General features: G+C 38.9%; 40 protein-coding genes and 3 pseudogenes. 22 read left to right on the forward strand and 21 right to left on the reverse strand.

Annotated features, from left to right (window positions below; all coding sequences use genetic code 11):
* Nucleotides 1-122: 122 nt before the first annotated feature.
* From ACX1N5_RS13305 to ACX1N5_RS13315, 3 genes are all read right to left on the reverse strand, one after another.
* On the reverse strand, nt 123-1,271 hold the full coding sequence (locus tag ACX1N5_RS13305) for a sterol desaturase family protein (protein ID WP_458802747.1): 1,149 nt from the start codon (nt 1,269-1,271) through the stop codon (nt 123-125).
* 167 nt (nt 1,272-1,438) lie between these two features.
* On the reverse strand, nt 1,439-2,752 hold the full coding sequence (locus ACX1N5_RS13310; protein ID WP_458802749.1) for an MFS transporter: 1,314 nt from the start codon (nt 2,750-2,752) through the stop codon (nt 1,439-1,441).
* A gap of 368 nt (nt 2,753-3,120) precedes the next feature.
* Nucleotides 3,121-3,774 (reverse strand): ArsR/SmtB family transcription factor, encoded by a 654-nt coding sequence (locus ACX1N5_RS13315; RefSeq protein WP_131382092.1) that lies wholly within the window; start codon nt 3,772-3,774, stop codon nt 3,121-3,123.
* 209 nt (nt 3,775-3,983) lie between these two features.
* Between ACX1N5_RS13315 and ACX1N5_RS13320 the strand changes: the two genes are divergently transcribed.
* Nucleotides 3,984-5,282, forward strand: a complete 1,299-nt coding sequence (locus ACX1N5_RS13320) for an MFS transporter (RefSeq protein ID WP_458802751.1) — start codon at nt 3,984-3,986, stop codon at nt 5,280-5,282.
* A gap of 326 nt (nt 5,283-5,608) precedes the next feature.
* Here ACX1N5_RS13320 and ACX1N5_RS13325 read toward each other — a convergent pair whose 3' ends face one another.
* From ACX1N5_RS13325 to ACX1N5_RS13335, 3 genes are all read right to left on the reverse strand, one after another.
* Nucleotides 5,609-5,872: a TIGR03643 family protein gene (locus ACX1N5_RS13325; RefSeq protein WP_131382090.1), complete on the reverse strand. Its 264-nt coding sequence runs from the start codon at nt 5,870-5,872 to the stop codon at nt 5,609-5,611.
* Nucleotides 5,873-6,014: 142 nt separating this feature from the next.
* On the reverse strand, nt 6,015-6,632 hold the full coding sequence (locus ACX1N5_RS13330) for a trimeric intracellular cation channel family protein (RefSeq protein ID WP_458802753.1): 618 nt from the start codon (nt 6,630-6,632) through the stop codon (nt 6,015-6,017).
* Nucleotides 6,633-6,650: 18 nt separating this feature from the next.
* The gene (locus ACX1N5_RS13335; protein ID WP_458802755.1) at nt 6,651-7,910 is read right to left on the reverse strand and encodes a M20 family metallopeptidase; all 1,260 of its coding nucleotides are present in this window, start codon (nt 7,908-7,910) and stop codon (nt 6,651-6,653) included.
* Between the two features lie 933 nt (nt 7,911-8,843).
* On the opposite strand from ACX1N5_RS13335, the gene ACX1N5_RS13340 reads away from it, so the two are divergent.
* Genes ACX1N5_RS13340 through ACX1N5_RS13370 form a run of 7 tightly spaced genes read left to right on the forward strand, consistent with a single transcriptional unit; the run spans nt 8,844 to nt 16,313 of the window.
* The gene (locus tag ACX1N5_RS13340; protein WP_458802757.1) at nt 8,844-9,818 is read left to right on the forward strand and encodes an acyl-CoA desaturase; all 975 of its coding nucleotides are present in this window, start codon (nt 8,844-8,846) and stop codon (nt 9,816-9,818) included.
* Entirely contained in the window at nt 9,815-11,080 is a 1,266-nt protein-coding gene (locus ACX1N5_RS13345; protein WP_458802759.1) for an NAD(P)/FAD-dependent oxidoreductase, read from the forward strand. Before ACX1N5_RS13340 ends, ACX1N5_RS13345 begins: the two co-directional genes overlap by 4 nt.
* A 19-nt stretch (nt 11,081-11,099) precedes the next feature.
* Nucleotides 11,100-11,885 (forward strand): DUF1365 domain-containing protein, encoded by a 786-nt coding sequence (locus ACX1N5_RS13350; protein WP_458802761.1) that lies wholly within the window; start codon nt 11,100-11,102, stop codon nt 11,883-11,885.
* 6 nt (nt 11,886-11,891) lie between these two features.
* The gene (locus ACX1N5_RS13355) at nt 11,892-13,091 is read left to right on the forward strand and encodes a class I SAM-dependent methyltransferase (RefSeq protein WP_458802763.1); all 1,200 of its coding nucleotides are present in this window, start codon (nt 11,892-11,894) and stop codon (nt 13,089-13,091) included.
* 27 nt (nt 13,092-13,118) lie between these two features.
* A complete protein-coding gene (locus tag ACX1N5_RS13360) occupies nt 13,119-13,898 on the forward strand; it encodes a DUF1295 domain-containing protein (RefSeq protein ID WP_458802801.1) in 780 nt (259 codons plus the stop codon).
* A gap of 8 nt (nt 13,899-13,906) precedes the next feature.
* The gene (locus ACX1N5_RS13365) at nt 13,907-14,956 is read left to right on the forward strand and encodes an SAM-dependent methyltransferase (protein WP_458802765.1); all 1,050 of its coding nucleotides are present in this window, start codon (nt 13,907-13,909) and stop codon (nt 14,954-14,956) included.
* A 28-nt stretch (nt 14,957-14,984) separates the two neighbouring features.
* Nucleotides 14,985-16,313, forward strand: coding sequence for a sensor histidine kinase (locus ACX1N5_RS13370; RefSeq protein ID WP_458802767.1), 1,329 nt, complete (start codon nt 14,985-14,987; stop codon nt 16,311-16,313).
* Here ACX1N5_RS13370 and ACX1N5_RS13375 read toward each other — a convergent pair.
* The 3 genes from ACX1N5_RS13375 to ACX1N5_RS13385 are packed head-to-tail and all read right to left on the reverse strand — an operon-like array spanning nt 16,310 to nt 18,064.
* Nucleotides 16,310-17,005, reverse strand: a complete 696-nt coding sequence (locus tag ACX1N5_RS13375; RefSeq protein WP_458802769.1) for a response regulator transcription factor — start codon at nt 17,003-17,005, stop codon at nt 16,310-16,312. The genes ACX1N5_RS13370 and ACX1N5_RS13375 overlap by 4 nt on opposite strands.
* Nucleotides 17,006-17,024: 19 nt before the next feature.
* Nucleotides 17,025-17,522: a chalcone isomerase family protein gene (locus ACX1N5_RS13380; protein ID WP_458802771.1), complete on the reverse strand. Its 498-nt coding sequence runs from the start codon at nt 17,520-17,522 to the stop codon at nt 17,025-17,027.
* Nucleotides 17,492-18,064, reverse strand: a complete 573-nt coding sequence (locus ACX1N5_RS13385) for a nuclear transport factor 2 family protein (protein WP_458802773.1) — start codon at nt 18,062-18,064, stop codon at nt 17,492-17,494. Before ACX1N5_RS13385 ends, ACX1N5_RS13380 begins: the two co-directional genes overlap by 31 nt.
* 348 nt (nt 18,065-18,412) lie before the next feature.
* Between ACX1N5_RS13385 and ACX1N5_RS13390 the strand changes: the two genes are divergently transcribed.
* The 6 genes from ACX1N5_RS13390 to ACX1N5_RS13415 all read left to right on the forward strand — a co-directional run bounded on the left by ACX1N5_RS13390 (nt 18,413) and on the right by ACX1N5_RS13415 (nt 25,241).
* Entirely contained in the window at nt 18,413-19,639 is a 1,227-nt protein-coding gene (locus ACX1N5_RS13390; RefSeq protein WP_458802775.1) for an efflux RND transporter periplasmic adaptor subunit, read from the forward strand.
* A 77-nt stretch (nt 19,640-19,716) separates the two neighbouring features.
* Complete coding sequence (locus tag ACX1N5_RS13395) at nt 19,717-20,859, forward strand: ABC transporter permease (RefSeq protein WP_458802803.1); 1,143 nt, start codon at nt 19,717-19,719, stop codon at nt 20,857-20,859.
* Nucleotides 20,852-21,580, forward strand: a complete 729-nt coding sequence (locus ACX1N5_RS13400; RefSeq protein WP_458802777.1) for an ABC transporter ATP-binding protein — start codon at nt 20,852-20,854, stop codon at nt 21,578-21,580. The genes ACX1N5_RS13395 and ACX1N5_RS13400 overlap by 8 nt, the downstream gene beginning before the upstream one ends.
* Before the next feature lie 913 nt (nt 21,581-22,493).
* Entirely contained in the window at nt 22,494-23,486 is a 993-nt protein-coding gene (locus tag ACX1N5_RS13405; RefSeq protein WP_458802779.1) for a DUF1852 domain-containing protein, read from the forward strand.
* Nucleotides 23,487-23,523: 37 nt separating this feature from the next.
* A complete protein-coding gene (locus ACX1N5_RS13410; RefSeq protein ID WP_458802780.1) occupies nt 23,524-24,555 on the forward strand; it encodes a methionine synthase in 1,032 nt (343 codons plus the stop codon).
* Nucleotides 24,556-24,749: 194 nt separating this feature from the next.
* A complete protein-coding gene (locus tag ACX1N5_RS13415; protein WP_458802804.1) occupies nt 24,750-25,241 on the forward strand; it encodes a flavin reductase in 492 nt (163 codons plus the stop codon).
* A gap of 508 nt (nt 25,242-25,749) precedes the next feature.
* On the opposite strand, the gene ACX1N5_RS13420 is transcribed toward ACX1N5_RS13415, so the two are convergent.
* The 6 genes from ACX1N5_RS13420 to ACX1N5_RS13445 all read right to left on the reverse strand — a co-directional run bounded on the left by ACX1N5_RS13420 (nt 25,750) and on the right by ACX1N5_RS13445 (nt 30,833).
* Nucleotides 25,750-26,448 carry a DUF1826 domain-containing protein gene (locus ACX1N5_RS13420; protein WP_458802782.1) on the reverse strand — a complete coding sequence of 233 codons (699 nt, stop codon included), beginning with the start codon at nt 26,446-26,448 and terminating at the stop codon, nt 25,750-25,752.
* 219 nt (nt 26,449-26,667) lie between these two features.
* The gene (locus ACX1N5_RS13425; protein WP_458802784.1) at nt 26,668-27,717 is read right to left on the reverse strand and encodes a zinc-binding alcohol dehydrogenase family protein; all 1,050 of its coding nucleotides are present in this window, start codon (nt 27,715-27,717) and stop codon (nt 26,668-26,670) included.
* A complete protein-coding gene (locus ACX1N5_RS13430) occupies nt 27,717-28,622 on the reverse strand; it encodes an AvrD family protein (protein WP_131382071.1) in 906 nt (301 codons plus the stop codon). Before ACX1N5_RS13430 ends, ACX1N5_RS13425 begins: the two co-directional genes overlap by 1 nt.
* A 47-nt stretch (nt 28,623-28,669) precedes the next feature.
* On the reverse strand, nt 28,670-29,347 hold the full coding sequence (locus ACX1N5_RS13435) for an AAA family ATPase (protein WP_004898300.1): 678 nt from the start codon (nt 29,345-29,347) through the stop codon (nt 28,670-28,672).
* A gap of 86 nt (nt 29,348-29,433) precedes the next feature.
* A complete protein-coding gene (locus tag ACX1N5_RS13440) occupies nt 29,434-30,051 on the reverse strand; it encodes an FMN-dependent NADH-azoreductase (RefSeq protein ID WP_458802786.1) in 618 nt (205 codons plus the stop codon).
* An 80-nt stretch (nt 30,052-30,131) separates the two neighbouring features.
* A complete protein-coding gene (locus ACX1N5_RS13445) occupies nt 30,132-30,833 on the reverse strand; it encodes an SDR family NAD(P)-dependent oxidoreductase (protein ID WP_131382070.1) in 702 nt (233 codons plus the stop codon).
* Between the two features lie 82 nt (nt 30,834-30,915).
* Between ACX1N5_RS13445 and ACX1N5_RS13450 the strand changes: the two genes are divergently transcribed.
* The 3 genes and pseudogenes from ACX1N5_RS13450 to ACX1N5_RS13460 all read left to right on the forward strand — a co-directional run bounded on the left by ACX1N5_RS13450 (nt 30,916) and on the right by ACX1N5_RS13460 (nt 35,716).
* Nucleotides 30,916-31,500 carry a TetR family transcriptional regulator gene (locus ACX1N5_RS13450; RefSeq protein WP_004749588.1) on the forward strand — a complete coding sequence of 195 codons (585 nt, stop codon included), beginning with the start codon at nt 30,916-30,918 and terminating at the stop codon, nt 31,498-31,500.
* A 259-nt stretch (nt 31,501-31,759) separates the two neighbouring features.
* Nucleotides 31,760-31,891 (forward strand): annotated as a pseudogene (locus tag ACX1N5_RS13455) (IS5/IS1182 family transposase); the annotation flags it as partial.
* A gap of 360 nt (nt 31,892-32,251) precedes the next feature.
* On the forward strand, nt 32,252-35,716 hold the full coding sequence (locus ACX1N5_RS13460; RefSeq protein WP_458802789.1) for an MASE3 domain-containing protein: 3,465 nt from the start codon (nt 32,252-32,254) through the stop codon (nt 35,714-35,716).
* A gap of 383 nt (nt 35,717-36,099) precedes the next feature.
* On the opposite strand, the gene ACX1N5_RS13465 is transcribed toward ACX1N5_RS13460, so the two are convergent.
* The 3 genes from ACX1N5_RS13465 to ACX1N5_RS13475 form a co-directional block, all read right to left on the reverse strand.
* Nucleotides 36,100-37,545: a GGDEF domain-containing protein gene (locus ACX1N5_RS13465; RefSeq protein ID WP_131382068.1), complete on the reverse strand. Its 1,446-nt coding sequence runs from the start codon at nt 37,543-37,545 to the stop codon at nt 36,100-36,102.
* Between the two features lie 347 nt (nt 37,546-37,892).
* Nucleotides 37,893-38,495, reverse strand: coding sequence for a GTP cyclohydrolase II (gene ribA / locus ACX1N5_RS13470; protein ID WP_131382067.1), 603 nt, complete (start codon nt 38,493-38,495; stop codon nt 37,893-37,895).
* Nucleotides 38,496-38,781: 286 nt separating this feature from the next.
* Complete coding sequence (locus ACX1N5_RS13475; RefSeq protein WP_458802792.1) at nt 38,782-42,045, reverse strand: diguanylate cyclase domain-containing protein; 3,264 nt, start codon at nt 42,043-42,045, stop codon at nt 38,782-38,784.
* Nucleotides 42,046-42,374: 329 nt separating this feature from the next.
* Here ACX1N5_RS13475 and ACX1N5_RS13480 point away from each other — a divergent pair, with 329 nt between their 5' ends.
* The 3 genes and pseudogenes from ACX1N5_RS13480 to ACX1N5_RS13490 all read left to right on the forward strand — a co-directional run bounded on the left by ACX1N5_RS13480 (nt 42,375) and on the right by ACX1N5_RS13490 (nt 45,649).
* Nucleotides 42,375-44,954, forward strand: coding sequence for a bifunctional diguanylate cyclase/phosphodiesterase (locus ACX1N5_RS13480; protein ID WP_458802793.1), 2,580 nt, complete (start codon nt 42,375-42,377; stop codon nt 44,952-44,954).
* 88 nt (nt 44,955-45,042) lie between these two features.
* A pseudogene (locus ACX1N5_RS13485) lies at nt 45,043-45,144 on the forward strand (transcriptional regulator); the annotation flags it as partial.
* Between the two features lie 64 nt (nt 45,145-45,208).
* On the forward strand, nt 45,209-45,649 hold the full coding sequence (locus ACX1N5_RS13490; protein ID WP_458802806.1) for a GNAT family N-acetyltransferase: 441 nt from the start codon (nt 45,209-45,211) through the stop codon (nt 45,647-45,649).
* A gap of 87 nt (nt 45,650-45,736) precedes the next feature.
* Here ACX1N5_RS13490 and ACX1N5_RS13495 read toward each other — a convergent pair.
* The 3 genes and pseudogenes from ACX1N5_RS13495 to ACX1N5_RS13505 all read right to left on the reverse strand — a co-directional run.
* Nucleotides 45,737-45,881 (reverse strand): annotated as a pseudogene (locus tag ACX1N5_RS13495) (ISNCY family transposase); the annotation flags it as partial.
* Between the two features lie 197 nt (nt 45,882-46,078).
* On the reverse strand, nt 46,079-47,458 hold the full coding sequence (locus tag ACX1N5_RS13500; RefSeq protein WP_458802795.1) for a heavy metal sensor histidine kinase: 1,380 nt from the start codon (nt 47,456-47,458) through the stop codon (nt 46,079-46,081).
* Nucleotides 47,455-48,126, reverse strand: coding sequence for a heavy metal response regulator transcription factor (locus ACX1N5_RS13505; protein WP_458802797.1), 672 nt, complete (start codon nt 48,124-48,126; stop codon nt 47,455-47,457). Before ACX1N5_RS13505 ends, ACX1N5_RS13500 begins: the two co-directional genes overlap by 4 nt.
* 118 nt (nt 48,127-48,244) lie before the next feature.
* Here ACX1N5_RS13505 and ACX1N5_RS13510 point away from each other — a divergent pair, with 118 nt between their 5' ends.
* Both ACX1N5_RS13510 and uraH read left to right on the forward strand, forming a co-directional pair.
* Nucleotides 48,245-48,724 carry a GlcG/HbpS family heme-binding protein gene (locus ACX1N5_RS13510; protein WP_458802799.1) on the forward strand — a complete coding sequence of 160 codons (480 nt, stop codon included), beginning with the start codon at nt 48,245-48,247 and terminating at the stop codon, nt 48,722-48,724.
* A 25-nt stretch (nt 48,725-48,749) separates the two neighbouring features.
* The gene (gene uraH / locus ACX1N5_RS13515) at nt 48,750-49,148 is read left to right on the forward strand and encodes a hydroxyisourate hydrolase (RefSeq protein ID WP_131382060.1); all 399 of its coding nucleotides are present in this window, start codon (nt 48,750-48,752) and stop codon (nt 49,146-49,148) included.
* Nucleotides 49,149-49,262: the final 114 nt, after the last annotated feature.

Here is a 49,262-nt window from a genome sequence, read left to right on the forward strand (position 1 = left end):
CTGTAAGAAGTTCTAATGTAATAACGTGAAGGTCATTGGATCATACCAATGATCTTCACTGGTTCAATATTGGCTTTTATTTATTACATCAGTTCAGTCACTTAGCTGCACAGTAACTCATTTTAATTTTCATTTTTAGCATTAACTGGTGGTAACTGATCTAATGCTGACTCTTTTTCTGGTTGATTTATGGGTCTTGGTACATCAGTTCGAATATGAGGCTTAAAGGCTTGTTTTTGGCCATTCACTGGTTTTTTCATATGGATAGGCCGATAATTTTTGCTAAAGACCACACCACCAAGACGCCAGCCATCTAAACAGGTCACACTCCCCCAAAACCGCTTTAAGGATTCAACCTGTACACCAATCAGGCCTTTATCGTTGTCGATATCGACCATCTTGTCGCCAGTGACTCCTGTTGGGTGCACGGGCTCGTTATATAAGGCTGTTTTGAAAATAACATCCCAGATTGCAAATACTTGTCCAAAATTACAGTTATGCAGTGTTGGGCGTTCAGGTACAAAGTCCATATGGTGTAAGCGGTGAAACTCTGGGCTAACAAAAATTTTACCGAAGACTGGGCCAAAGCCAATACGCACATTGGCATGTGAGAAATTTTGTACCAACTCGCCAAGCAGCATTAACCAAACAAATTCCTCGCCAGATACACCCCAAAATATCCCTACGCCTGCTAAAACAAATGACTGTACCATTCCATCTAGATAATTGGTGCGATCATTGGTCCAGCAACTCATTTGACGTTGGCTATGGTGGAAGCTATGCATGGCCCACCACCAAGGCACAACGTGTTGAATACGATGCATCCAGTAATAAACTAAATCATACGTCAAATAATAGAGAATAAAAAACAACCAAGTATGTTCTTTTAGCCATGGAAATTGAGATCTCATACTCCAACCGGTGTCATCACCCGCTGTAGGTGAAACACCGCTAAAATAATTTACAATTGGCGTCATGATCAAAAAAGCAAACAGCGGAAATAAGCCGACTAACATCAGCCAAGTTAAATGAAAATCTATGCGAGCATAACGACGATCTGCCCACTTTTCAGCAGGAATCAAATTTTCCAAGGGGCGAAATAAACCGCCGATGATCAACAACTGTAACCCACCAATCATTAAAGTTGATGCGATATCCGTGGGTGAATCAGTATATTTCGTAATATCTAAAAAATTAAGAATAGGCAAAATTGCATGGTGGCCTAACCAAATAGCGCATTGCTCCCAAAGAGTCGCTATTTCAGATAACATATTTCACTCCGTCTACATCAATAACAACGCCCTACGAGCTAGCCATAGCCTTGCGAATGCTTGCCAGTACAATTACTTTTTTTGTCTATAGGTAGTTAACAGACATGAAATTAAAATTTCATTAAGAAATTTCACGATGCTCTAAAGACAAAACCAATAAAATGGTCTTATTGAGGTTTTGACCATTTTGGATGATGATCATCAATCATATACTCATGTATATGCACGCCATTGACTTGATGCTGTAACAAGTGCTCATGATCTGGCGGTAAATCGTCATGGCGGTGTGGTAAAAATGTCTCATCTTGAGATGACCATAAAGACATGGCTAGAATTAACGCGCCAGTCGCGATAACAGCCATAGGAATAAATGCCTGTAAAGTCCCAAAATGAGTACTTAACCATCCCACTAAAGGGTAGGTAATCAACCAGCAGGCATGTGAAAATGCAAATTGTGCCGCAAATAAAGACGTTCTGTTTTCGCTTGCAGCAGACTTACGAATAAGGCGACCTGTCGGTGTCTGCGAAGTAGAGTAACCAACGCCTAAAATAAACCAAAGTACAAGCAACCCACTATATGAAGTGACTAAATATCCGCTAAATAAACCTAAAACCAGTACTGTTGTTCCAGTTAACATGACCGATCTATCTGAAAATTTATCGAGCACTTTAGGCAAAATAAATGCTGATAGCATAGAACCCAAGCCAAATAGTCCAAAAGCCCACGTTGTCGCATGCTCAGTTAATTTAAACGTGGATTGAACCAGTACCACGGTATTGACAATAACGACCGCACTAGCAGAAGCAATGGCAAGATTTAAGGCCAACAAAGCTTTTAAGCGAGGCGTATTAAAATAGATTTTGGCGCCTTGCTTGATTCTGCGATAAACCCCTTTAAATTCAGGTTTTTTTGCTTGAGGTAATTTCGCACTCACAACAAAAAGAGCTGAGCCAATAAAACCAATGACAGTCCCTAGAAATAAATCATGATAGCTAATATAAGTTAATAAAAAACCCGCTAGCATAGGACTAATAATATTTTCCAGATCATAAGCTAAACGAGAAAGAGACAATGCATTGGTATATTCTCTTTCTTGAGGCAATACATCTGGAATCATGGCCTGAAACGTCGGTGTGAATGCAGCAGAAGCGGATTGCAAAACAAAAATAAGGATATAAATCTGCCAAATCTGAGTGACGAAGGGCAAGCACAAAGCCGTTAAAGCTCGGATGATATCCAGAGTGACGAGAACTTTTTTGCGTGGTAGTCTCTCCGCAAATGCTGAAGCGACTGGTGCAACACCAATATAAGCAATCATTTTAATTGCCAGAGCAATACCAAGTACCTGAGCTGCTTGTCCTCGTGCAAGATCATATGCTTGTAAGGCTAAGGCGATGGTAATCAGCCCTGTGCCAATCAAAGCAATCACTTGAGCTAAAAATAAATGCCTATACGTTATGTTTTTTAACACTTCTAGCATCTTATGAATTCCTTATAGCATCTACACTGGTGTTCAGATGGCTTAATATATGCTCCTAAGATTGGCTATAGCTTAAATATGAGATGTGACTGAGCATTGAAATGATAAAAATTAAAAAGCTGGATCAGTTCAATCACAGAAAACAAAATTGAAATCTATTTCCATGCAGCTTAAAAAAATAAAAAAGATCTATGAATCCTATCTTTTGAACTTGTGATGTAGTTTTATAAAAATCATTCACCTAGAATATAAAAAATTCTCAAAATTAAAACATTCATCGCATTTTTCAGAGCGCGCTAAGCAACTGAGAAATAAAGTATTCAATATTAATTATGACCTATATTTTGTTTTCAATATTGGGAAAGTTTTTACTTATCCTGCATTTCTGACCAGTCTGTAACATTCGTTTTAAGTGCCAGCGCAGTATAACCTTGCTGCTTTAAAATCTGAATCGCATCGGCGGTCATAATACAATAAGGTCCTCGACAATAGACAGTCACAGGAACATTTGCTGGAAGCTCATGCAAACGTTTTTTGAGCTCAGCTAAAGGAATAGATTTAGCAAATGGAAAATGAGCATGATCAAACTCATTTTCTGGGCGCACATCCAGAATAATCATTTCTCCAGCTTTCGCTTTTTCTAATAACGTGTGCTGGTCTTCACTGTAACTTTCACCTTCTAGCTGAGTTAGATGCTGTAAAGCATCCTGCAATTCAAACAGGCGGTCTTGGGCAAAATCTCGCATGAGATTCAAAAATCGTGGAACTTCTGCGCTGGCAAGACGATAAATGACCTGCTTCCCACGACGCTCTGAGTTGACCAAACGTGCTACACGTAATTCTTTTAGATGCGCACTCGCCAGTTTTACGCTGATATTTGCTTCATGAGCCAACATTTCAACTGGTTTGCTGACCTGCAATAGCAAATCGAGTAATTCCAATCGTTTTGGATTTCCAAGAACTTTAGCAATGCGAGCTAACTGTACGTAGAGTTCCAATTTAATTTCGCGCGCATTTGTCATTGTTGCATCCTCTTCCCCAATTTTTGAATCGCTTTCATTTTGGCATAGTTAAAACGCTAAAACCAACATTCCAATTATCTTTAGAATGTTTTATATTAAATCAATAACCCCACTAAAAATGAATTGAATGGTCATGTGACTGTGAAATTTAATTTACAGGTATGCAATTTCCACAACGCACGGATAGGCCAATATCAGGAGCATGCCACATGCAGAAATTCAATGTATCTGAGTCAACGTATAGGTATGGTATTCGTGAAAACTTAGCTCAATTTGCCTATCAGCTATTACAAGTGTTTTTGGTTGGTTTAACCATTGGCATGTTTCGTACCGTTGTACCTGCTTTAGCTGAAGATGAATTTGGTGTATCCAAAGGCTCTTTTATGCTACTGACTGCTTTTGTCGTGGCATTCGGTTTTGTCAAAGGCACACTCAATTTTGTTGCTGGGCGTTGGTCTGAACGAGTTGGGCGCAAAAAAGTCCTGATTTTTGGCTGGCTGATTGCCGTCCCGATTCCATTTCTGATTTTTTTTGCATCTTCATGGAACTGGATCGTTGCAGCAACCATTCTGCTCGGCGTCAATCAGGGCTTATGCTGGTCGATGACACAAACCTCAAAAATGGATATGACCCGCGCAGATGAGCGCGGTTTAACTATGGGGCTAAATGAATTTTCAGGGTATATAGGCGTTGCCTTGGCGGGTATTTTGACCAGTTATATGGCACTCATATGGGGAGCGCGGCTGGGGTTACTGATCTTTGGTTCAGTCGTGATCTCGTTGGCACTCATACTGGCATTTTTCCTTGTTAAAGAAACTCAAGAATGGGCTAGAACCGAAGCTCAACAAAGCTTGAAACAACCGCAACACCAACAATCATCCAAATCACTTGGCAATTTTCCAACGCATCCAACTACAGCGCAAATGTTCCATTTGATGAGCTGGAAAGATCGGCGTATGGCTGCTTTTTGTCAGGCAGGTATGGTGGAAAAATTTGTAGATGCTTTGGTCTGGGTATTTTACCCAGTATTTCTGCATGAACGTGGACTGAGTTTAAATGCCATTGGTTGGATAGTCGGGATATATGGTTTTGTCTGGGGAAGTACCCAATTGCTTACTGGCAAGCTGTCCGATCATATTGGTCGGATGAAACCCATCGTTTGGGGAATGTGGATTTGTGGGCTAGGTGTTGGACTTATGCTGATTCGAGATGGAATGATTTGGTGGTCTGTTAGTGCCGCAATCACTGGATTTGGTATGGCTTTATTGTATCCTAATCTCGGGGCTGCTGTTGCCGATCTATCACACCCAAACTGGAGAGGTTCAGCGATTGGCATTTACCGCTTTTGGCGTGATCTGGGCTATGGCGTAGGTGCATTAAGTTTTGGTGTAGTTGCACACTTCGCTGGTGCTGTTACAGCCGGTTTCTGGTTTGTCAGTATTGCCATGCTGTTCTCTGGAACGCTAGTCATGCTATGGGGTGAGGAAACTCATCCAAATATTCATTAAATCATAGACAACATACTTTCAGATGTTTAAGTCAATGTTTATTAAAAATAAATGAGAGGTAAGATACACTTTTTGGGGAGCTATTTCAGCATGATAATGTTATGAATGTTATGAATGTTATGAATGTTATGAATGTTATGAATGTTATGAATGTTATGAATGTTATGAAGTAGAAGATACTATCCAGCGGCTCGCAACTAAAGCATTCATTTTATTTGAAATATAAACTGATTTGAAGGGTAACGGTATTTTTTACTTCAATCATCTGTGCATATAAAAAAGTGCATAAGCCCGTGAACAAAATGTACAGGCTTAAGCTCACCTGATCATGCATGCTTATACTGACGACTACAGTAGGCGCGACTGATCTCTGTTGAACGTAACTGCAAGTGTTTTGTTTTACGCCCTGTGACTCGCTTACGCCAAAGTTTAAAGCTGCTTGATTTTAAATTCTGGCGCATCAGTTCAATCACCGCTGACTCATTTAAGCCATACTCACGTTGAATTGCTTCAAAAGGTGTTCGATCTTCCCACGCCATTTCAATCACACGAGATAGATCAGCATCGATCATTTTTACACTACTGAACATCGGATTATTCCCATATATTCAAGAAAATTTATTGAGTTTGATTTGCTTTACAAACGCCTATACATAACCTAAGTCTTTATTTGATGCAATTGAATTTGAAAAAAATCAGTTTTTCATCTCAAAAATCTGCGTCAGGTTCTGTTTATTTTTTGGGTTTTTGTGCGATAGGCAAGTGCCAGCCATGACGAATCGCCATTAAACGCAGCCCAAAACAAAGCAATGCACCAGCAGTAGTAGCAGTCGCAGACGGAATATGAAGAAATGGGCTGATGACAACAATACTTGAACCCGCCAGAGCTGCGGTTGCATAGACATCAGCACGCATCACTGTAGGTACTTCCGCTAAAAGAATGTCACGCACCATTCCGCCACCAATACCTGTCAGCATACCCAACAATGTTGCCATGATAGGGTTTAAACCAAAAGTCAGTGCTTTTTGTGTGCCAGCAACAGCAAAGAGGCCAAGACCAGCCGCATCAAATATCAGCATAGAGCTGCTCAATTTGTCGATGATCGAAGACCTGTAAAATGTGATGATGCCTGCGAGCAGGGAGGCTGCCAAATACCGCCAATCATTAATGGCATTTGGCGGGACAGACCCGATGAGTACATCACGGGTAATTCCCCCGAAATTCCCTGCCACAAAGGAAAGTACAAGAACTCCAAAAAGATCAAGCTGGCGCTTTACCCCTGCAATTGCTCCACTAATCGCGAAGACAAATGTCCCAACCAGATCAAGCACTAAGAGTAGCGTTTGCATGCTAAGTCTCCAAGCTCTTTATGTTGTTAGCCAGGCAAGGGCTGCCACGACTAAAGTTTCGACACCCGTTTCCAAAGTCGGATGCAACACTGGAGCAAATAACGGACTATGGTTAACGGGCATGTGGTTTAATGTTCCTTCGGCCTTTGCCTTGGCGTAAGCTGCTGGATCTGTACCCCCAACAAACCAAAATACCGATGGAACCTGCCAAACTGTAGCGAAGCAGCCAAAGTCCTCACTCGCAGGTGATGGCCCAGTATGGTGAACGCGTGCTGGTGAAAAATAGGCGCGGAATGCTTCGGCAACGCAATTACTTGCGTCAACATCATTAACATTGAGAGGATATTGATCCAGTGGGGTAATTTCTGGTTTCCGTAGAGCTCCCGAAGCTTCTGCCTCTGCGTTCACGATTCTCTCAATTGCAGCTAAAACGCGTGTGCGGACTCCCGCGTCAAAAGTCCGAACATTCAGTTTGATGATTGCCTCGTCAGGAATCACATTTTCTTTTGTACCTGCCTGCAATACACCAACAGTGATCACGGCTGCTTCGGTTGCTGCCACCTCACGTGCCACAATCGTTTGTAGCCGAAGAACAATAGATGCAGCCATAACAACTGGATCAATGGCAGCTTGTGGCATAGAGCCATGAGCACCACGACCGAACAGTCTGATCTGTAGGCTATCTGCGGCTGAGGTGATGGGGCCTGCACTACCTGCAATTTCTCCAGCTGATCCCAGCATGACATGCTGACCAAGTACCACCGCAGGTTTTGGAAAACGTTCTAGCAGGCGCTCTTCTATCATTGCTCTAGCCCCTTCAGCGGTTTCTTCACCAGGCTGAAACACGATCATTAAGGTCCCTTTCCAGACATCACGAGTTTGGGCAAATAAAACAGCAGCGCCGACTAGCCACGTGACATGCATATCATGACCGCACATATGCCCAACAGGTACAGGCTTTCCTTGGTTATCCATCTGGGTAACTGTACTGGCATATGGAAGTTTGGTGGCTTCTTCTATCGGAAGGGCATCCATGTCGGCACGCAACATGATTGTTGGGCCATCGCCATTATGCAAAAGACCGACAATGCCTGTTTTTCCAACACCTGTCGTAACCTCGTAACCTGCTTTGCGCAGCCAGTCTGCGGCAAGCCCCGCAGTTCGGGTTTCTTGCATCGACAATTCAGGATGAGCGTGTACGTCTTTGTACAAGGTTTCCAGTTCAGGCATGAGCTGATCCAGATTTTTTAAGATAGCTGTTACTGCTGTACGATTCATAAAATCATCCTTAAACAATGAGTGGGTAACAACAAGATTTAAATCTTCAGATCAGCTCTGCGCGATGTAGATCAATCATCGCATTTTTACCTTCAGACATAATCTGGTTTGTTTTACTCAAATGAAGTCCATTACTTTTAATTTTTACTGCACGTGGTCGGTCTTGTTCTCGCCAATTTGGAAACTGAAATGAGTCCAAATCTAGTTTTCTTCATCCATCTGAAAAAAAACCGCTATAGGCAATATAGCTTTGAGTTTCTGTTTATATTCTGCACCACTATTACGGAATAACCACTAAAATTTTAGACACACATCACGATCTTTTGATAGGCCTTTTCACCATCTCATCGAGAACACTGACCATTAGAACTATGTCTGTGTTCTGAATTTTAGAACATCCCAATATACTCAAAGATATCAGGTTTGGGCTTAGCTGTTGAGCTATATATTTTCTTGCTGATCCTTACTCGCTTTAATAACTGAAAGAAATTTTCAGTCACAGCATGATCATGACATAAGCCGTATACTGTGCAGATGACAACCCTGCTGCATCCAGATTGTGATGTTTAAAAATGTTGGCCACCCATGACGCGTGTAGTCATACTTAAACGACCTTCAACCTCAGCTACTCGAAACCTTTCCTAATAACTTGCTTTACTGCTTCAATTTTGAATTCTTCAAGGGATAGCTTACGGTCAAGCGCCTTGCTAATTAGCCATTTCATCTAACTCAAATGGTAGTTCGAAAATCCGTGATGGCTCAGTTTCTAAAAAATTTAGAACACCTGATTAAAAATCGTACCATTGATCATGCTATTTTTCTCGGCCTGAATAATAGTATGAATAAAATCAAAAAGATTTACTTCACATAAATTTCATTTTGCTATATCTAGAATGAATCCTACAAAGAAATACTTAAAATCCGGAAGAAACGATGTTTAAATTTTTTCTACGCTGGATAGACAGCTGGTCAGATGATGTACAAACGCAATCAGTGCATCCAGACAGCGCTTATAAAATTCAGTGGCTACGCATTTTGCCTTTCATTCTGCTGCATATTGCGTGTCTAGCAGTACTTTGGGTCGGTGTGTCTAAGTTTGCAGTATGCTTTATGCTGTTTTTTTATGTCATTAGAATGTTTGCTATTACCGCATTTTTTCATCGTTACTTGTCGCATAAAACTTTTCAAACGTCCAGATTCGTTCAGTTTATTTTTATCTTAATTGGCACGATGAGTGCCCAGCGTGGTCCTTTATGGTGGGCTGCGCATCATCGCTATCATCACCGTTTTACCGATACAGAAAATGATCCGCATTCGTCCACGTATGGGTTTTGGTATAGCCATATAGGGTGGTTTCTGAATGATCAGAATTTTAAAATTCGCAAAGCAGTCATTAAAGATTGGCTCAAATATCCAGAATTGATCTGGTTAGATCGCTTCAGCCTCCCTATCGTATTAGTCACTGCTGCTGCCATTTATGCATTGGGCGAGTGGTTGGCGTTCGCATATCCAGATTTTCAAACAACGGGCCCACAATTGCTGGTGTGGGGTTTTGTGATTTCAACAGTATGTTTGATTCATGCCACATTATGTATCAATTCTCTGGCACATTTATATGGTTCGCGGGATTTTGATACTCAGGATCAGAGTCGAAATAACCTATTGCTTTCTATTATTACTTTAGGCGAAGGCTGGCATAACAATCATCATTTTTATGCGGGGAGTACCCGACAGGGGTTTTACTGGTGGCAGATTGATGTGACTTATTATGTGTTAAAAATCCTGTCCTGGTTTGGTTTAGTCTGGGGGTTAAAACCTGTTCCAAAACGCATTTATGTCGCCAGCCGCCGCAATTTGTCAGAAATCAATATCAGCTCAAAAAAATTAAAAAACGGGGATTTTTCATGAAAATTGCAATCATAGGTTCGGGGATTTCTGGGCTTTATGCTGCATGGAAACTGTCAGCTCAACATGAAGTCACCGTCTTTGAAAAAAATGCTTATTTTGGTGGACATACCGACACCCACCATTTTCAAATTGAGGGGCAGGCGATTACTGTTGACAGTGGTTTTATTGTATTCAATGACTACAATTATCCATTGTTTAGTGAGATGTTGGCTCAGCTTGGCGTTGATGCTCAGTCCAGTGACATGAGTTTTTCAGTCAATAATCATGTGACGGGATTACAATACAATCCTTCCAAAAAATGGTCTTTACTGACTCGCCCTCAAAACTTTTTCAACAAAAAATTTCGGCGTATGTTGTCAGATTTATTACGCTTTTATCAAGATAATAAAGAACGATCGGTGATCAATCATGATCCTGAAATGACGATTGAAGCCTATTTAGACCAACACGGTTATTCAGAGGAATTTCGCCTAGAACATTTATACCCGATGTGTGGTGCGTTGTGGTCAACACCTGTTGATCAAGTCGGTCATATTCCGTATAAGTTTGTGGTGAGCTTTTTCCAGCATCATCGGATGCTACAGTTAAAAGAGCGCCCGCAATGGCAGACTGTCAAGAATGGCTCAAATCGTTACATTCGTGCAATTCAGCAGCAATGTCCTGCAATCCAATGGAAAAATCTAGAGATTAAAAACGTGAGTCGGCATACAGACCATGTCCTGCTAGAAACAGATACAGACGTTCAAGTTTTTGACTGGGTGATTTTTGCCAGTCACGCAGATGACAGTCTAAAATTATTAAAAGATCCAACTGATTTAGAAAAAGAAATTTTAAAAAACTTTAAGTATCAAGATAACCACATGGTGGTTCACCATGATACATCGATTATGCCGAAGCAACGTTCACAGTGGGCCAGTTGGCATGTACATGTCACGCCAGCCAAAAGTAAATTCGCTGATTCTCCAGCCATTCATTATGGTTTTACCTACTGGATGAATAACTTGCAGAATCTCAAATGCAAAGAGCAAATTTTCGCAACACTAAATCCAAATATGGATATTGATCCAGCAAAGATCTTGGTGCAACGGCATTACCGCCATCCCGTTTTTGATCAAAAAGCGATTCAGGCCCAATCTCGCTGGCATGAACTGCAAGGGCTAAATCGCAGCTCTTATTGTGGTGCTTATTGGGGATGGGGGTTTCATGAAGATGGTGCTCGAAGTGCTGCACGTGTCGTTGATTATTTAGAAAAATTATTGTGATTTTGCATGGAGCGGTCAAATGTTGAATACTTCGCTTGCAATCGCAGAAGCAACCATACGTCATAGGCGTTATGTACCCAAACAGCATGCTTTTGAGTCTAAATTAAGCTATTTGTGGTTTGATCCAGATCAACTTGAAACGATAACTGCAAATTCATGCCTGTGGTCTTCACATCGCTGGAACATACTCAATTTGTATGCTGCAGACTTTTTAACAGCCTATCACGGCACAATCAGACAAAAGGTACAAAAAGTCGTATTGCAATATGAAGATGTCATGTTATCTCCCTCCTCACAAATACGAATACTGGCTTTGCCGCGCTGTCTGGGCCTTCGATTTAATTCGGTGGTATTTTATTTTATTTTTGATCAAGAACAAAAGCAGCCACTCTTTATTTTGAGTGAAATCACCAATACCCCATGGAATGAACGCAAGGTTTACGTACACGACTGCCGAAATCAGCTCACGTCACATGGTGATTTTCAGGGTTTTGAGTTTAATTTCGAAAAATCATTTCATGTTTCACCGTTTATGCCGATGGAATTGGATTACCGTTGGCGATTTAATTTTTCTGAGACGTTAAATGTCATTCATATGCAGCTGTTTGAAACAGGAAAACAGATCTTTGATGCCACAATGCGCTTTCGTTTAAATCCAATCACATTTCCTTCACAACAACATCATTATGCTCTGAGACATAGCCTTGGACCTTTTAAAATGATGGCTTCAATCTATATACAAGCCTTTCAGTTGTGGTGGAAAAAAGTTCCATTTTACCGTCACCCAAAGAAAAATAAGGATTAATACCTCATGATGAAAGCATTTCTTTATGGTGAGCAAGATTCGCTACCTTTTTTGTTGAGAAGCCTACTTAAATTACGGCATGGACAGATCAGTTTTCGTGGCGTTTGGAATGGCACAGTAGGAGAGGCTTCGGATTTGCATGCCATCGTAGAGGTGCATAATCCTGAACTCATCGAATTAATATTTAAACATGGTGTTTTAGGTGCTGCCGAAGGATATATTCGGGGAGACTGGAAAAGTGATGATCTGGTTGAACTGATTCAAATCTTGGCACGAAATCGCGAAATTCTAGACAAACTCAACCAAAATGCGCTTGCTCAAGTGAGTCAATTTGTACTGAAAAATTGGTATAAAACTCGTAAAAACAGCATCAGTGGTAGTCGCAAAAACATTGCTGAACACTATGATTTAAGTAATGATTTCTTCAAACTGTTCTTGGATGATTCATTGATGTATTCCAGTGCTGTATTTGAGCATGAAAACATGTCATTAGATGCCGCTTCGGAATTAAAGAAAGAATTGATTTGTCAGAAATTACAATTAAAACCTTTAGATCATTTGGTGGAAATCGGGAGTGGATGGGGTGGCTTTGCCATATATGCAGCGCAACAATATGGTTGTAAAGTCACAACCATTACAATCTCCGAAGCGCAATATCAAGAATCGATCGCCCGCGTCCATGCGGCTGGGTTAAGTCATCGCATCGATGTACAACTGAAAGACTATCGTTTATTGGAAGGTAAGTACGATAAATTGGTTTCGATTGAAATGATTGAAGCAGTAGGCGAGCAGTATCTTCCAACCTACTTTAAAAATTGTCGCGAGTTACTCAAGCCAAAAGGTTTAGCGCTCATTCAGGCCATTACAATTGAAGATGCACGTTATCAAAAAGCGCTCAAAACTGTTGATTTTATTAAGCGCTATATTTTCCCAGGCAGTTTTATTCCTTGTATCAGTGTGCTGACCCAGACAGCTTCAGAACAAAAGCTGCGTTTGAAACAGTTAGATGATATTGGCCTGAGTTATGCCAAAACTATCCATCATTGGCGTGAGCGGTTTCTTGCTGCAAAAGATCAGGTTTTAAATCTCGGCTTTGATGAAAACTTTATTCGAATGTGGGACTTTTACTTGTGCTATTGCGAGGGAGGCTTTAAAGAAGGCGTGATTAGCGATGTGCATATGCTGTTTGAAGCCAGCAGCTACTAATTTGCCTGATCAAAACAGGAGAAGATGATGTTAGTTAAACTCATGATCTTGAACCTTGTGATTATGCTGTGCTGTTGGCTCTGGGCAACATTCAACCGCCGCGTTGGCATAGTGGATGTTGCCTGGAGTGCTTGCCTTGCTTTAAATATTTTACTGACTGCAATTTTGATTGACGTTGCTCCACTGCCGATACGTCTGTTTATCGGTATCTGTAGTGGGATTTGGTTTCTCCGACTGAGTGCTCATCTACTCCGTCGCTATGTTGCCGAACGGCAGGAAGATACACGTTATGCCAATATGCGTCAGGCAATGGGAAAGTTTCAACATATTGGTTTTTTGTTGTTTTTTATATTTCAGGCAGGATTGGTTATTTTATTTTTCTTGCCGATGTGGGCATTACTGACAACGGCTGAACAAGATTGGCGGGCTGATTATCCTATTGTTTTAGCGATCGCAGTTGTTATTTTGGTGGTTGCTTTTATAGGAGAAACAATCGCTGATCAACAATTATATGCCTTTAAACGACAGCCAGAACATCACGGTTTAACCATGGATCAGGGGCTTTGGCGCTATTCCCGTCACCCCAATTATTTTTTCGAATGGATACATTGGTTTGTTTATCCCATATTAGGACTGGCAGCAGGACTCTACGTGTTGTGGATTTATCCATTTCTGATGTGGTTGTTTTTGTATTACATCACGGGCATTCCGTTTAGCGAACAACAGGCAGTTAAAAATCGAGGACAGAATTATCTCGATTATCAACAGCGAACATCAATGTTCATTCCGTGGAAACCCAAAAAATAGGTACGCACATGGATTATATAATTCAGAAATCTTTAAAACTCGTTGAAAGTGGTTTAATTCCTGACCCAGCCATTCGAGCCGCAATTCGTGCATTAAGTAAAAAACGCCTGATTCAGGAAGGGCGTTATGATCCTGAACAGGCTGCACAGCGTTACATGGACGTACTTAATCTGTTGAAACAAAGCAAAATTGCGATAGAGACAGATAAAGCCAATGAACAACACTATGAACTCCCAACTCAGTTTTTTCAGGCAGTTTTAGGCAAGCGGTTGAAATATAGCGCATGTTATTTCCCGCATGAAACGACGACACTAGATCAAGCAGAAAATTATTCATTACAGCTCTATAGCGAACGAGCACAGTTAAAAGATGGTCAAAAAATTTTAGAACTCGGTTGTGGTTGGGGTTCATTTACTTTGTGGATGGCTGAACGTTATCCGAATGCGCATATTACTGCGGTTTCTAATTCTAAAACACAGCGCAAACATATATTGGAGCAAGCTAAGATCCAAGGGCTAACCAATATTGAAGTGTTGACGTGTGATGTAAATGTATTGGAACTGAGATCTAATTATTTCGATCATGTAGTATCCGTAGAGATGTTTGAACATGTTCGAAATTACCAACGCTTATTTGAAAAGATTAGCGGATGGCTCAAAGCAGATGGGTTATTGTGGTGTCATATTTTTTGCCATCGTTTTCTACATTATCCATTTGAAATAAAGTCAGAATATGACTGGATGTCTAGATATTTTTTCACAGGTGGCTTAATGCCTTCAGTGTCCACTTTTTTACACTTCCAAGAGCATCTGGAACTGAGTCAGCATTGGCAGTGGTCAGGTCAACACTATGAAAAAACAGCAAATGCATGGCTCAGTAATATGGATGCGCAGGAAACCGAACTCAGACCAATATTTGATCAGGTTTATGGAAAAGATGCGGATGCATGGTGGCAGCGCTGGAGAATTTTTTTCATGGCTTGTGCGGAACTATTTGGTTTTGAACAAGGTCAAGAATGGGTGATTGGCCATTTTTTATTTCAAAATAAAAACAGCTAATTGTCTGGCTCTCATTTAGGAAACTTATATGCTGAAATCCCAAGCACGCAACCATCAAAAGCATGCCCTTACAGAAATATTCAATCGTTATTACTGGTTGCAAATTGGTCTGATTGCTTTATCGATTGTTGTCGGGATTGCTTGCAGTGCTTGGGTCATCAAAGGTTCGCTATTAAAAACTGCATTAGAGCAAGAAATGGAGCATTACTGGGTACGTGTAGATCGTAACCCGAATGCTGATTTGCCAGACACGAAGAATCTATATGGTTATCGATGGAATACGAGCATTCCTCCTCGGCGTTTTCAGAATATATCACTAGACATGGGTGTGCACCGCATCTGGATAGATGGTAAAGAGCGAATGACCGTTTATGGTGAGAGAAATGGGCAGCACGTATTATTGGTATTTGGTGAAAGCAATGTAAATAAATTGGTGTGGTTATTTGGCCTAGCACCTCTTATGTTTAGCCTATTTGTTCTATATAGTTTTTTATGGTGGTCAAACCGACGGGCTAGGCGCTATTTTTCACCCATTACCCGACTGGCAAATGCATTAGAGCATATTGATTGGGAACATCAAAACACTCAGGCGTCTCCATTTGAAGATATTTATACCAATGGCAATATGGACGCGGAATATCTTAAGCAGGCTTTAGAAAAATATCACTATATTTTAAGTACATTTATTCAGCGCGAACGAGAGTTTACAGGTGATGTGAGTCATGAATTACGCACACCGCTTACAATTCTGAAAGGAAATGTACAGTTATGTCAGGCACGTTATGGTGACGATAAAGCTTTTAAGCGTTTGAGTAATACGATTGATGATATGCAACTTTTGGTCGATACCTTGTTGGCGATTGCACGTAATACCACTCAGAATTTATCCTCGGAGCAAGTTTTATTATCTGAAATTATTGAGGACTTGGTCGAGTCATTGCAGACAGTGAGTCAAAGCAAAGGCATGTTGATCCATGTACAGTGTGAAAAATTAGAGCAACCTCGGAATTTATACCCATCCATGACCAAGATGGTACTCAGTAATATTCTGAGAAATGCACTGAATTATTCTCAAGGTTCAGAAATTCATATTATTCAGCAAAAACATAATTTACTCATTGCAGACAATGGGATTGGAATCAGTCTGCCAAATGATGCCAAGGCGCAAGAATTAAATAGTTCACAAATTACATTTGAGGTTAAAGGTCACGGGATTGGTTTGCAGCTGGTCGAAAAACTCTGTAAACAGCTGGGCTGGAGAGTCGAACTGTTTGATCGACAGTATTATCTATCTGCACATCCTGATCTCAATTTAGCGCCAAGTACGGGACTAGTTGTGGTGGTGTATTTTCATTAATATTCACTAGATTCGAATGAGATTTTAATCCCTACGCCTGAAACAGTATGAAGTAACTTTTGAGGGAAGGGTTTGTCAATCATTTTACGTAAGCTATAAATGTGGCTACGTAAAGCGTCGCTTTCAGGTTCTTCATCCCCCCATAGCTCGATCATGATTTCTTGCTTGGTAATGACTTTAGGAGAGTTACGCATCAAAATTTTGAGTAATTTAAATTGAATCGGGGGAAGTTCAATGATCTGTCCAGCTCGAGATACCGTCTGTTTAGCACTATCCAAAATCAGATCATGAATTTGCAGCTTGTTATTCGAAACTTCACCTAAAGACCGTTTAATTAAAGCACGTATGCGTACAACAAGCTCATTAAAATCAAAAGGTTTTACCAAATAGTCATCAGTCCCTGCTGCAAAACCCTTCAGTTTATCATCAAGCGTATCGCGCGCTGTGAGCATAAGCACAGGGATATCCAGACTTTGTTGATTGCGGATCCAGTGACACAAATCATAGCCAGAACCATCAGGTAAATTGATATCTAATAATAATAAGTGGTAAGGCTGAGATTTAAGAAAAGTCTTTGCTGCATCGAGATTGCGAGCATGATCGATAATGTAGCCATGCGCTTCCAGAAATTCGCAAACCGTTGCTGCTAAATCAAAATGATCTTCAACCATCAGAATAAAGTGATTATTCATATGTTAACCATGAATCCTATTAATTTAATAGTTGTTGTCTTAATTTAGCATTAAAAGGTGCATGTCCAAACCATATTTTAAAATATTGATTTATTTGAGGATCACTAATTTGTCCCAAGACTTTATTATTGAGGGACAATGTCATTTTTTTGCTGCTATGCTGGTAATTTAAACGATATAAATCTCCTTTTTTGACGGGTTGATACCATTCAGTAATTTTATTTAATGTGATTAGTGACGTATTGTCTGTAACGTTCTTTTTTAAAAAATACGTCGCAGCCTGCTTAAAAGCCCATCCTGGTATGTCGCGTTCATAGGAAAAATCAAGTTGAATACTTTGATTGTCCCAAGCTTTCTGACAGCTCTCTGCAAAATAGTTCACATGCCCAACATTATTTTTACTGACCATGATAGGGGCTGAACTACATTGTTTTAATGTTGCAGCATTCGATGATACGCAGCATTGCAATATCATTCCCGTGAGTATTAGCGTGTATTTTTGAAAGGAAAAATCCATCCGTAAATTCCTCCAACCACAGGCATTGATCTGTAAAGACCATTTGCTGGATCCCAAAAATCTTGCTGAAATATGATTTGATTCGCTTGATTGATTTTGATTTCACTTATGCCATACGACTTCATGGCTCTTTTACTACCAAAAATTTTAAAGTCATACGCCATTTTCCAATGAATATATGCAGAATCTTCGTGATGTGTAGCACTAATCAGTTTGACGCTGACATTGCTGACTCGACTATTCATGCCTTCAAAATGCTTGATTAAGTCTTTCTTGTTCGCAAACTGAGATAAAGTATCATTAATAAACAATTGATCCGCATAGAGACTACTTGCGCGATCAACAAAAACGGGTGTACCCAAAGTATTGAATGCGGCTACAAAATGTGAACCTATACTGTAGGCCTGTTCGTCATTTAAGGTAATACCTTTTATATTTTGATCTGCATTAGCATAGTCATTGGTATAACTTGGAACAGTTTTACACGCAGTCAAGCTTAAAACTGCGATAGTCGTTGCCATGAGGGTTTTTAGTCTTTTCATCACACTATTCCTTCGTTTTTATTTAATGTAAGAAAAACGATGTGAAACTAATGTGAATAGCTATTTTGTCTGGTCTGATGCCATGAGACCCAATAAATCAAAAAATGTCACAGAGATGATAATGATTGTGTAAATTTTACTTATCGAGAAAATTTCCTGATACTGCACCTAGCCTAGAGATATTTAGTTCGCTTTTTATATATAAAAACCGTTTTTAGCGTGAAAATGTATTATCAATCGGCTCAAGAACATTTTATATTCAAAAGAGTATAACGCATACAACTCACCTGAACGGGGGGGACTTTGCAGATATATATGCCCCGTTTTCATCTAACTTGGAGAAGCTCATTGCGCACTATCAGCTATAAGTATGTCGTGATTATTGCAGTGTTGATTATTGCTGCAAGTTTTGCTGCATTACGCTGGTGGCAGGGGCCGCTATTACCAAGCTACAGTGTTGCCTCGATGCCCATCGTACAAACAGTCGTAGCAACTGGACGAGTGATGACAGTATCACGTGCTCAGGTTGGGAGTGAAATTACGGGAGTCATTCTCAAACGCCTTGTACAGGAAGGTGACCGAGTTTCACGGGGAGATTTGCTGTTGGTCCTAAAATCCGATGAGATCGTTGCTCAGGTGAAACAGGCAGAGACCGCACTTACTGAACTGGCGACCAGTAGACGCCCACAGGCTGCAGTCGATTTGGCAAATGCTAAAGTCCAGCTAGATCAAGCGATCCGTGAAGCAAACCGCAGGCGTAACCTGAGCGAATCTGGAAGCCTATCGACTGAAGCAAAGGAACAAGCGGATAAAGCTGAGCGGGTGGCTCGTAATAACTTTGAGTTAGCACGTTTGGCAGCAACAGCACTAGCCCCAGGCAATGTTGAGGAGAAACTGCTACGTGAACGTCTGGCTGCGCTGCAGGCACAACTGGCTAGAACCCAAGTCCGCGCCGAAGTGGCAGGTACGGTTCTGACACGTAATGTGGAACCAGGTGATCTGGTACAGCCTGGCCGTACCCTCCTCACCATCGCACTGGATGGCAGCACAGAAATACGTGTACCATTCGATGAGCGCAATTTACCACAGCTTGCATTACAGCAGCATGCTATCGTCATTGCTGACGCTTACCCAGATAAACCATTTCCTGCCCGTATTAATTTTATTGCGCCGAGCATTGATCCGCAGCGCGGTACGGTAGAAGTTCGCTTGGCGGTTGACCCTGTGCCTGAATTTTTGCGTCAGGATATGACCGTTTCTGTGAATATTGAAACAGCAAAACGTGACCGAGCACTGGCGATCCCAAATGATGCCTTAACCAATGTACAAGGTAATCAGGCAACCGTACTCTTGGTACGTAACGGAAAAATACAGCATCAGCAGATCACTCTGGGTTTACGTGGTCTAGCTATATCAGAAGCCCTTGCGGGTTTAAAGGCAGGGGATCATATTTTGGCTAATCCTGTTTCTTCACTGACTGATGGTACGCGAGTACGCTTGAAACTAGAAAAAATTCCTTTTGCGCACGCTTATGCTGCTGACAGCAAAAATGAATTACCGGTGAAATTCAATTGAACAGCTTTCTTGGACGACTCTGGATAGAGTGGACGATCGCAGTCAGTTTTTTGCGTGAAGGACGTGCACAGTCTTTCATGATCACAGTCGGTGTCGCGGTGGGTGTCGCAGTAATCGTTTTTGTTTCATCTTTAGTACAAGGTCTGCAGTCGAATATTATCCAACGCACTTTAGGCACACAAGCGCATATCCGCGTGCTATCACCAGATCTGGTGAACCAAATTCTCCCCCCAAAAGCCGGCACTTTACAATTATTGCGGGAAGATAAGCGTGCACAACGCCTGCGTTCAATCAACAACTGGCAGGAAGTGATGGTAACGCTAGATCAATTGCCTGGACTGACAGCGGTATCACCTACAGTATCAGGTCCTGCATTTGCCCAACGTGGTGATGCGCTCGAATCTGTAGCGCTCGTCGGAATTGATGTAGCGCGTTATCAAAAAATTATTCCCCTCAAAAACTATCTGATCAGTGGTCAGCTACGAGTGGGGGCGGACAATGTACTGATCGGTAGCCAGTTAGCCGATGATTTGGGGGTACAGGTAGGGAGTAAGCTGCGACTGGATACAGGTCAACAAAATAGTACAGTGGTGAATGTTGCTGGAATCTTTGAGCTAGGGGTGCGTGAACTGGATGCGCGTTATGTTTATCTCGACTTAAAACAGGCGCAATCATTACTTAACCTTCCTGGGGGAATCACTGTCATCGATCTGACTGTTACAGATATTTTCAAAGCTGATGAGATTGCTGCACAAATTGGGCGCTTAACTTCACTGAAGGCTGACAGCTGGATTAAAACCAATTCACAATTAATGAATGCCATTTCAGCACAGAGCCTGTCAACCAATATGATTATTGTCTTTGTGGCTATTTCCGTAGCTTTTGGAATTGCCAGTGTCTTGTCAGTCAGTGTAGTACAACGAACTCGGGAAATTGGTATTTTGCGTGCGACAGGTGCAACCCGACAGCAAATCTTACGTATTTTCCTTTTTCAGGGTGCCATGTTTGGTTTAATGGGGTCCGTCATGGGCAGTGCAGTGAGTTACGCACTGGTGTGGACCTTTAATCACTTTGGCCCAGGTTTATTTTATATTCCCGTGCCAATCAAACTGGTAATGCTCGCATTACTGTTGGCAACACTCACCGGCATCCTCGCAGCAGCTGTACCAGCACGCCGAGCAGCAGCTCTCGATCCCGTGGAGGCGATTCGTCATGTCTAACCCTGCTCATGAAGTCCTACGCCTAGAGGCACTGCGCAAGTCTTACAATATTGGCCAGCCCAATGAGGTTGAGGTTCTACATGGAATTGACCTGTGTATAGACCGCAGCGATTTTGCAGCACTGATTGGACCTTCAGGTTCTGGCAAAAGCACTTTATTGAATATTCTGGGCCTGCTCGATCAGCCGAGCAGTGGTGAACTTTATCTGCTGGGTCAGCCTACAAGTAACATGGATGATGCAGGACGTACTGCATTACGCGGTAACAGCATCGGGTTTGTCTTTCAGTTTCATCATCTGATTCAGGCATTTACTACCTTAAATAATGTGCTGATGCCATGGATGCTGACACGGGGAAAACCCGATAAATTTGCACTAGAAAAAGCACATGAATTATTGGCTGCGGTAGGTCTGGAAAAGTTTGCCGACAGAAAACCAAATGAACTCTCAGGTGGTCAGCAACAGCGGGTGGCGATTGCCAGAGCACTGATCACTGATCCAGCATTATTATTGGCCGATGAACCTACAGGTAATCTTGATACTCAAACAGCTGCTGAGGTTTTCGAGTTGTTCCGTAAAGTTCATCGTGAGCGAGGTTGTGCAGTGCTACTCGTCACCCATGATCCACGTCTGTCGGCAACTTGTGATCGAACCATTAATCTGGTTGATGGCAACATCAAAAGCGATTCGCTAAATAACACAGCATCGTCAGTTCATCTTTGACAGAAATGCAAATGCGGTCAGACCAGCATGATTAAATGTAGATCATGGAAAGGCTTAAAATCCTCGTAAAAATAAAATTATGAGTTTGAATAATTGATAGAAAAGAAAAACCCCGACATCCTGTCGAGGCTTTTTGGTATTTGCGTTTTAAGTATGACTCCTGTCGTACTTCACATCCTGATGCTTGAACTTATCATTTTTTGTTTTATGTTCCAGAACTTCCTGTTCCTTATGGCTTCAGAGTAAGGGATTCGATTGAGTTTGAATATGGGTATTGTCTCTATCTTTTGTGCGCGACAGCTTACAAGGTTAATAAAATATTACCGTTGGAAGCAGATCTTTACAGGGGCAAAATACTGATTTTTCAACATTTTTATTAGCAGTCACTTCCATAACTGGATCTAAAACCCTGTATGTTTCAAAGCCAGATTTTTATGATTATTTACGCTACTTAAAGCAATTAAGTTACTGATTTAATTAAGTTCATAAGTTCATAAGTTCATAAGTTCATAAGTTCATAAGTAGAAAAGTCTTATATTGATAAGTACAATGCAAGTACAAGATTTGGATTTCGATTGAATTGTCATTTTCTGTGTATGTCTGCTTGGCATCTTTTGAAATCCATTCTATTTTTTAGCGATTCCATTTTCCATAATTTTACCCGATACAAGTCAGAGCTTTACTTAACTATTTATTTTTAAATAATTTAATTTTTTAACTGATTTAATTTATCAAAAATAGGGTCACTAATTTTCTGCCTTTCAGTTTTAATCAGGATAACAAAACCCCTAAACATGAATTTTACTCATCTTCATGTTAGATAAAATCATTTTTATTCATGTAGTGATTCAGGTATAAATCACATCATTAAGAAATTTAGATTTTATTTTAGAAATTAGGGTATCAGATCACCATGAGTAAAGAGTTTACATGTTCAATTAAACGCATTCGTTTTGATGAAAACTATCAACCAGCAGATAGCACACGTCTAACGACGAATTTTGCCAACTTGGCGCGTGGTGAAAGCCGTGAGCAGAACCTGCGTAATACACTGCGAATGATTAATAATCGTTTCAATACCTTAGCGCAATCAGACAACCCGAATGGCGATCGTTATTCACTTGAAATTGATATTATTTCTGCAGATTTAGATATCGAAGGTAATGGTAAAACTTTCCCGATTATTGAAATGCTGAAAAGTACAATTACCGATCACCACACCAATCAGCGTATTGATGGCATGATTGGCAACAGTTTTTCATCTTATGTCCGTGACTACGATTTCAGCGTGGTGCTTAAAGAACATAATCAAAAGAACTCAACTTCGTATGCACCAGAAGGTTTTGGGGATTTGCATGGCAAACTGTATCAATACCTTGTGAACTCAGAGACTTTTAAAGCAGAGTTTAATCAACAGCCTGTGATTTGCCTGAGTGTTTCAACCGCTAGGACTTATCACCGCACGACCAATGAACATCCGATTTTGGGTGTTGAGTATAAACAAGACCAATACTCACGTACCGACGAGTATTTCCATAAAATGGGCTTAAAGGTTCGCTTTTTTATGCCGAAAGGTAGCGTTGCACCTTTAGCGTTCTATTTCGCGGGTGATTTACTGCGTGACTACACCGATTTTGAATTGATCAGTGCGATTAGCACTATGGAAACGTTCCAAAAGATTTATCGCCCTGAAATTTACAATGCAAATTCATCAGCGGCACAAGTCTATCAAGCAAGCCTAGAGTACCCAGATTATTCATTAACACGAATTGTATATGACCGAATTGAACGTGGTCAGCTCGCGGTAAAACAGGGTAAGTGGACGGAAGAAAACTTTATTAAGCCTTATCAAGACATTCTTGAGCAATGGGCTGCGAATTACAACGTAGAGCGTAACGCTGCTTAATTTACCTGAAATAGAATATAGAGATAGAAGATTTAAAATGGCAATTTTATTACCAACATCAACCGCTGGCAGCTTACCGAAACCCTCTTGGCTGGCAGAGCCTGAAAAACTTTGGTCACCGTGGAAACTCGAAGGTGAGCAACTGCTTGAGGCCAAACAAGATGCGTTACGTTTGTCATTGCAGGAACAGCAACATGCAGGCATCGATATCGTCAGTGATGGCGAACAAACCCGTCAACATTTCGTGACCACATTTATTGAGCACCTCGACGGTGTAGATTTTGAGAAACGTGAAACGGTTCGTATCCGTAATCGTTATGATGCTAGCGTTCCATCAGTGGTGGGCGCAGTATCTCGTCAAAAGCCTGTTTTTGTTGAAGATGCCAAGTTTTTACGTAGCCAAACCACACAACCGATTAAATGGGCGCTCCCTGGCCCGATGACCATGATCGATACGCTTTATGATGGTCACTACAAAAGCCGTGAAAAACTGGCTTGGGAATTTGCCAAAATTTTGAACCAAGAAGCACTCGAATTAGAGGCTGCTGGGGTTGATATCATCCAATTTGATGAGCCTGCATTTAATGTGTTCTTTGATGAAGTAAATGACTGGGGTGTTGCAACCTTGGAACGTGCACTTGAAGGTCTGAAGTGCGAAACTGCGGTTCATATTTGTTATGGCTACGGCATTAAAGCCAATACTGACTGGAAAAAGACCTTAGGTTCAGAATGGCGTCAATACGAAGAAGCATTTCCTAAACTTCAAAAATCTAAAATTGATATTGTCTCACTTGAATGTCAAAACTCACGTGTACCAATTGATTTGATCGAATTAATTCGCGGTAAAAAAGTCATGGTTGGTGCAATTGACGTCGCAACTAACAGCATTGAAACAGCAGAAGAAGTAGCCAATACACTGCGTAAAGCACTTCAGTTTGTCGATGCGGATAAACTTTATCCTTCAACCAACTGCGGTATGGCGCCTTTGGCACGTGAAGTGGCTCGCGGTAAGCTCAATGCTTTAAGTGCCGGTGCGGAAATCATTCGCAAAGAGCTTGCAGGGCAGTAATTTCTCGTGTGATTTCTAAAGGGTTACTTTTAGGATTGAATAGGATTTAATCTTCATCATCCAACGGGTAGCCCTTAGCTTATAAAGTAAGTATTCGTTCTCCTCAGAACTTATTCAGATGTGCCTATGTGACCGAATCACGTGGTATATCTAATTTAAACAAAAAAGTTACGGTTCAATTTAGGAACAAAATGATGATTGAAGCAGCAGACTTTAGAAATGCAATGTCTTCCTTAACCAGTGCAGTCAGTGTCGTAACCACGGCAGACATGTCTGATCGTTATGGATTCACTGCATCTGCCGTGTGCAGTGTTACGGATACACCACCGACATTGTTGGTCTGTATGAATAAAGCTTCTAGCTCACACGTGCATTTTGTTGAAAATAAGATCTTAACTGTGAATGTTTTAGGCGCACAGCATGAGCATATTTCTAATGTTTTTGCATCGAAACTGAGTTCTGAAGAACGCTTTAAACATGGGACTTGGACAGAACTGGAAACAGGAGCACCCGTTTTAGAGAATGCTTTGGTGAATTTTGATTGTGAGATTGATCAAATTCAAGAGGTTGGAACACATACGATTTTTATGTGTCGTGTTGTTGCGATTCAACAAAACCAACATGATCAAAGTCTGGTTTATTTTAATCGCGCATATCATCATGTCGGGCAGACAGAAATTGCTTAAGCCTGTACGCAGTGGAATGAATAATTTTTTAACAATAGACATATGAGTGACGATCATTGTGACTTTTATTAATCTATGAATGGTCCATCATAAAAATGATACCGTCACCTGATTCGTATTCAAAAATACAGCATTGGGATGAGAAGAATCGTAAGAGCTTTGTTGGATGCAGATATTACAGAGTCACTTTCTGGCTGAATTGTTAGCTAGCCGCTGGAATTTATGATCTGAACTGGCTACAGAGTAATTGTAAGTATAAACCATTAAATAAAAATGCATTTTTGCCATTAATTTTTCAGTACTTTTCCGCATATACAGGAATAAAAGTAGCTGCTGAAATAAAGTAAGCGAAAACTAAGTATTTATTGAAACAGTGAAATAGAGGGCATTGTATATCAGTTAGATTCTGTTGATCTGCTCCATTTCTCTAGAGCATTCACGAAATGGGCAGATGTAACAGTCAAACATTATAGGAATCAAGTTCAGCTACTATCTATCTCATAAATCTTTAACAGATCAACAATAATCTATACTCACCTTCCTTTTCAGCCGGTGCTCTATGAACACAGGGCAAAACCTGTTGCATTGGATGATCTACTGCCAAGCGCCAAAGATGTCCTGAGCCTAACTTCACTGGTTTTGCATCAGGTTTTGGCTGGTAATGCAGATCAAAGAAATTATCTTCTAGGAAAGTTTCAAACTCAGCTTCTGGACCATCATGTAGTTTTTTGAGTTTTTTCCTGATTTCTGGAACCCAAATCATTTGCTCAACTTGAGCATGAGGCAAAATATCACTTGCAGGGCCATGATAGGTACATAAAACAGTATCCATTTCAATGGGTGAGCGATCAATATGATAGGAATACACATCTGTTGAAATGAAATCTAGCTCTTCATCCCGTTCATAACTTTTAAGTAAATTCAGAGAAGGTGATGCTCCGAAATCAGTTAATAGCTGTAGATCACTTAAAATAATTTCTCTTGCTAGATGACCTTTTTCTGAAAGATGCAATGCTAAAAGATCTTCCACAGAAACTTCTGTAATATTTTCTTCTAAGTGAAGTTTTGCCACAATCTCTTTAAAATCACCAATCAAATTTCGATACCAGCAAATGGCGTTCATATCTCCTTGAAAATGCGAATTGACAAGTTCAGAGAAAGTAGAAACCACTTTAACTTGATTGTTGTCGGAAAGTGCATTCTTCACAATTATCAACCATTTTTAAAAGCTTGACTTTATCCCAAAAATTTACAGCTTGCCATAATTCAATTTTATAAGAGACACAAACATGAACAAAATGAATCCAAATGAAATAAAAGAAAATTTTATTATGGTTTGAAACTTTCTTTTATAAATGAATGGTCTTTTATAAAAATAGAGTAGGGTTGATACATCTATTGAAGTCCGACCCTAGGCAATATTTTACTATTTATTGACTATTACGATTTTGCCAATAGTTTTATTTGAAGCAATTAATTGATGGGCCTTTCTAATTTTTGATGCATTCATTGGGCTAAGTGAAGTTACTCTAGGCGATATAATCTTCTTTTGATCGATTAGTTTTGAAATACGATTTAAGATTTCGGACTGTTTCACCATATCATGGGTAGAAAAACTAGATCGAGTAAACATAAACTCCCAATGAAAGGACAAACTTTTTCTCATCAATAAATTAAAGTCCTGACTCTGAAGGAAAGGAACAATACTGCAAATTTTCCCAAAAGGTCGTGTAATACTCGGTAAAATATCAAAATAAGTATCCGGCGAGTTACAAATCAGAATATAGTCCACCTCTGGATAACCAATTTCTGATAATTGTGGTGCTAATTCTTGACTATGATCAACAACATGATCCGCGCCTAATTTTAAACACCATTCGGTGGTTTCTTTTCTAGAAGTAGTAGCAATAACAGCTAAATTAGGAACAAATTTAGCAAGTTGAATCGCCATAGAGCCAACTCCACCAGCCGCACCAAGGATAAGTAGTGAAGATGTTGGCTTATCATGCTGTATGGTTAAATTGGTATTAATAGCAAGAGCTAATTTTTCAAATAGTGCCTCCCACGCAGTCAGTGAAACTAAGGGTAATGCTGCTGCATCTTCAACGCTAATAGTTTTGGGTTGAAATGCAACTAATCTAGAATCAATTGCATGATATGAACAGTTCCCACCTGAGCGGTTAATATCACCTGCATAGTAAACAGCATCTCCGATTTGAAAAAGGTCTGAAACTTCATTGCCTTTTTCAACAATTGTTCCAGCTACATCCCAACCTAGGACATTTATCCGATTATCTTTTTTCTTTCTCAGTCGGGCACGCATATCTGCTGGATTAATAGAGACTGCTTCAACACGAACAATCACATCATGTGGCAGTGCTTTAGGGTATGGAACCTGAACATCCAGAAATGAATCTGGATGTTCAAGTTCCAAAGGATTACATATAGCAACTGCATGATTAAATTTACTATTCATTATGCTATCGATGTAAGAGGAAGTTTATGCGTAACGCTACAGATAATTTTGGTATTACCAAAAATTGAATAGATATCGGCTTTTCTCCAGTCACCGTCTGATGTTTTATAGCGTCTGACATTGTCTAAACGTGTAAAAATCGGATGTGAATGATCAAGATTTGGCTTGTCCGAAAGAAAGAATATTTCTGTCTTTTTCATCCAGAGGGTATTACTTTCTGCGCGACTAATTGAATCTAACTGATAAAGTAAAACTTGACCCAACTGCAAGCCTACGGAAAATAGGCATGAAGTTGACCATGGCTCCATCTTTTCTTTCATGAGCTGATTATTGGTCACCAAAGCAGATGCTTTCATTTCATTAACATTGATCATCACATCATTAATATCCAATGGTGTTTTCAAGTCGACTGTAGGTGCTGAATAGTCAATTTTATTGAAATCACTAGAGTATTGAATTTCAATTCTCATATTAGAGATATCAATGTTCAAGGCATTGGTCTCTTGATCAATCTTGTCCATGCTTCCATGAATATTGATCTGATCAAAATCAGACTCCACTGGGCTTTTGCCTGCCCTAATGATCATCTTATAAATGAGGCTCTTATAAGAAATTTTAGGTAAATTACTATAGACAGTCTGAATAAGATGATCAAAAGTGAGTAAAGACAATTCAATAATATCAATCGTACTTAAATGTGGTTTTTGATTACCATTGCCTTTAATAGACCAAGTTTGAGGCAATACAACTCGACCAAAACAAGAGAATTTTAAGATATTCGGGTCATCAGGCTCGCTAGAAAAATCATAGATTGCATGATTGCTATTGAGATAGCCTGCCCCAAAATAACGTGTCTTTTTATCACCTAAAAATTCATCAACATCTTTAAAAAATGATAAGTTCATTATCTACCCCTATTTATCTAAGAATTTTTTTGCTTTTATATAGATACTTACATAATTAGTGTTTTATATTTTTGATTTGCAATTTTTATAGATTCTTGGATACTCTTTACAGGCTTGATTTTTAAAAGTTCTGCAATAGCATCCGCACGTTCTTCCAGACTTCCGCCAATAATGTGATATTTCATATCCAGTTCGTCAAATGTATCTTTTAAAAGCTCATCTGAAGCAGAACGAAATAACTCATTTACAGGTCGATGACCATCTTTTGCTAGTGGTAGCTCATTGGGTAAATGAATAAAAAGATCAAAAGAATCTTGTACGTGGCGCTTAAATACTTTTCCCAGCTCACTCATAATATTTTCAAAATAAGCCAGCTCGGTGGTTTTTGAAACAGCTTCATTGTCTTTTAAGTGAATCGACTGATTAGGATTCATACCATATTTGACGCGCACACTACCGTAGATCCATTCCTGTAAAGAACAGCCATCTGATATGAAACGATCTTTGAGCTTATATTCATGAATAACTCGATCCATATGACGAGTAATGATCATCTGAATCAATTGAGGAGACGTGACTTCTTCTAATGTTTTTCCTGGTGCAGCAAAAGGTAGAATCTCCCGCATCGTTCTCGCTTCTGTACGAGGCAAATTTAAATATTCGCTGATAATTAAGGAGGTGAGTGTTTTACCTGATGAATATGTTCCCGTTAAACCAATCCGCATTTGTATAACCTTATAGCATTTATTATTAGATTGAATTTTTGAAGCCTATTAGCGTTCTAATAGACTTCATGATTGATTTGTTGTTATTAGGCAATTAGTTTTTCAAGATCATCAATCACTTCACCTTTTGTTTTTTCATAATCATTATTTAAAACGGTAGGTGAAATATGAATGGTTTCAATATCTGTAATACCAATAAATTTTAGCCAATCTTGTAAATAAGGTGTCGCAAAGTCAGAACCAAAGTTTTCTGGGATACCTTCGTAGTACACACCACTCGCGATTACAAGGTAAGCTTTTTTATCTGCTAATAAGCCAGAATATCCATGATTCATGTCAAAGCCAAATGACCAACCAGGTTGGGTGACGACATCAATCAGCTGTTTTAAAATATAGGGAATATTGTTATTCCATAATGGAACGTTGAAGACATAAATATCTGCTGAGGCAAAGCGATCATAGACAGCTTTAATTTCTGTCCATGCTGCTTTTTCTGTAGAGTTTGCATCTTGACCTGTAAATAATGCCATTTTTGCACCAACAGCATTTTTATCGAATGCAGGAAGAACTCCTGCAAATAGGTCAAATTCATCAATGACCAAATCAGGATGTTTGTCTTGAAGTTTGGCAATCACCTGTTTAGCAATCAATAAAGATTGGCTATTTTCTCCGCGAGTTGATGAATTGATGTGTAATAGTTTCATAGTATCCTCTGGATTTCACACATTAAAAAAGATTAAATTTTTATTTGTATTTACTTTTATCATTTATGAATAGTAAATTTTTACGCTACTTGAAGTGCTCTTCCACACAAAGCCGTTGTTTGATTCTTGTTCTGATGTAAATCCCAAAATTGATCAGCAACAGTTTTGGGCGCAATGGTATAAAGCTTACTTTCGACTCCAGGAGTACCTTCCACAAATCCATTCACAATAACTTGACCTACATAGATCTGTGAATTTTTCAAGGAAAGTGCCAGTAAATTTGTGGTTTTATATTGTGAGGTCGCTGCAATTGATAAGGCCGCATATTCTTTAGCAATCAGGTCAACTTCATTCAAATCAAGAGCAAAGACACCATTTGTTGACAAAACACTCCCTTTATTATTTTTCAAGTCATCCATACAGGCTTGAACAGTAGCGATATAACTTGAGACGCGTAAGTGAAAACTTTTCGTGAGATCAAAAGGATTTATCGTAAGTAAATCACCTTCAATATCATGGAATGCATTCCAGTGAATATTCTTAATTTCACCAAACTGATTTTTAATTTGATGAATAAGCTCAGGAATATTTTCCGTTTTGCTTAAATCACTACAAAAAAAATGGGCATCGATATTTGCTAATCTAAGTTCTAATACTTGTTCTTCTAATTTTTTTTTATCACGAGCAACCAACCCAACGATATAGCCTTCTTGACCAAATCGATAAGCCAGCGCTCTAGAAATACCTAGCCCATAGCCGAAAATTATAATATTGTTTTTCATTATAAAGTTCCAAAATTTCCAACGAATTAGTTGGATGTATGCTTTATAATATATTTTTTTATGGTTTGCAAGAGGAAAAATTATGCCTTGGGATACAGAAGGGACCAAACAGAAGATTTTGGATGCAGCTGTAAGCGAGTTTGCAAAGCATGGGCCAGATGGCACAACGATTGACAAAATTGCAAAAATTGCAGGGGTAAATAAAGAAAGAATTTATAATTATTTTGGTGCTAAAAGAGAGTTATTTGATGCTGTTTTGCGCAATGAATTGGTTAAAGTTGCGAAATTAGTGCCTATTCAATCCATATCAGAACAAGACTTATCTGAATATGCGGGGCGGGCTTATGATTATCATTGTGAACATCCTGAACTTAGTCGTTTATTACTTTGGGAGGGATTAATTTATGATGGAGAAGTCCCAAATGAAGACATTCGCAGAAAAAATTATGATTATAAAATTCAGGCAGTTTCTGAGGCACAGCAACAAGGAAAAGTAACCGATAGTATTGAACCAAGCTATTTAGCATTTTTGATTTTAGCAATTGCAAATAGTTGGTTTATGTTGCCTCAAGTTGCGAGAATGTTTACACCATTAGAGGACATGGGGAATCATGAAAAACGCAGAGAAATGATTATTAAAGCAACCAAACGATTGATTTCAAAGTAGGTATTTTTGATAAATTAAGCTAGTTGGAATCAGCGAAAAATAGTTGAGAATAACTTTTGGATTTTGCGCTAGCTAATATTCAACAACAGCCTGAAGAATCAGATTAATTAAGCCAACGTCATCTTTCTCTCTGCCAAGAAACTGAGCATAGAAAGAACGATCCAGTAACGAAATTAAATTCTGTGTTTGACTTAGAAATATCGGTATAAGTCATTCTATTTTCAGAATAACACCTTTGATTTATTTATTGAGTTCAGACTTAATTTCTTCTGATACTGATCTAGAATGGGTATTTATTGATGCGGCGCATGTACATGCTCATCAACATACTTGAGGAATCAAAGCCCAAGCTAGTTCAAAATACATCGTTAGAAATAACTCAAAAATTCATTGATCCGTTGATGCCAAAAGTAATCCTGAATAGTGAGTAGCCACCAAAATTCTAGGCGCACATATCCATATTTTGATCGGGCTTTGCATAATCGAATCGCGTTTTAGACATGGATAGATAGATTGCAATTTAAGAAATTCTGATCTTCACCTTGCATCTGGGTTTTGCTGCATAAATTTTAAGTATATGATTTTTAATATTTTTAATTTATTTTCTAATTTAAATTATTATTTGTTAAAATCAATAATTTAAATACTTATGCAACAAAGCCGTTAAAATATAGTCGTTCGGCTGACATATAATTTTGAACGACCTCATACAATTAAATAAAACTATATGTGAATCTCACAGAGGAACATTATGCCTAAATCATCTCGTGACTTATTTTCACTGGATGTATTCGACCTTAAGTCGTTTATTTCTCCTTATATGATGATTTTTCCTCCGACGATTTTTGCCTTACTGATCTGGTGGACCAATAAAAGTTTTGGTTTCATATTCACGCATACAGTGGCAGAACTCATTTCAATTATTATTGCGCTCACTGCTCTTATTGTGACCTTGGTTTCACGACATTTTACTAAAAATTATTTTGTAGTTTTTATTGCGATCGCCATTGGATGGTGTGGATTTATTGATTTATTCCATACGCTGCTTTACAAAGGTATGCATATCTTTCCAGTGAGCAGCGCCAATCAGGCAATACAGCTATGGATTGGTGCCCGACTGTTGCAGGCCTTTGCGATGCTTGCATCACCGTTCATGTTGACTCGGCTCATCAAACCAGTCCAACTCAATTTGTTTTTTGGTCTGTTGAGTATTGCGATTGTCACAGCGGTGATGCAAGGTTTTTTCCCAATAGCTTTTATTGAGGGACAGGGACTGACACCTTTTAAAATCTATAGCGAATATCTCATCATTGGGATCTTAGCGATTGCTCTAGTTTTAGTTTGGAAACGCCGAAAATACTTATCGGTGCAACTGACATTTGGCGTTTGCCTCTCCATGCTCACCATGATGGCCTCTGAATTTGCCTTTACCAAATATGTTTCCGTATATGCAGATGTGAACCTATTGGGCCATATTCTGAAAGTTTATTCTTACTGGTTTATGTATCTTGCGCTAGTAGAATCGACGATTAAAGAGCCTTTCAGCATGCTATCAAAGGCGGCTAGCACCTATGATACCATTCCAGATCCCACCTATATTGTAAATTCGAGTCAAACGATTCAGCAGGCAAATCTGGCAGCGGGTCGAGCACACGGTATATCTGCCGCACAACTCACAGGGTTGTCAGCGCATGAATTATTGCATGACCCGAATGTGCCAGTAACGGACTGTCCAATCTGCTCTCAGTTAGATCAAAATCCTAAAGAGTTTTTAGCTCAGCTAGCCCTGCCCAATAACAAAACCATAGAATGTCATGTGGCACCGTTCACAGAACGTCTAGGCAAAAAACCTGTCTGGGTCATGGTGGTACGCGACATTACAGAGCGTCAACTTTTACTGAAAAGCGTTCAGAAACGTGTAACAGAAGTACGTTGTCTGAACCAGATAAATCAGCTCTGTAACAATACCCATATCAGCATGACTGAATTGTTGAATAAAGCATTGGAAATCATTCCTTCTGGCTTTTCCTCTCCAGAACAGGTTCATCTGCAGATTAACAGTGAATGGGGTATTTTTGGCGCAGATACTCCTATGCAGACATCATGCATGCAGTCAGTATTTGCCAATGATACCAAGCGATTCGGAACCTTAACTGTCTGGTATAATCAGACACAGAGTACACCAGCCTTTCTGCCTGAAGAACAACGCTTAATTGACCATATTACTAGTCAAATCACCGACGTTCATACCCGACTAAAATCACAAGGCCGTGTAGCACGTTTGACTTATCTCTATCGCTTGCTCAGTGAAACCAATCGGGTGATTGCCCATAGTCAGAATCAACATGATATGTTTGCAGAATTACAGCAGGTTCTGCTGAAGCTTGGCAGTTTTGATAAATTTTTTATTGCACTTAAAACAAATGATCAGACCGACAGTCCATTAGTGGTTCAGTTTCACCATAATATTGCCGAGAACATGCTAGAGACCCTGCATAACGGGTTACAACAGGACGAAAACCTTCCGCTAAAACAATTAAAAAATACCAGTTCAGATGTAGATGTTTATACCTATAATCTGCTCAGTACTCCTCATAAAAATTTTACTCCAGAATATAAAATGTGGAGACAATATTTAAGCCAAGAGCAGGTGCGTCAGGCCGCATTGACCCCATTGTTGTTTAAAGGTCATTTCTTGGGAATAGTAGGACTGTATACTGCAGGTCAGGTTGAATTTGATGAGGAACAGATTCAATTATTGCAAAATCTCTCTAGAGATATCTCATCTGCACTGGAACGGTTTTCAGCGGAACAGCAGCGTAAAACTGCCGAAACTTATTCGCAGCAGATGGAGCACCGTTTCCAGCAGGTATTTTTACAGTCGCCTGTACCGATGCAGATTGTTTCTATGCAGGATGAACGTATTTTAGCGGTCAATCTGGCCTATGAAAAATGGCTGGGGTATAACCTGCAAGATTTTAAAAATCGGGAAGACTGGCTGAAAAAAGTAGCGTCTGATCAAGAACAAAGACAGTTAATACAACAGAACTGGGAAGAAGCCTTGCAGCTGTCCAAAAATGGCAAACAGGTGCAGTTTCCTGAAATTACCCTAGTGGCAAAAGATGGTAGTCAACGCATCGCACAGCGTACGCTGGCGATTGTCGGCAACGATGTGATTCTCGCTTGGGCCGATCTGACAGCAATCCGAAAAACCGAGCAGGCATTAAGAGACAGCGAACAGCGTTTCCGTGGCATGGTAGAACAAACCGTGGTCGGGATGTATGTACTACGAGACAATCGCTATCTCTACGTCAACCCAAGTTATGCTGAAATGCTGGGCAGGCCCTCTACAGAACTCACTGGCCATAATTTCCTTGAATTTACTGATGCTACAGCAGAAAATCTTGAGCTCATTCATCAGGCTAATGATCAATTTCAAGTCAAAGATCATCAGAATATTCCCTATACAGTTCCTGTGCGGCACAAAAATGGACAAATACGAGAATTTGCTTTGCATACACGTCGCATCATTTGGGATGATGGTTTACCTGCAGCAATTGTGATGGCTCAGGACATTACCGAACAAAAGCAGGCTGAAGAGCAAATCGCTAGGCAGGTTGAACAGCTAGAAGCGACGATGTATGGCACATTACGGGCAGTATCAACCATGGTGGAAATGCGTGACCCCTATACTGCAGGTCATGAATGCCGTGTTGGACTGATTGCCAGTGCGATTGCCAAAGAAATGGGATGGGATGAAAAGCGTTGCTTCCAAATGGAGGAAATTGGGCTCGTGCATGATATTGGTAAAATTTCCATCCCTTCTGAAATTCTAACCAAACCTTCACGTTTGAGTTATTTAGAAATGGAAATGATAAAAGGTCATGCGCAGGCTGGCTATGAAATTCTCAAGGATGTTCCTTTTAATATTCCAATCGCTGAAATTATTGGTCAACATCACGAACGAATGGATGGCTCTGGTTATCCTAAAGGCTTAAAAGGGGATGAAATTCATCTTGAAGCACGTATTTTGGCAGTGGCCGACGTGATTGAATCCATGTCTTCCCATCGTCCATATCGTGCTGCTTTGGGTGTAGATGCTGCCCTTGTAGAAATTCTGCATGGGCGTGGAACGGTTTATGATGCGGACGTTTGCGATGCAGCAGTACGTTTGATTAACGAAAAAGGATACGTCCTGCCAATTTGCACCGAGTAAATTTGTAGATGATTTTTATACAATTTTATAAGTACATCATAATGATGCGAATATACATGCTAAAAAACAAAAAACGAGCGTTGCTGACATTGCTCATTTTGGATGAACAACTGAGAAGCAGCTTTACGTACTGACAGTGGATCTCAGAGTGCAACAATTGATACAACATTGCTAAAAACTGACAAATCTCAAAAAAGATGGCGAGAATACAAAAACCTTAAACAGTTTCTAAAAGTAGAAAAATATGATGTTTAGCTAAAGTAAAAATGTCTGCTTTCAGAATATCACTTTTGTGATTTTCTTAGCGGACAGTTTGAGATGCTGGTCAATACTCGCATCTGGCTATACTGTGATGGATTGTTTTTTCGATGTTTTTAGTATGATCAGCATTTATTTGAATAAAAATCGGTAGGCCCGACGACCTTATTTCGACCTGTCCATTTGGCTTGGTAAAGTGCCTGATCGGCTTCGTGCAGTAACTCTTCCAGTGTTGATGTTTTATTCGGCATATTCCAGCTAATACCTATACTGATCTGAATAGAAATTTCCTGATCTTCTCCAACATAGAACTGCTTGTTTTCCAAATGAAAACGAATACGTTCAGCAACGCTAAAAGCTGATTCCCTACTGACATTATTAAGCATGATTGCGAATTCCTCCCCCCCCAGTCTGCCGAAGATATCCGACTTGCGTAAATGTTCCTTAATCGTATTGGCACAAATCTGTAAGGCAAAGTCGCCAGCCTGATGGCCGTAACGATCATTGATCGATTTAAAGTGATCAATATCGAGCATTAAAATGGCAAAGGATTGTTGTTTTTGTTGGGCGATGCTCATGGCATCTTTAACTGCATGATAAAACTGGCGACGGTTAAAACTTTGTGTCAGTTCATCATGGCTGGCATTGTGTTTTAATTCCCGAATCAGTTTACTACGTGCCGCATTGATGTTGGATACAGTGAGCGGTGCAAGTGCCATCATGATTGCACCCATGCGAATGGATAAAATGCTTGATAGATATCCCACACTATGCGAAATCAGATGCTGATGGCTGGTATGATAAATAATGACGGTACAAGCAATGGTATTAATCAGTGCCAGTGGGAAAGGTGCATAACTCAGCGCACACCAAATTAAGGCAGCAATCGGAAACAGTAAAGAACCAGGGCCTTGGTCATAATAGCTGATCAGTAAAGAACAGATTAAGGCAATCACTGGCAGCAAGGTACTCCATGGGAAATCTTGTGTTTTTAAACGCAGTAATGCTTGAATTAAAACCCTGCGGGGCGGGTAGCTGAGTAGAAGAGGCAAAATCAAAATGGCATTTTGCATTTCTGCCGAAAACCAGTCGCTGAATTCATAAATAAACGGGTTCTGCATAAAGGTAGCGTTAACTAAAGGCACAACGCTGACGGCAAATAGTGCCCCTAATGCACTGCCCACCGCACAGAAGACCAGTAGAAATAAATATAAATAGCCGTAATGGGTTTTATGGATTTGTTCAGTAAAGTAACGGTAAAGCCATAAGACGATGGCCACATAAATCAGGTTAGCCATGGTCAGCACTGCGGTTAAAATAAAGGCTGAACCCGTGGCCAAGTCTGCCAACATGTAGCCCGTAATCGCACCGAGCCATGCAAGTAGGTGACGCGTATGGGGAAAACGAATCAGCAACCCCAGTAACACCGAATTTGCGGGCCAAAAAGAAGCCAGAAAATCGACTGGACGGGTGGCAATACCTAACAGGCAAAAGGCAAGAATAACAATCGCAAAAATGGCAAAATGCAGCAAAGCAGTATGATGACTCAATGGGCGAATCGACTTGGGCACTGCAATATCCTTTAAAGCCTTTGGCTGGCCTGTACAATGTACAGGAATGGAGAAAATTCAAACCATCCAGCAATGCTGTGTGAAGTCCATTTTCTGCAAGCGATTGCAGATGATGATAAAATTTTCGCCTGCATTTTAAGAGGTTTTTCTGATCATTAAAAGTTCAAAATGTCGTAAAAAAAGCGAAAAATAAGAAAAAATGATTATTTATGAATGAATTTATTAAAGTGTTTAATGTTTAAGGTGAAAATAGGTGCCCAAGTAGTTGTGGATTTTGCACTCATGTTGAGTTGAAATGATGATTGCTCGATATGCCCTGAGGGCTTGGCTTTCCCCCGTAACCTATCCTAAAAATCATTCTTTTCATACATATGCGACATACGTTTTTGCTTTGTTTCTAAGTAGCCTTTATTAAAAATATTTAAACCTACAGTTAAAGGAACGCGCTCAACCACATTAATACCTAAACCTTCCAATGCATTGATTTTAAGTGGGTTATTTGTAATTAATCTTACCTCTTTAACTTGTAGATAATCTAGCATAACAGCGCACATGTCATAATGACGAGCATCTGCAGGTAAATTTAATAACAAGTTTGCATCAAGAGTATCGTGCCCTTGATCTTGAAGGGCATATGCACGAATTTTATTGGTTAGTCCTATGCCACGGCCTTCTTGACGTAAATATAGAATTACTCCTTGCCCTTCATCATTAATCATTTTCATTGCTGAATGTAATTGTGGACCGCAGTCACACTTTAATGAACCAAAAGCATCGCCAGTTAAACATTCAGAATGCATTCTGACCAAAACAGGTCTTGTCGGAGTAGTCTCTAGCCCTTTAGCAAGGGCGACATGTTCTTCACCAGTGCTTTGATCCTGAAATGCTATAATTTCAAAATTGCCAAAAGCAGTAGGTAATTTAGATTTAGAAATGAATTTTATAGCCACTGATTTATCCAATGATATTTTAAACGCCAGTAAAAAATACTATTTGCAAAAAGTAAAAGGTATTTAATATCAATTACATAATGCAATTAGATTAAAATCTAGTAAGTATTGCCATATTTCATCTGACTAAGAATAATTTAAGTGTTTCTTTGAAAGATGAAATTTCGATTTTGATAATAGTGGTTGAGGAGTGAATTTTATGTGAAACCATAGATAACTTTGACAACATTTCCAGAAATATCTAGATCAACCGAAGCGTATGATTTATCAAGTTAAAGAATGTATATTAAACATCCAAAGTATTCATCTTTGTTTTAGAAAAAAGGGAAAAGAATTTTTTATCAGCTCCCATTAGGCGCAAGTGCTCAACGATTACATCTGAAATCACATATTCAATTAAACCTCCCGATGAAATTTCACCGCGTTCGGCTTGTTCTTTGAGAAGCTGTGCTTGTTCTAATAAATGTACATGTTGCTCAACATGATGCTGCAAATCTTTATAGTCAAATTGCGCTAGAATAATTTCTTCATGTGCAAAATGATGAGCCACGTCATCTAATAACTGATCAAGTGCATCCATAGCTTCTGTTTGACACTTATCAGGCTGTGCAGATAATTGCAGAAGGTGGCTCGCTTTTTTGAGTATTTTTTGATGTTCTGCATCAATATCCGACTGACCGCACATGAACTCCTCATGCCACATTAATTCAACAATATTAGGGATAATTTCCTTCGCTGGATTCTTAAATAGTTCAATTTTATTACGACCGCCTTTTTTGGCATAGTACATTGCTTCATCACCAAATCGTAACAAATCTCGTGAGTTATCAGCATCTTCAGGGTACATGACTATACCAATACTCGATGAAATGTTTAATATGATGCCCGTCTTCATGACAAAAGGTTGCTCAAGTTCAAGACGAATTTTTTCTGCAATATTTAAAGCATGTTCTGCAATTTTTGCATCTGGAAGTAAAACAACAAATTCATCTCCACCTACTCGGGCCACGGTATCTGTTTTCCTGAGTACAGACAGCATACGCTGCGCAACTTGTTTTAATAGCCAGTCACCAGCCGCATGGCCATACTGATCATTTACTGGTTTAAACTTATCAAGGTCAATAAAGAGCATCGCCATTCTAGAATGTAATCTTTGACAGGAGCTAATGAGCTGCTGCAAACGATCTTCAAGCATTCGTCGATTAGGTAAATTCGTCAGACGATCATAGAAAGCCATATTCCTGATAATAGCTTCTGTAGCTTTACGTTCAGAAATATCTCTTGAACCGCCGATAATCTGAATCGGCTCGCCTTTATCATTCAATATCATATTGAATGCAGTTTCTACAGGAATAGCATGTCCATCCTTATGCAATACTTCGAGCTCTATTGAACCAATTCTGGCGTTTTTATCACCATCTGCGAGGCGTTTTAAATGTGCTTTTAAAGCCTCTTGCATAGCTGCAAGCATATTTGGAGTAAATGTTCGATATATTGAATGCTCCATGACTTCTTCAGCTTCCCACCCCCGTAAATACTTGACTGATGGGCTGACATAACTAAACCGCAGGCTAGGCAGCTCTAGTACCCAAATCACATCGGTACTGTTATGAGCAATTAATTGATACAAATGCTGTGTTTCTAACAGGGCTTCAGTTAATCGTGACCGCTCGATCACCAGCTGAGCTAACTGCGCATAATCTTCTAATAATGAAATCTGGGCTGCCGTTGGTACAGCTACATGTCGCAAATAAATTGCAAAAGTTCCTAAAACTTTTCCTGCAGAATTTTTAATGGGTTGAGACCAGCATGCTCGTAATCCGTTCATCAAGGCATCCTCACGAAAGGCTGCCCAATAGGGATGGGTTGAAATATCATCAACAATGACAGGCTCTCCGCGATATGCGGCTGTTCCACACGATCCTATTCCTTCACCAATAGGAACTCTGGAAATTTTCTCTACCCAATCTCTAGGCAAACTAGGAGCGGCACCATGAATAAGATATTTATTATTTTTATCGACAAGTAATACGGAACTGTAGGTTCCTAAATGACAATCTTCAATACTGGTCATCATTTCATCAAGAATAACTTTCATCGGTAGGTTTTCACCTAGCTTCTTCAAAATCAGATTATTGAGCCACAAATAATGATTTCTGTGAGATAGCTCAAGTTCAGTATGTTTACGCTCTGTTATATCTCGACTTACGGCCAACATGCTGAAAACTGATTCATTTTTATTATTTAATTTCACTGGCGTTGCATGGCATTCTAACCAACGCTTAGTTTTCTTCGCACCTAAAATTGAAAATTCGAGTACCCCAGATTGTCCTTTATAAACTTTTTGGCTTAATATTTTAAAATCTTCCTTAAAATTATCTTCAATAAAATTAAGAACTCCTACATTTCTAATTTGAGCAATATCCTCAACCTCAAAACAGCTTAGACCTGCAGGATTGATTTCTTCAAGATGATTATCATGATCAATGATCATGACACATTCTGGTTCCGCTTCAAGAATGGACTGTAAAAACAGGTTTTTTTGTTTCACTATCGCATTGGCTTGGTGAATATCAGTCACATCAATAAATACAATCATGATGACTTTTTCATTTTTATACTGATCAATAATAGCCATATCAACCAGCACATCTCGCTGAAAGCCATCTTTACATTGAATCGTTCTTTCTAATTTAGAAAGGGCCTTTTGACCATATAAAAACAAGGGCAGGTTGAGCTTCCAAAAGTCTCTCACTGCTCTTTTATACTGAATATCCATGTAAGCATTTTCAAACCAGGCTTCTAAACCTGGTATATCTTCAGCAGAATAACCAAAGACTTTAGTGAATGCTGGATTTAGATATACAATTTTTTCCTGACTATTAACCAGCATCTTGGGCACAGGTGAAGCATCAATAATCTTTTTTTCACGCGCTTCTAGTCGAGCCAAATCTGCCATATTGCTTTGGAGCTGCTGTTTTAGTTCATCATTAATTTTATTTAGCTCAAGCTGGTTATTCTGTTCAGATAACTTATCCAAACCATGAGTCATCAAGGTTGAAATTAATTTCACATAAAGTTCAGTGATTGACTGACTTCTTTGCAAAGAGATTATTGGCAACTTTTGAATAGATTCAATATAGTCCTCAGGATTAAAATCGAGTTCTAACGCTTGTGAGTGAAAGAATTCTAAATGAGGCGGTTTTGTAAAAAATTGGCCAGTAACGATATTAGCCACATGCTCACCATGTAAAAAAATTGGCGCGGCTGTTTTCACTAATCCATTTGCACAATGATAAACCGTATATTTTTCATTTTTAGTCATCTGCTGTACGAGCACGTCGTCATTTTCCACACAACAAGTACACGTTTTTATACTTTTACGATGAAATTTGACACAGATATCTTGCCAACCAGCCTGAACAACAACATTTCCTGCCATATCAACGACAGCATTCGCAACGCCAATCGCTTGATAAAAGCTATCCATTAAATCCTGAATTTTACCCTTTCCAACAAATTCAATCACTTCATTGAATGACACATGCATATTCTGGTTTCTCTTATGTCTGGTTAATCTTCATTCATGAAGTAAATCGACGTTGAATTAGTACGTGTTAACAAATTACCATCACCAACAATAACAAACATCAGGAATTTGGTCTAATTGATTAGCATAACATCCTATGTAAAACAGACAATTAGGTGACTAAATTTATTGTGATCGACCCTATCTAGATAGTTCGACTTTTTAGTCATGATTAAGCTACAATTAATAAGTTGCTAAAGGTCATTTTTTATATTGATACTTTAATTAGCTGTGACTCTTCATATAAGAAAAAATGATATATTTTTTTAAAATAAGTTTAGGGAAGTTATATGATAAGTAAAGTTCATGAGCATGATACTCAGTATATTTTTGATTTGATTGGTTTGCATACCGAACTAAAAACGATCTTGCATGCTATTACCAAGTGGCTTGAAAATCGCATTACCAATGCGATCGTTTCTATTATATTGTTTTCAGAAACAGAGCAGAACCTCCACATTATTAATGGCGGTACGTACTTCACGACACAAGATAAAGAAATTCTAGACCATTTTAAAATCAGTCCAGATGTTTCCATTTACGAAAATTTCAATTTTACTCACCTTACTTCGATTATTAATGAAAATTTTAAGTCAGATCCAAACTGGATTTCATCCCAGAATTTACTGAAAGAAAAAAATATGACTGCCTGCTGGTCAACCCCTGTTATTAATGCTCAGGGAGTTTTATATGGCACTTTTGAAACTTATTATTATCCATCTAAAAAACCAACTGATGAAAGCATACGATTACTCCATCGCGCAGCAGCATTAATTACTTTAGCGCTTGATTTGCAGAATGAACGTCAACGACGCTTGGCGATAAATGACAAGCATGATTCATTTTTCAAGCATCATCCTGATGGATGTTTTGAGTTGGATTTCAAAGGTAATTTCGTTAGTGTAAATCTTGCCTCATTGCAACTCTCTGGTTTCCCTGAAGAAAAAATTCGAGGAATACATTACAGTCACTGGATACATCCTGAATATCAATCAACTGCAAAGTCCGCTTTTGATCAGGCCCTCCAAGGAAAGACACAGCATTTTGAACTACAGACCTACCAAAATGCGTATGGCAAAACTTACTGGCTCAATCTGACCTGTTTACCCATTATGCAAGATAAACAGATCACGGGGATATTCTGTATTGCTCAGGATATTACAACTCGGCATATCACAGAGAATAATTTGCGCTTGCTAAAGCGAGGTGTATCAGCGAGTCCAAACGGTATGATTATGACCGATGCTGATGGTGATATGCCGATTGTCTATATAAATCCTGCATTTCTGAACATAACGGGCTATACAGAAGCAGAAGTTCTTGGCAAAAATTGCCGGTTTTTACAGGGTGCAGATTCAGATCCATCGACTATTCGTAAAATTAGGCATGCACTTAGAGAAAAACATGAAATAGAAGTGACATTAAAAAACTATCGTAAAGATGGGAGCAGTTTTTGGAATAAATTAACATTAGCTCCAGTTTTGGATGAATTAGGCAATTGCACTCATTTTGTTGGAATCCAACAAGATGTTACAAAACAGCGGATACAGGAAGAACATATTGCCCATTTGCATACGCATGACACTCTGACAAATCTACCCAATCGCCAATACTTTGAAACACAACTACAGAGATCGTTTGAGCATGTAAAAAGTACTCAACACCCTTTATTTATTCTCTACATTGACCTTGATGATTTTAGGCTTTTAAACGATAGCTTAGGTTACTTCATAGGTGATCAATTAATTAAAGCCGTGTCTATCCGAATGCAAAGCCTCATGCAAGAGAAAGATCTCTTGGCGCGTTTTGCGGGTGATGAGTTTATCGTTATGCTGACACAATTTAATGAAAAGCAGGATGTCATTCAATTTGTAGAAAACACTCTCTCCTTATTATCAAAGCCATTTTATATTGCAAAAGAGAAAATTTATATTACTGCCAGTATTGGCATTATAGATAATACAGCCAATACACAACATCCAAACGATCTATTGCATCATTCTGAATTGGCAATGAACGAAGCAAAAAGACGAGGGCGAAATACATGGCATTGGTATGAAACGGATAAGAAAAATTTAAATCAAATTAATTATCTTAGTTTACGCAATGACTTGATAGATGCTTTGAAAGAAAAGCAATTTAAAATCTATTATCAACCTCTCATTGATCCGTTAACAGGACAAGTTAAAGCCGTTGAAGCTTTAATCCGTTGGGAACATCCACAAAAGGGGCTCATGTCACCAGACACCTTCATCCCATTTGCAGAAAGAACGGGGCAAATTGTGGCAATTGGTCAATGGATACTTCAGCAGGCCTGTTTGGATATTGCGGACTGGAACATACGAAATAATACTGCCTTACATGTTGCAGTGAACATCTCTCCCTTACAATTTCGTCGTAGTGGTTTTCTGCAAGAACTGCAACAAGTCTTAGCAGTCAGCAACTTACCAGCAAACTTACTCAAAATTGAAGTCATTGAAAGTATGTTAATCGCAGAAGCTGATAGGTCTATAGAAATTTTGCAAACTATTCGTTCTTTGGGAATTCAAGTTGCAATCGATGATTTTGGTACTGGTTATTCTAGTTTAAGTTATTTAAGACGCCTGCCTACCAACCAAATAAAGCTAGATCGAAGTTTTATTAAACATATTCCTCATAACAGTCAGGATGCCGCTATTGTTCAAGCGATTATCACGCTTGCACATCAACTTGGACTAGAGGTTGTTGCGGAAGGAGTAGAAACAGCTGATCAAGCTATATTTTTGACTAAAAATGGTTGTGACATGCTACAAGGGTATTATTATGCTCATCCAAGTCCTCTTGAAAATTTAAAAACAAGCTATTCTCCATGTGTAATGCTGCTCTCTTAACCCGAATTCGATGAAATTCGGTCAAGATTTCAAACAGGGTTTTTAAAATAAACCATGAGCCTGTGCGAATTAGAAAAAGAAAAATTTCATGGATAACGACTTATTTGATGATTTGGTTGCTTCGATTAAAGAAGCAGGGGCGATCAGGCGCAAAGAGATCAAGGTAAGATGCAAGAAAGACCTTAAACTCATGGTGCTCTTTTTTCGTATAAGTTGTATTATGCTAATTTAAATAAAATTAAAGAGATAGGATGATGCAAGTAAGAAAACTTTTAAAACAAGACTATAAGAACTGGCTAAGCCTTTGGAAAGGATATCAGAACTTTTATAAGGTAAATTTAACATCAGAGCTTTCTCAACTAACTTTTAATCGTCTTCTGGATGAAGGCGAAGAGATGGGATGTTTTGTACTTGAGGCAGATAAAGAGTTAATTGGCCTAGTACATTATATTTTTCATCGTAGTACTTGGACAGAAGGTAATTACTGTTATCTTCAAGACCTATTTGTAAAAACAGATAATCGTGCCAAAGGCTGCGGGAAAATTTTGATAGAAGCAGTATATGCTGAAGCTCATAAGAAAAATTGTTCTCGAGTCTATTGGTTAACTCAAGAAACCAACTACCAAGCAAGAATGTTATATGATCAGGTAGCAGTCAATGCTGGTTTTATTCAATATCGAAAAAATATAGCTTAGTAAAATCCAGAAAATTCGGTTTTTAACATTTTCTGTTATTTCTTAATAGACATGTCCTGTACTGACATTTCCAATGTCAAGCACAGGATTCAACTCTGTCGGTTCAAGCAGGTAAATACATTTATGATAAATGATGGTCAGAGTCTTGATAAATTTACGTGGTTCTTGCCAAGTGAAAATTATCATCTAGCTCAAGATTAGATTCCGTTAATAGTCGATGTAAATTCTTTGATTAAACAATCTTAAAGTGCTCTATTAGCATGTTCTACACGACTTTGACCTGCATATCAATGTAACTCATTTTTATTGGTAATAAATATAAATGCTTTCAATAGTTTCTAAGAGGTTCATTTAGGATAAGTTGTATTCTATTCGTTTTAGGAAAATTTAATGAAAGCTATCGCTAAATTGGATTTTTGAACAATCTATTTATGCTTGCGATTTAAGCTTTAAGTTAAATACAATTCCTTGGCTGTTGTTATATGCATTCGCTTCTCCATGATGTAACGTCATGATAGATCTAACAATTGATAACCCCAAGCCACCAGTTTTTGCTTTGAAATTTCGACTACGATCAATCTGATAAAAACGTTCAAATATATGATTCAAATGTTGTTTATCAATAAAAATATTTTTCGTTAATATTTCGATATTGACATACGCTGCTGTAGATTTTGTTGAAATTACAATGTCTTGATTTTCAAGTCCATAATCAATAGCATTGATGATCAAATTAGATAGAGCTCGTTTTAATAAATCCGCATTACCATATATTTGAACTCCTTTTTCCAAGTGCAAAACAAATTTCATTTGTCTATCTTCAGCTAAAAATTCAAAGTAATGAACCAACTCTAAAATAAGGTTGGATAAATCAATATTTCCCTTCTCAATAATATAATCACTATGCTCAGAACGAGCGATAAATAACATATTGTCTATCATGTTACTGAGTCGTTCATATTCCTCAAGGTGTGAATATAAAAGCTGTTCTAGTTCTTGTTGTGAGCGAGGCTGTGTGAGCATAATTTGTGTTTGACCCATTAAATTATTTAACGGGGTTCTGAGTTCATGTGCAATATCTTCAGAAAATCGCGCCAATTGATCATAATTAACTTGAATTTTTTCTAACATAGAATTCATTGCTGAACTGAGTTTCTCAACCTCAATATTCGTATTTTTAGCTTCGATTCGCTGGTATGGCTGCGTACCATTAATGCTATGTGTCTGCTCAATCAAATGGTTTAAGGATTTGAGTAAATATAAACCTACCCAACGCCCAAGCAGGCTTGCTATGACAATCCCGAATAAACTATAGAGCGTCAATTTCCATAAATATTGATCTAAAGTGGATTGAGCTTCATCCAGTTGTGTACCAGCAATCAGTTGATAATCTTGATGGTTAAAAAGTACAGTTTTATAGGCCAAACGGGTTGTGGCAAATTCAGATTGATTATTCAGAAAGGTAATCGTTTTTGATTTGGCCATAGCGGGAATATGGACTTTCAGTGGATTAATCTCAATTAAGGTATGTTGCTTGTTTCTTAAGATCAAAAGATTATCTTCTTTTCCCAGCATATTTTCATACAGACGAGGGTGTTGAATTAAAATCTGAAAACTTTCTTGATCTTGTAAAAAAATTTCGATGCGCTCAACACGTGCTGTTAAATTCTGATCCCGTTGTTTCGCTAGCAAGTTCTGCATGTTGTGATAAGAAAGCAAGCCAATACCTAAAAATACAGTGCAGCAAATGATACTGAATGCGATACTTAAACGTGTTGTTAAACTCAGATGTCTTAGCTGGTTTTTCATTTATTTATGCTTAAACGATATCCCATACCACGAACAGTATGAATTAATTTGGGCTGAAAATGGTCATCAATTTTGGCACGTAAGCGACGAATAGCGACATCTACAACATTGGTGTCTGTATCAAAGTTAATATTCCACACTTCTGAGGCAATTTGAGAACGGGTTAATACTTCACCTTGATGTTGCATGAGTAAATGTAAAAGTGAAAACTCTTTAGAACTTAAATCAATTTTTTGTTGGTTTCGATAAACAGTACGTTCGAGCCGATATAAAATCAAATCTTCAACTTGATAATATTCAGACTCAGTTTTTACACTGCGTCTCAACAGGCTTTTGACCCGTGCCAATAACTCTATATAAGAGAAGGGCTTAATTAAATAATCATCTGCACCTAGTTCTAGGCCTTTAACCCGATCCAAGACATGATCTTTTGCAGTCAGCATAAGTACTGGAATTTTAGAAAATGTCCTTAAGGTCTTTAATACTTGCCAACCATCAATTTCAGGTAACATGACATCTAGAATCACTAGATCAAAGTTTTTCTTTTCGAGCAAACTGAGCGCTGCCAATCCATCATGAGTAATGCTGGATAAATAACCAGATTCATTTAAACCTTTTGCTAGAAATTGAGCAATTTTGGTTTCATCTTCAACAATAAGTATATGCATCTGAATAATAATATATGGGTTGTTCTGTTACTACATTACAAATTCGTAATCTAATTGTCATGCAGTAGCGACTTCATTTTATATAAGCTAAGCTCTCTCTTAATTTAGCTTCATAGAAATGATGAAAAAACTTCTATTTATTCCAGCAATTCTATTTAGTTCAATCACATATTCTGCTCCTAAAACCAGTTATGTCATGGATTTAAATATTGCGAATCAACTTGCGATAAATGTCATGCGAGCTTGTAGCGATATTGCAAAACCTGCATCTGTGGTCATTCTTGACCAAAGTGGCAACGTAATGGTGAGCCAACGCCATGAAACAGTAGGCATTCATAATTTAATCGCAGCGCAAAGAAAAGCTTTTACAGCTTATTCGAGCAAAATGACGACATTACAGTTTATGCGTAATGCACAGAATAATTTAGATTCACAGAATTTAACCAGGTTACCTGAACTATTACTTTTAGGTGGAGGCGTACCCGTAGTTTATAAAAACCAGCTATTAGGTGCGGTTGGTGTCGCGGGTGCAGGTGGGTCAATTCAAGATGATAAATGTGCACAACAGGGTATAGAAACTACACTTAAACAAATTTAAATCAATTTAATTCAGGATAAGTTCTATGAACAAGTTATTTTTATTCGCTGGCAGTTTATCTATTTCAAGTTGGGTAATGGCACAAAATCCTTTAAGTGTACATGTACTTAACTTGGAAAATGGATTACCTTCGTCCGATGTAACAGTTACTTTAGAAGAGCAAAAAAATGGAAAATGGATAAAGATTTCAGAAGCTAAAACCAATGAGCAAGGCCGTGTAACTGCATTATTTCCAGAAAATAAAACTTTAGATAATGCGATATATAAAGTAACGTTTAAAACAGGGGATTGGTTTAAGAAAAATAAGCAAAATACTTTCTTTCCAGAAGTTCCCGTAATTTTTCAGGCTGATGGTTCGGTAAAACACTATCATATTCCTTTACTCCTTAGTCCTTATGGATATTCAACTTATCGAGGGAACTAAGCTGAGTAAAATAGAAATCACTTAAGTTATTGGATTTTGGTTTAAGAAAGAAAAATATGAAGTTATTGTTAGGTGTATCGGATTTAACATAATGTTGATTATACGAAATTCATT

The sequence above is a fragment of the Acinetobacter sp. ANC 4636 genome, assembly GCF_054454555.1.

Coding starts and splice junctions, on each gene's coding strand:
- ACX1N5_RS13320 (WP_458802751.1), top strand. CDS start 3,984: ATGCAGAAATTCAATGTATCTGAGTCAACGTATAGGTATGGTATTCGT.
- ACX1N5_RS13505 (WP_458802797.1), bottom strand. CDS start 48,126: ATGCATATACTTATTGTTGAAGATGAAACCAAAATTGCTCAATTTCTA.
- ACX1N5_RS13425 (WP_458802784.1), bottom strand. CDS start 27,717: ATGAATAGTAAATTTAATCATGCAGTTGCTATATGTAATCCTTTGGAA.
- ACX1N5_RS13440 (WP_458802786.1), bottom strand. CDS start 30,051: ATGAAACTATTACACATCAATTCATCAACTCGCGGAGAAAATAGCCAA.
- ACX1N5_RS13350 (WP_458802761.1), top strand. CDS start 11,100: ATGTTGAATACTTCGCTTGCAATCGCAGAAGCAACCATACGTCATAGG.
- ACX1N5_RS13435 (WP_004898300.1), bottom strand. CDS start 29,347: ATGCGGATTGGTTTAACGGGAACATATTCATCAGGTAAAACACTCACC.
- ACX1N5_RS13355 (WP_458802763.1), top strand. CDS start 11,892: ATGATGAAAGCATTTCTTTATGGTGAGCAAGATTCGCTACCTTTTTTG.
- uraH (WP_131382060.1), top strand. CDS start 48,750: ATGAACAAGTTATTTTTATTCGCTGGCAGTTTATCTATTTCAAGTTGG.
- ACX1N5_RS13480 (WP_458802793.1), top strand. CDS start 42,375: ATGATAAGTAAAGTTCATGAGCATGATACTCAGTATATTTTTGATTTG.
- ACX1N5_RS13400 (WP_458802777.1), top strand. CDS start 20,852: ATGTCTAACCCTGCTCATGAAGTCCTACGCCTAGAGGCACTGCGCAAG.
- ACX1N5_RS13460 (WP_458802789.1), top strand. CDS start 32,252: ATGCCTAAATCATCTCGTGACTTATTTTCACTGGATGTATTCGACCTT.
- ACX1N5_RS13365 (WP_458802765.1), top strand. CDS start 13,907: ATGGATTATATAATTCAGAAATCTTTAAAACTCGTTGAAAGTGGTTTA.
- ACX1N5_RS13370 (WP_458802767.1), top strand. CDS start 14,985: ATGCTGAAATCCCAAGCACGCAACCATCAAAAGCATGCCCTTACAGAA.
- ACX1N5_RS13445 (WP_131382070.1), bottom strand. CDS start 30,833: ATGAAAAACAATATTATAATTTTCGGCTATGGGCTAGGTATTTCTAGA.
- ACX1N5_RS13410 (WP_458802780.1), top strand. CDS start 23,524: ATGGCAATTTTATTACCAACATCAACCGCTGGCAGCTTACCGAAACCC.
- ACX1N5_RS13450 (WP_004749588.1), top strand. CDS start 30,916: ATGCCTTGGGATACAGAAGGGACCAAACAGAAGATTTTGGATGCAGCT.
- ACX1N5_RS13510 (WP_458802799.1), top strand. CDS start 48,245: ATGATGAAAAAACTTCTATTTATTCCAGCAATTCTATTTAGTTCAATC.
- ACX1N5_RS13380 (WP_458802771.1), bottom strand. CDS start 17,522: ATGGATTTTTCCTTTCAAAAATACACGCTAATACTCACGGGAATGATA.
- ACX1N5_RS13315 (WP_131382092.1), bottom strand. CDS start 3,774: ATGACAAATGCGCGCGAAATTAAATTGGAACTCTACGTACAGTTAGCT.
- ACX1N5_RS13335 (WP_458802755.1), bottom strand. CDS start 7,910: ATGAATCGTACAGCAGTAACAGCTATCTTAAAAAATCTGGATCAGCTC.
- ACX1N5_RS13415 (WP_458802804.1), top strand. CDS start 24,750: ATGATTGAAGCAGCAGACTTTAGAAATGCAATGTCTTCCTTAACCAGT.
- ACX1N5_RS13395 (WP_458802803.1), top strand. CDS start 19,717: ATGATCACAGTCGGTGTCGCGGTGGGTGTCGCAGTAATCGTTTTTGTT.
- ACX1N5_RS13430 (WP_131382071.1), bottom strand. CDS start 28,622: ATGAACTTATCATTTTTTAAAGATGTTGATGAATTTTTAGGTGATAAA.
- ACX1N5_RS13340 (WP_458802757.1), top strand. CDS start 8,844: ATGTTTAAATTTTTTCTACGCTGGATAGACAGCTGGTCAGATGATGTA.
- ACX1N5_RS13475 (WP_458802792.1), bottom strand. CDS start 42,045: ATGCATGTGTCATTCAATGAAGTGATTGAATTTGTTGGAAAGGGTAAA.
- ACX1N5_RS13490 (WP_458802806.1), top strand. CDS start 45,209: ATGCAAGTAAGAAAACTTTTAAAACAAGACTATAAGAACTGGCTAAGC.
- ACX1N5_RS13305 (WP_458802747.1), bottom strand. CDS start 1,271: ATGTTATCTGAAATAGCGACTCTTTGGGAGCAATGCGCTATTTGGTTA.
- ACX1N5_RS13325 (WP_131382090.1), bottom strand. CDS start 5,872: ATGTTCAGTAGTGTAAAAATGATCGATGCTGATCTATCTCGTGTGATT.
- ACX1N5_RS13385 (WP_458802773.1), bottom strand. CDS start 18,064: ATGAAAAGACTAAAAACCCTCATGGCAACGACTATCGCAGTTTTAAGC.
- ACX1N5_RS13330 (WP_458802753.1), bottom strand. CDS start 6,632: ATGCAAACGCTACTCTTAGTGCTTGATCTGGTTGGGACATTTGTCTTC.
- ACX1N5_RS13500 (WP_458802795.1), bottom strand. CDS start 47,458: ATGAAAAACCAGCTAAGACATCTGAGTTTAACAACACGTTTAAGTATC.
- ACX1N5_RS13375 (WP_458802769.1), bottom strand. CDS start 17,005: ATGAATAATCACTTTATTCTGATGGTTGAAGATCATTTTGATTTAGCA.
- ACX1N5_RS13360 (WP_458802801.1), top strand. CDS start 13,119: ATGTTAGTTAAACTCATGATCTTGAACCTTGTGATTATGCTGTGCTGT.
- ACX1N5_RS13345 (WP_458802759.1), top strand. CDS start 9,815: ATGAAAATTGCAATCATAGGTTCGGGGATTTCTGGGCTTTATGCTGCA.
- ACX1N5_RS13405 (WP_458802779.1), top strand. CDS start 22,494: ATGAGTAAAGAGTTTACATGTTCAATTAAACGCATTCGTTTTGATGAA.
- ACX1N5_RS13310 (WP_458802749.1), bottom strand. CDS start 2,752: ATGCTAGAAGTGTTAAAAAACATAACGTATAGGCATTTATTTTTAGCT.